At 62.9% G+C, this 41,231-nt stretch carries 41 protein-coding genes and 5 pseudogenes (1 of these 46 running past the window's edge); 22 read left to right on the plus strand and 24 right to left on the minus strand.

Features of this window, described 5'->3' with window-relative positions; all coding sequences use genetic code 11:
- A protein-coding gene (locus tag R3P95_RS23690) for an MFS transporter (protein WP_032375707.1) crosses the window boundary here: on the plus strand, nucleotides 1–452 show its 3' end. The gene continues 838 nt to the left of window position 1, outside the view; only the last 452 of its 1,290 coding nucleotides appear in the window; its start codon lies off the left edge, out of view; the stop codon is at nucleotides 450–452.
- A 145-nt stretch (nucleotides 453–597) separates the two neighbouring features.
- Here the strand turns inward: R3P95_RS23690 and R3P95_RS23695 are convergent, their stop codons facing one another.
- Complete coding sequence (locus R3P95_RS23695) at nucleotides 598–822, minus strand: DUF4396 domain-containing protein (RefSeq protein WP_317549689.1); 225 nt, start codon at nucleotides 820–822, stop codon at nucleotides 598–600.
- 418 nt (nucleotides 823–1,240) lie between these two features.
- Here R3P95_RS23695 and R3P95_RS23700 point away from each other — a divergent pair, with 418 nt between their 5' ends.
- The 6 genes from R3P95_RS23700 to R3P95_RS23725 all read left to right on the plus strand — a co-directional run bounded on the left by R3P95_RS23700 (nucleotide 1,241) and on the right by R3P95_RS23725 (nucleotide 5,487).
- Nucleotides 1,241–1,444 (plus strand): heavy-metal-associated domain-containing protein, encoded by a 204-nt coding sequence (locus R3P95_RS23700; protein ID WP_032375705.1) that lies wholly within the window; start codon nucleotides 1,241–1,243, stop codon nucleotides 1,442–1,444.
- Nucleotides 1,445–1,476: 32 nt separating this feature from the next.
- Entirely contained in the window at nucleotides 1,477–1,740 is a 264-nt protein-coding gene (locus tag R3P95_RS23705; RefSeq protein ID WP_032375704.1) for a hypothetical protein, read from the plus strand.
- A 29-nt stretch (nucleotides 1,741–1,769) separates the two neighbouring features.
- Complete coding sequence (locus R3P95_RS23710; protein ID WP_317549677.1) at nucleotides 1,770–4,034, plus strand: heavy metal translocating P-type ATPase; 2,265 nt, start codon at nucleotides 1,770–1,772, stop codon at nucleotides 4,032–4,034.
- Between the two features lie 108 nt (nucleotides 4,035–4,142).
- The gene (locus R3P95_RS23715) at nucleotides 4,143–4,310 is read left to right on the plus strand and encodes a hypothetical protein (RefSeq protein ID WP_155288777.1); all 168 of its coding nucleotides are present in this window, start codon (nucleotides 4,143–4,145) and stop codon (nucleotides 4,308–4,310) included.
- Between the two features lie 23 nt (nucleotides 4,311–4,333).
- Nucleotides 4,334–4,672 carry a metal-sensitive transcriptional regulator gene (locus R3P95_RS23720; RefSeq protein WP_032375786.1) on the plus strand — a complete coding sequence of 113 codons (339 nt, stop codon included), beginning with the start codon at nucleotides 4,334–4,336 and terminating at the stop codon, nucleotides 4,670–4,672.
- Nucleotides 4,673–4,758: 86 nt separating this feature from the next.
- On the plus strand, nucleotides 4,759–5,487 hold the full coding sequence (locus R3P95_RS23725) for a TVP38/TMEM64 family protein (RefSeq protein WP_045841173.1): 729 nt from the start codon (nucleotides 4,759–4,761) through the stop codon (nucleotides 5,485–5,487).
- A gap of 16 nt (nucleotides 5,488–5,503) precedes the next feature.
- On the opposite strand, the gene R3P95_RS23730 is transcribed toward R3P95_RS23725, so the two are convergent.
- Nucleotides 5,504–6,007: a hypothetical protein gene (locus R3P95_RS23730; RefSeq protein WP_176457804.1), complete on the minus strand. Its 504-nt coding sequence runs from the start codon at nucleotides 6,005–6,007 to the stop codon at nucleotides 5,504–5,506.
- A gap of 401 nt (nucleotides 6,008–6,408) precedes the next feature.
- Between R3P95_RS23730 and R3P95_RS23735 the strand changes: the two genes are divergently transcribed.
- The 3 genes from R3P95_RS23735 to R3P95_RS23740 all read left to right on the plus strand — a co-directional run bounded on the left by R3P95_RS23735 (nucleotide 6,409) and on the right by R3P95_RS23740 (nucleotide 8,642).
- Nucleotides 6,409–7,356 (plus strand): NlpC/P60 family protein, encoded by a 948-nt coding sequence (locus tag R3P95_RS23735; RefSeq protein WP_317549678.1) that lies wholly within the window; start codon nucleotides 6,409–6,411, stop codon nucleotides 7,354–7,356.
- 100 nt (nucleotides 7,357–7,456) lie between these two features.
- Nucleotides 7,457–7,879: a DUF6153 family protein gene (locus tag R3P95_RS26210; RefSeq protein ID WP_353806439.1), complete on the plus strand. Its 423-nt coding sequence runs from the start codon at nucleotides 7,457–7,459 to the stop codon at nucleotides 7,877–7,879.
- A 91-nt stretch (nucleotides 7,880–7,970) separates the two neighbouring features.
- Nucleotides 7,971–8,642 carry a DUF305 domain-containing protein gene (locus R3P95_RS23740; RefSeq protein ID WP_032375701.1) on the plus strand — a complete coding sequence of 224 codons (672 nt, stop codon included), beginning with the start codon at nucleotides 7,971–7,973 and terminating at the stop codon, nucleotides 8,640–8,642.
- A gap of 316 nt (nucleotides 8,643–8,958) precedes the next feature.
- On the opposite strand, the gene R3P95_RS23745 is transcribed toward R3P95_RS23740, so the two are convergent.
- Together R3P95_RS23745 and R3P95_RS23750 are read right to left on the minus strand one after the other, a co-directional pair.
- Nucleotides 8,959–9,780: a cytochrome c biogenesis CcdA family protein gene (locus R3P95_RS23745; protein WP_032375700.1), complete on the minus strand. Its 822-nt coding sequence runs from the start codon at nucleotides 9,778–9,780 to the stop codon at nucleotides 8,959–8,961.
- The gene (locus R3P95_RS23750; RefSeq protein ID WP_080736598.1) at nucleotides 9,777–10,409 is read right to left on the minus strand and encodes a TlpA disulfide reductase family protein; all 633 of its coding nucleotides are present in this window, start codon (nucleotides 10,407–10,409) and stop codon (nucleotides 9,777–9,779) included. Before R3P95_RS23750 ends, R3P95_RS23745 begins: the two co-directional genes overlap by 4 nt.
- Before the next feature lie 154 nt (nucleotides 10,410–10,563).
- On the opposite strand from R3P95_RS23750, the gene R3P95_RS23755 reads away from it, so the two are divergent.
- Complete coding sequence (locus tag R3P95_RS23755) at nucleotides 10,564–10,695, plus strand: DUF3703 domain-containing protein (protein ID WP_080733457.1); 132 nt, start codon at nucleotides 10,564–10,566, stop codon at nucleotides 10,693–10,695.
- 9 nt (nucleotides 10,696–10,704) lie between these two features.
- Here the strand turns inward: R3P95_RS23755 and ccsB are convergent, their stop codons facing one another.
- From ccsB to R3P95_RS23775, 3 genes are all read right to left on the minus strand, one after another.
- A complete protein-coding gene (gene ccsB, locus R3P95_RS23760; RefSeq protein ID WP_032375699.1) occupies nucleotides 10,705–11,676 on the minus strand; it encodes a c-type cytochrome biogenesis protein CcsB in 972 nt (323 codons plus the stop codon).
- 4 nt (nucleotides 11,677–11,680) lie between these two features.
- A complete protein-coding gene (gene resB, locus R3P95_RS23765; protein WP_052061714.1) occupies nucleotides 11,681–13,333 on the minus strand; it encodes a cytochrome c biogenesis protein ResB in 1,653 nt (550 codons plus the stop codon).
- A 342-nt stretch (nucleotides 13,334–13,675) separates the two neighbouring features.
- Nucleotides 13,676–13,843, minus strand: a complete 168-nt coding sequence (locus R3P95_RS23775) for a hypothetical protein (protein WP_155288775.1) — start codon at nucleotides 13,841–13,843, stop codon at nucleotides 13,676–13,678.
- Between the two features lie 115 nt (nucleotides 13,844–13,958).
- On the opposite strand from R3P95_RS23775, the gene R3P95_RS23780 reads away from it, so the two are divergent.
- The 6 genes and pseudogenes from R3P95_RS23780 (at nucleotide 13,959) to R3P95_RS23805 (ending at nucleotide 20,501) form a co-directional block, all read left to right on the plus strand.
- Nucleotides 13,959–14,336: a hypothetical protein gene (locus R3P95_RS23780; RefSeq protein ID WP_155288774.1), complete on the plus strand. Its 378-nt coding sequence runs from the start codon at nucleotides 13,959–13,961 to the stop codon at nucleotides 14,334–14,336.
- A 91-nt stretch (nucleotides 14,337–14,427) separates the two neighbouring features.
- Nucleotides 14,428–15,258, plus strand: a complete 831-nt coding sequence (locus tag R3P95_RS23785; protein ID WP_317549679.1) for a GNAT family N-acetyltransferase — start codon at nucleotides 14,428–14,430, stop codon at nucleotides 15,256–15,258.
- Nucleotides 15,258–17,600, plus strand: a pseudogene (locus R3P95_RS23790) (transglycosylase domain-containing protein). The gene R3P95_RS23785 and the pseudogene R3P95_RS23790 overlap by 1 nt, the downstream one beginning before the upstream one ends.
- 238 nt (nucleotides 17,601–17,838) lie before the next feature.
- Nucleotides 17,839–18,678, plus strand: coding sequence for a hypothetical protein (locus tag R3P95_RS23795; protein WP_032401331.1), 840 nt, complete (start codon nucleotides 17,839–17,841; stop codon nucleotides 18,676–18,678).
- A 383-nt stretch (nucleotides 18,679–19,061) separates the two neighbouring features.
- A complete protein-coding gene (locus tag R3P95_RS23800) occupies nucleotides 19,062–19,871 on the plus strand; it encodes a F510_1955 family glycosylhydrolase (RefSeq protein WP_032401329.1) in 810 nt (269 codons plus the stop codon).
- A 402-nt stretch (nucleotides 19,872–20,273) separates the two neighbouring features.
- Nucleotides 20,274–20,501: a heavy-metal-associated domain-containing protein gene (locus R3P95_RS23805; protein ID WP_094686187.1), complete on the plus strand. Its 228-nt coding sequence runs from the start codon at nucleotides 20,274–20,276 to the stop codon at nucleotides 20,499–20,501.
- A 129-nt stretch (nucleotides 20,502–20,630) separates the two neighbouring features.
- Here R3P95_RS23805 and R3P95_RS26215 read toward each other — a convergent pair.
- From R3P95_RS26215 to R3P95_RS23835, 7 genes and pseudogenes are all read right to left on the minus strand, one after another.
- A pseudogene (locus R3P95_RS26215) lies at nucleotides 20,631–20,845 on the minus strand (transposase); the annotation flags it as partial.
- 148 nt (nucleotides 20,846–20,993) lie between these two features.
- On the minus strand, nucleotides 20,994–22,112 hold the full coding sequence (locus R3P95_RS23810) for a hypothetical protein (protein ID WP_317549680.1): 1,119 nt from the start codon (nucleotides 22,110–22,112) through the stop codon (nucleotides 20,994–20,996).
- Nucleotides 22,109–23,275 carry a site-specific integrase gene (locus R3P95_RS23815; RefSeq protein ID WP_317549681.1) on the minus strand — a complete coding sequence of 389 codons (1,167 nt, stop codon included), beginning with the start codon at nucleotides 23,273–23,275 and terminating at the stop codon, nucleotides 22,109–22,111. Before R3P95_RS23815 ends, R3P95_RS23810 begins: the two co-directional genes overlap by 4 nt.
- Nucleotides 23,276–23,480: 205 nt before the next feature.
- Nucleotides 23,481–24,692 (minus strand): TniQ family protein, encoded by a 1,212-nt coding sequence (locus R3P95_RS23820; protein WP_317549682.1) that lies wholly within the window; start codon nucleotides 24,690–24,692, stop codon nucleotides 23,481–23,483.
- Nucleotides 24,693–24,709: 17 nt separating this feature from the next.
- Entirely contained in the window at nucleotides 24,710–25,645 is a 936-nt protein-coding gene (locus tag R3P95_RS23825; RefSeq protein WP_317549683.1) for a TniB family NTP-binding protein, read from the minus strand.
- A gap of 4 nt (nucleotides 25,646–25,649) precedes the next feature.
- Nucleotides 25,650–27,329 (minus strand): Mu transposase C-terminal domain-containing protein, encoded by a 1,680-nt coding sequence (locus R3P95_RS23830; protein WP_317549684.1) that lies wholly within the window; start codon nucleotides 27,327–27,329, stop codon nucleotides 25,650–25,652.
- 427 nt (nucleotides 27,330–27,756) lie between these two features.
- A complete protein-coding gene (locus R3P95_RS23835) occupies nucleotides 27,757–28,461 on the minus strand; it encodes a TetR/AcrR family transcriptional regulator (RefSeq protein ID WP_008720417.1) in 705 nt (234 codons plus the stop codon).
- Between the two features lie 203 nt (nucleotides 28,462–28,664).
- Between R3P95_RS23835 and R3P95_RS23840 the strand changes: the two genes are divergently transcribed.
- On the plus strand, nucleotides 28,665–30,140 hold the full coding sequence (locus R3P95_RS23840; protein WP_394855464.1) for an MFS transporter: 1,476 nt from the start codon (nucleotides 28,665–28,667) through the stop codon (nucleotides 30,138–30,140).
- A gap of 16 nt (nucleotides 30,141–30,156) precedes the next feature.
- Here R3P95_RS23840 and R3P95_RS23845 read toward each other — a convergent pair whose 3' ends face one another.
- Nucleotides 30,157–30,711, minus strand: coding sequence for a PaaI family thioesterase (locus R3P95_RS23845; RefSeq protein ID WP_008720413.1), 555 nt, complete (start codon nucleotides 30,709–30,711; stop codon nucleotides 30,157–30,159).
- Between the two features lie 715 nt (nucleotides 30,712–31,426).
- Between R3P95_RS23845 and R3P95_RS23850 the strand changes: the two are divergent.
- A pseudogene (locus tag R3P95_RS23850) lies at nucleotides 31,427–31,942 on the plus strand (transposase); the annotation flags it as partial.
- Between the two features lie 31 nt (nucleotides 31,943–31,973).
- Here the strand turns inward: R3P95_RS23850 and R3P95_RS23855 are convergent.
- Nucleotides 31,974–32,726, minus strand: a complete 753-nt coding sequence (locus R3P95_RS23855) for a TetR/AcrR family transcriptional regulator (RefSeq protein WP_008720409.1) — start codon at nucleotides 32,724–32,726, stop codon at nucleotides 31,974–31,976.
- 133 nt (nucleotides 32,727–32,859) lie between these two features.
- Between R3P95_RS23855 and R3P95_RS23860 the strand changes: the two genes are divergently transcribed.
- Nucleotides 32,860–33,252 (plus strand): AMP-binding protein, encoded by a 393-nt coding sequence (locus tag R3P95_RS23860; RefSeq protein ID WP_008720407.1) that lies wholly within the window; start codon nucleotides 32,860–32,862, stop codon nucleotides 33,250–33,252.
- Here the strand turns inward: R3P95_RS23860 and R3P95_RS23865 are convergent.
- The 5 genes from R3P95_RS23865 to R3P95_RS23885 form a co-directional block, all read right to left on the minus strand.
- Nucleotides 33,230–34,153 carry an alpha/beta fold hydrolase gene (locus tag R3P95_RS23865; protein ID WP_008720406.1) on the minus strand — a complete coding sequence of 308 codons (924 nt, stop codon included), beginning with the start codon at nucleotides 34,151–34,153 and terminating at the stop codon, nucleotides 33,230–33,232. The genes R3P95_RS23860 and R3P95_RS23865 overlap by 23 nt on opposite strands.
- Nucleotides 34,143–35,213: a ferredoxin--NADP reductase gene (locus tag R3P95_RS23870; RefSeq protein ID WP_008720404.1), complete on the minus strand. Its 1,071-nt coding sequence runs from the start codon at nucleotides 35,211–35,213 to the stop codon at nucleotides 34,143–34,145. Before R3P95_RS23870 ends, R3P95_RS23865 begins: the two co-directional genes overlap by 11 nt.
- The gene (locus R3P95_RS23875) at nucleotides 35,210–36,079 is read right to left on the minus strand and encodes an SDR family NAD(P)-dependent oxidoreductase (protein WP_008720401.1); all 870 of its coding nucleotides are present in this window, start codon (nucleotides 36,077–36,079) and stop codon (nucleotides 35,210–35,212) included. Before R3P95_RS23875 ends, R3P95_RS23870 begins: the two co-directional genes overlap by 4 nt.
- Before the next feature lie 39 nt (nucleotides 36,080–36,118).
- Nucleotides 36,119–37,633 carry a flavin-containing monooxygenase gene (locus R3P95_RS23880; RefSeq protein ID WP_008720398.1) on the minus strand — a complete coding sequence of 505 codons (1,515 nt, stop codon included), beginning with the start codon at nucleotides 37,631–37,633 and terminating at the stop codon, nucleotides 36,119–36,121.
- Nucleotides 37,634–37,791: 158 nt separating this feature from the next.
- On the minus strand, nucleotides 37,792–38,760 hold the full coding sequence (locus R3P95_RS23885; RefSeq protein WP_008720396.1) for an AurF N-oxygenase family protein: 969 nt from the start codon (nucleotides 38,758–38,760) through the stop codon (nucleotides 37,792–37,794).
- Between the two features lie 132 nt (nucleotides 38,761–38,892).
- Here R3P95_RS23885 and R3P95_RS23890 point away from each other — a divergent pair, with 132 nt between their 5' ends.
- The gene (locus R3P95_RS23890) at nucleotides 38,893–39,234 is read left to right on the plus strand and encodes a DUF4873 domain-containing protein (RefSeq protein ID WP_008720393.1); all 342 of its coding nucleotides are present in this window, start codon (nucleotides 38,893–38,895) and stop codon (nucleotides 39,232–39,234) included.
- A 120-nt stretch (nucleotides 39,235–39,354) separates the two neighbouring features.
- On the opposite strand, the pseudogene R3P95_RS23895 reads toward R3P95_RS23890, so the two are convergent.
- A pseudogene (locus R3P95_RS23895) lies at nucleotides 39,355–39,625 on the minus strand (integrase core domain-containing protein); the annotation flags it as partial.
- Between the two features lie 2 nt (nucleotides 39,626–39,627).
- On the opposite strand from R3P95_RS23895, the pseudogene R3P95_RS23900 reads away from it, so the two are divergent.
- Nucleotides 39,628–40,260 (plus strand): annotated as a pseudogene (locus tag R3P95_RS23900) (IS30 family transposase); the annotation flags it as partial.
- A gap of 221 nt (nucleotides 40,261–40,481) precedes the next feature.
- Here R3P95_RS23900 and R3P95_RS26220 read toward each other — a convergent pair.
- Both R3P95_RS26220 and R3P95_RS23905 read right to left on the minus strand, forming a co-directional pair.
- The gene (locus R3P95_RS26220; protein WP_081606113.1) at nucleotides 40,482–40,682 is read right to left on the minus strand and encodes an IS3 family transposase; all 201 of its coding nucleotides are present in this window, start codon (nucleotides 40,680–40,682) and stop codon (nucleotides 40,482–40,484) included.
- A 19-nt stretch (nucleotides 40,683–40,701) separates the two neighbouring features.
- On the minus strand, nucleotides 40,702–41,231 hold a 530-nt coding region (locus R3P95_RS23905), incomplete at its 5' end, for a DDE-type integrase/transposase/recombinase (protein ID WP_317549685.1).

The raw sequence follows: 41,231 nt of genomic DNA on the forward strand, positions 1-41,231 counted from the left end.
GTTCGGGGCGAAGCGTGGTGGTCGGTATGGCAATCATGGCGCTGGCGTTCCTCCCGCTGATCGTGCTGCCGAGCCCGGCCGCGCTGGGCGGGTGGGCCGCCGCCGGTGCCCTGGTGTTCACCGCTGCACTGTTGGCGGTCGGCACCGCCGCGGTGTTTCCGTTCGAGATGGACACGGTGGTGACCCTGTCGGGCGGGAAGCTGGTGGCCACCCATTACGGGTTCTACAACACCATCGTCGGGGTCGGCATCCTGCTCGGCAACCTGGGTACAGGAGCCGTCTTCGGGCTTCTCAGCGACGCGCATCTGGGTGCACTGATCTGGGCGATACTGACCCTGGTCGGGGCGGCATCTGTGGCCGCTCTCTATGCGCTCGATCGATCCGACCGGCTCACCCCACCCCCCACCGAGACCACGGTGACCGAAAGCGGCGAGGTACCGGCCACCGGCTAGCGGCAGTGCACGCCGAGAAGTGGCCTGCATTGCCCACACCCGAGACCTCGACGATGGTTGCCGAACAGAGGGTGTGACGCGGCACCGTTCACGACTATCCACCGACCGGTGGCCCGCATTCACACGAATGCGGGCCACCCACGCCTCAGGCGGGGGTGTTGCGGTGACATTGGAGGCGACGGACGACGGGGTAACCCGTGACCACCCCGAGGACGATACCGATTTGCATGAGCATCCAGAACGCAGCGTCGGTGGCCGGTGGCATGGTCTCGGTGTAGTACAGCAGCAGCATCCAGCCACCCATCCCGAGGTCGAACGCCAGTACGGTCAGTGCAGCGACGCCGAGCGCAGCCACGACAGAACGCCGAATGGATTGCCTGCGTACCGACTACCGGTGTGATGGCCGAACGCTCGTATACGAAGAGCATGATCGTGGCCAGTATGGCGATGACGATGATCATCACCCAAAGAACACTCTGTCCGCACGAGATTCGACGTCGGCAAGGACGGAAGCGACATCATCGAGAAGATTGTGGGCATCTCTGCGCGCGCGTAATCCGCGTTCGTAGTAGCCGGAGTCGAGGACGCCCGCCGATGCAGGCTCTGGTGCGACGTTCGATTCTGGGTGCCGCTCCCGCATCCGAGGGCGGTGTTCCGGTCAGTGCCCAGGGTCATGCCGTAGCACCGGTGCGGCACATCTCGTTGCATACCGTAGGGGGGTATGGTAAATCTGTAAGTGGGTCGCGACGACCTCGATCACATTCCGAATCGAAGAAAGAAGGGCATCGATGAACACCACCGTCACCGTCACCGGAATGACCTGCGGGCACTGCGTCTCCTCGGTCCGAGAGGAGATCAGCGGCATCCCCGGTGTGACCGCCGTGAATGTCGACCTCGCGAGCGGCCGAGTCGATATCGACTCGGACACCCCGATCGAGCAGACGGCCATCGCCCACGCAGTCGACGAGGCCGGCTACCAGCTCGCCTCCTGATCGACACCAGACCCGGACAGGAGATTCGCACGATGAACGCATCATCGAAGTTCGTCGGATTCACCATCGCCCTAGCCGCGGTCTTCGGGCTCGCCTTCGGAGCCGGGGACGCCTTCGGCCCCGAAGGTGCCGCACCACCCGACACACACGACACCTCGACTCACGACGCCGCCGCGGTGTCCACTGCGGGCGGGCCCGTCGCCAATCAGAGACCTGGAGGATTGATGGTCACCGACAGCAGATACGCCGCGGTGCCCGCCGCCTCGGAGCCGATGCCCGCCGGGCACGGACACTGACACACCACCACACCCCGAGAGGAGCGACGATGAATCCCGTCACGCACCACCCCACCGCCGACGGCCGGGTCGAACTCGACATCGGTGGTATGACCTGCGCCTCCTGCGCGAACCGGATCGAGAAAAAGCTCAACAAGCTCGACGGTGTCACCGCGACGGTGAACTACGCCACCGAAAAAGCACGCGTCGACTACGTCGGTGATGTCTCGACCGAGGATCTCGTGGGCACCGTCGAGCAGGCCGGCTACACCGCCACGGTCCCCGCGCCCGCCGCCTCCTCCACCGACCCCGACGCGGCCGGGCCAGCCGAGATCGACCCCACCGCCTCGCTGCGCCAACGCCTGCTCATATCGCTGGTGCTCAGCGTGCCGGTGATCGCGATGGCCATGGTTCCGGTACTGCAGTTCACCAACTGGCAGTGGCTTTCCCTGACCCTCGCCGCACCCGTGGTGGTGTGGGGGGCATGGCCGTTCCACAAGGCCGCCTTCACCAATCTGCGGCACGCCACCTCAACGATGGACACCCTGATCTCGATGGGCACCATCGCAGCACTGGGGTGGTCGTTGTATGCCCTGTTCTGGGGCACCGCCGGAACGGCCGGCATGACACACCCGTTCGAGCTGACCATCTCCCGCTCCGACGGGGCCGGCAACATCTACCTCGAGGCCGCAGCCGGAGTCACCACCTTCATCCTCGCCGGCCGCTACTTCGAAGCACGCTCCAAGCGACGCGCCGGTGCCGCCCTGCGTGCCCTGCTCGAGCTCGGTGCCAAGGAAGTCTCCGTCCTGCGCGAGGGTGTCGAACAGCGCATCCCCACCGATCAACTCATCGTCGGTGACGAGTTCGTCGTCCGCCCCGGGGAGAAGATCGCCACCGACGGCGTGGTCGCCGACGGCTCTTCCGCGGTCGACAATTCGATGTTGACCGGCGAATCCGTGCCCGTCGAGGTAGGACCCGATGATCTGGTCGTCGGCGCGACGGTCAACGTCGGTGGCCGAATCGTGGTCCGGGCGACCCGCATCGGCTCGGACACCCAGCTCGCACAGATGGCGAAACTCGTCGAAGACGCTCAGACCGGTAAAGCCCAAGCTCAGCGTCTGGCCGACAAGATCTCCGGAGTCTTCGTCCCGATCGTGATCGCCCTTGCCGCGGCGACACTCGGCTTCTGGATCGGCACCGGCGGTGGGATCGCGGCCGCGTTCACCGCAGCCGTCGCCGTCCTGATCATCGCCTGCCCGTGTGCCCTCGGCCTGGCCACCCCGACCGCGCTGATGGTCGGCACCGGCCGCGGCGCTCAGCTCGGCATCCTGATCAAGGGTCCCGAAGTGCTCGAATCGACCCGCCGTGTCGACACCGTGGTACTCGACAAGACCGGCACCGTCACCACCGGCAAGATGACTCTGCTCGACGTGATCACCGCCGACGGCGAGGACACCGCGCAGGTGCTGCGCCTGGCCGGTGCACTCGAAGATTCGTCCGAGCACCCCATCGCCCAGGCCATCGCCAAAGGTGCCCGCGAGAAGGTCGGAGCCCTGCCACCGGTGGAGCAGTTTATAAATATCGAAGGCCTCGGGGTGCAGGGCATAGTCGACGACCACGCAATGATCGTCGGACGGGCCCGCCTCCTCGCCGACCGGGCGCAGCAGCTGCCGGACGAACTCGAAAGTGCGATGTGTGCAGCCGAATCCGAGGGCAAGACCGCCGTCGCAGTCGGTTGGGACGGTCGGGCTCGCGGAGTACTGGTCGTCGCCGACGCGGTCAAACCCACCTCCGCCGAGGCGATCGAGCAGCTGCGGGGCCTGGGTTTGACGCCGATCATGCTCACCGGCGACAACGCAGCCGCCGCGCGTGCCATCGCCGACCAGGTCGGCATCCACGAAGTGATCGCGGAGGTGCTGCCCGCAGACAAGGTGGACGTCGTCAAAAGGCTGCAGGAGCAGGGCAAGGTAGTGGCGATGGTCGGCGACGGCGTGAACGACGCCGCCGCGTTGGCGCAGGCCGACCTCGGTCTGGCGATGGGCACCGGTACCGACGTTGCGATCGAAGCCAGCGATCTGACGTTGGTGCGCGGTGATCTGCGCGCAGCAGCGGATGCTATCCGCCTGTCCCGCCGAACGTTGGGCACCATCAAGGGCAACTTGTTCTGGGCGTTCGCCTACAACGTGGCCGCCCTCCCCTTGGCTGCGGCCGGGCTGCTCAATCCGATGCTGGCCGGTGCAGCGATGGCGTTCTCGTCGGTGTTCGTGGTCAGCAACAGCTTGCGGTTGCGCCGGTTCAAGTCCCTCACCGGATAACCGCGCGGGTAGAACAAGCACCCAAAAGGCTGGGGTGGGCGTGGCATGCAGGCGCGCCACCCCACCCCACCGCTACAACCCCGATGCAGCCTACGAAAGGAGAGGGCCATGTCCTTCGTGACAACGACCTTGGTGCAGATCACCCGGCACCCGGCGACCCGAGCGGTGGCCCGCTGCGCGGTGATGTGCGCTGCGGCGGCGGCCCAGCGACGACTCGACGGACCGACCCTCTCGCGCCATACCCCGGGCGGGCATAATCGAGGATGCTCGGCATGACACTCGGATTCCAGGAGGACACCATGGCCACTCCCGCGGCCGCGCAGGCACCCGCCGAGACCGACGGCCATGATCACGCCGCGCACGGCTACATCACCGAAAAGGACGCCTACCTCAAACGCCTCAAGCGCATCGAAGGCCAGGCCCGAGGACTGCAGCGCATGGTCGAGGAAGACAAGTACTGCATCGACATCCTCACCCAGGTCTCGGCGATGACCAAAGCCTTGCAGGCGGTGGCCATGGGCCTGCTCGAAGCTCACATCAGCCACTGCGTGGTCGACGCCGCCATCGCCGGCGGTCCCCAAGCCGACGCGAAGATCAAAGAGGCCACCGACGCGATCTCACGGCTCGTCCGCTCCTGAGCACCGGCAGTGCGAAGCCATTCCTCGCCGTCCACTCCCGCGTGCTTGTCGGAAACCTCGGCGAGGCGGCGCAGGCAGAGACCGTCATGACCGAAACCGTATCGGCGATTCTGCGCGATCGCCGAGTCCTCGCCACCGTGGCAGCGCTGGCAATACTGGCAGTGGCTGCCGCCCTCGTACCCCGCCCGTCGATCATTGTGGTGCGCGAGTGGGCGGAGTCGATGGGCCCGTCGTTCGTGGTGGTGTTCTTTCTGACCCAGGCGGTGTTGACGATTGCCCCGGTACCGCGCACGGTGTTCACCCTCAGCGCCGGACTGTTGTTCGGTCCCGCCACCGGGGTCGCCGTCACGATCGCCGCCACAACTGTCAGCGCTGTGCTGGCGTTGCTGCTGGTGCGCGCGCTCGGGCGCACCGCGGTGCAGGAGCGGCTGACGAATCCTGCGGTCAAGTCCATCGATGCCCGGTTGGCTCGGCGGGGGTGGCTGGCCGTCGGGTCCTTGCGGCTCATTGCCCCGGCACCGTTCGCCCTGGTCAACTACTGCTCCGGACTCTCCGCGGTGCGCCTGCTGCCCTACACGACGGCCACTGTCGTGGGGATTCTGCCCGGTACGATCGCCGCGGTGCTGTTCGGGGACGCTTTGACCGGGCGAACGAATCCGGCATTGATAGTGGTGACGTCGGCCTGCGTGGCCGCCGGGGTGGCAGGATTGCTGGCCGACGCCCGCCTGCCGGTGTCGCAGGCACAGCCCAACACCGCAGATGGCGCATCGAGAAGCGGTCGCCTTCGTCGTCTGTTGCTGCCGGACCGCGGATAGGACGTGGCGAGAAATCCTACAATTTTGCTGCGCCTGCACCGCCAAAGCCAGCGGAGTTGCCGAACTCCTGACCTACGCGAGAAGTAGGGCACGCGCGTTCCCCGCGGATTCGCAGTCGAAGAGCCCACACCATCACCCCCACCGACATCACTCCGATTACGGGCTGCACGGGTGCCCATAGATCCAGAGCACCGCTCACCCCGACCGCCACCACTACCAGTTTGTTGCATATCGGACATCCGACTGCCAACAACGACAACGCATTCGCACTGACCCCTACACGGGAAGAAACCGACGACGCCAGCCCAGTGCTCACGTATGTCGCAAGAATGAGGCCACTGAGAACTGCGGTGGCAATCCACACCGGATAGTTCCACCACAACACCGGGGTCATTCGAACGTAGAACGCAGTGTGGATGATCCCGGTGGGGATCGCCACGACCAGCGCGGCCACCGTCGCGCCCAGTAACGCGGCCACCCAACGCCGCGCCGGCCAGTCACGCATCGTCACAGTCGTCATCCCTCTCCCGGTCAGCGGATACCACCCCACCATCTACTATGAATGATAGTAGTTTGCAGGTGCGGTGAGTCGGCGTCAATCGACGCCGACTCGCCGCCCATACGGCACAGGCGTCGAGCGTCGACGCGAGCCTCAGCCGACCGTGAGGAACCGTCTACGACTGCCGATACCCGACAATGGTGACCGGCGAGGCCGGACACAGTCCCATGCGGCTCTCGCCGCGCTCCGTTTCCTTCGCTGGTGACGCAGGGAACCCACACCGACCCCAGAGGATTTCTTCTGTGCATTCTTTTTCAGGCCCGACGCGGCGTGTCCGCGCTACCCTGATCGCCTCGATCATCGTTGTTGCCGCGGCATTTTCGGTAAATGCTCCAGCTTCGGCGGACCCTGCTGCACCCCCGGTGAACGCATCCGAAGCCGTACGACAACTCGCTGAACTCAATGCGACCGCCTTCACTCTCACCGAGAGCATGTACGCCGCGCAGGACACCCTCGATCGTCGCCGCGGCGAACTGAGTACCGCAGTTCAATTCGCCCACGAGACCTCGGCGGCGGCTCGGGAAGCCGAAGTGGCCGCATCTGCCAACCGTCGAGCACTGTCCACAGCTGTCGACGCCGCGTACAAAGGTGTACCGCAATCCCCTCTCGGGGCCGTTCTGGTCGCGGACAGCCCACAGCAACTACTCGATCAGATGGTGTTGTTGGACCGGATCCTCGCCGATCGAGCCGCTGCACTCGCCGACTCGACACAGATCGACGACGAAGCGCGAGACCAGCTCGAACAAGCCCGGCAAGCACAGGCGTCCGCTGCGGTAGCCGAGGCGGACGCCGCACGTACACAACGCGACCTCGAGCAACGCCAGACCGACCTGGCCGATCAGATCGCCAAAATCACCGACCAATTCGCCGCCCTCACCGATGCGGATCGAGCTGCCATCGTCAGCCCCGGCACCACGAATCCTTCCGAGCTACCCGCCGCCGTCTCGGCTGCGAGTGGAACATCAGCGGAGGCGATGCGCATCGCCCTCGACCAACTCGGCAAACCCTATTCCTGGGGAGCTACCGGGCCGGGGTCCTTCGATTGCTCCGGACTGATCTACTTCGCCTACAAACAACTGGGACTGACCGTTCCACGCGTGGCCGCAGACCAAGCACGAGCGGGCACACCTGTCTCCCGCGAATCAGTGCAACCGGGTGACTTCATCTCTCTCTACTCACCGATCGGACACATCGGGATCTACATCGGCGACGGGAAATACGTCAACGCCCCCACCGGCGGCGACGTCGTCAAAGTCGCGCCCGTTCCCTGGGATGAAGTGACCGCAATCAACCGGCCCATCGCCACCTGATTCGATGTCCACGGTCCGGACGCCGCGACTGCGAGGAGACCGGATGCCCGTGTGGCAGACCGGTAAGATCGAACCGGTGAGGACTTCAGCCACGGAACCTATGAACCAGAAGTGGCTCCTAGGTGCTGTTTGCGCTTCGATAGTGCTGTTCGGAGTCCTTCTCATGCATTCTGCGCCGATGTCGTTCGCAACGGCGACGAGTATCGGCGAACACTCGATGACCTCGACGGTGAGCGCTCCACCTGCCGTCGACGAGCATTCGGGAGCATCATCTGCGACAGCATCGGAGAGTGGTTCCGCAGCACACTGCGGGAACGGCTGTGGCGATCACAGCTCGGTCATGCATCTGTGTCTGGCTATCATCGGTGCTGTCGCGGCGTTGGCCGTCTTACGGGCAATCGTTGTGGGCTTCGCCGGTTCTCTCGTCCACGCTGCGCGGCTGTCGGCAGTTCGTCGTCGAACCGGGCACCCGCCGCCCTGGACCATTTTCACTCTCTCCGAATTGTCTGTGCTTCGGATCTGACAGGTGACTCACCGTTGTGTGAGACACAGATGTCGACGGGTCAGTGTGCCTGTCGATCCGAACCACCCCACCATAATTTCAGGAGTTTGTTATGCGTTCGAATCGATCTACCCGTTTCACGATCGCGATAACGGCGGCTTCCGCTGTCGCCGCCGCAGTTCTCGCTGGCTGCAGCAGTAACGACGGCGAAATGAACATGCCCGGCATGTCGAGCAGCGATACACCGGCCTCGTCGTCCTCCGAGAATTCCGCCGAAGCATCGGCCGAATTCAACGATGCCGATGTCACGTTCGTCGAAGGGATGTACCCCCACCATGCACAAGCGGTGGAGATGGCTTCACTTGTCGACGGCCGAACCGAGAATGCTCAGGTCATCGAGCTGGCCCAGGCCATCGAAGCAGCTCAAGCACCGGAGATGGAGCAGATGAATGCCCTGCTCACCGCATGGGGACAGCCCGCAGCGTCCGCCGACATGGGCGGAATGGACATGGGCGGAATGGACATGGGCGGTATGGACATGGGGAGCGGTGGCATGACCGGCATGATGAGCCAGGAAGACATGGACATGTTGTCGGCCGCTAACGGAGCGGAGTTCGACTCCATGTGGCTCACCATGATGATCGAGCACCACAAGGGGGCAATCGAGATGGCTCAGATCGAGTTGGCCGACGGCTCCAATGCTGATGCCAAGGAGCTTGCCTCCACAATCATCGATGCGCAGCAGAGCGAAATCTCCACAATGGAAAGTTTGCTCGCCCAGTAACTCTCAATTCTGGGAACTATCAACCGTAGGGCGGGGCTCGGCTAATACCGAGCCCCGCCCTTCGGTTTCGAAGGACCTGGCCCTTTTAGCTGCCACACCGATCAACACGGCCCCGGAAACATGCCCTCCCCTGCTGATGCACCCGCCTGCGGGGTCCTTGGGACACGCAGATCCGCGGTAGGGACAGGGGGCGGCTCTCGGATCGGGTCATCGCGGCCCGGCGGGGGCGCGCCGTCGACAGAGAGTGGGTTCGATACCACCGGCACTGGCAGTTGGGGAGGCGTGGTCTTGCACGTGCGGCTGCTCGGTTTCCTTCTCAGATGGGTAATACAACCGAACTGACGAATTCATTGCGTATCCAGGCAATGAACAGACCCCACACCCCCGTCAGCAGGGCGACACCGACGGCGATCATGATCACTCCGCCTGCCACTTTGATTCTCTGCGAGTTCCGCCGTAGCCAGCCGACACCGCGCATCGCCGAACTCGAGCCGAACGCGAGGACCACGAACGGTAGACCGAGTCCCAGACAGTAGGCGACGATGAGAGTGACGCCGCGCGCTGCGGTTGCGCCTTCAGTGCCAGCGGCAACGGACAACACCCCGGCGAGCGTGGGGCCAAGGCACGGCGTCCAGCCGAGCGCGAACACGCCACCGAGCAGCGGCGCTCCAGCAAGAGACGAGATGGTTTGCGGCGCGAATCGAGTGTCGCGTTGGAATGCGGGAATGAACCCGATGAACGTCAAGCCCATGATGATCGTGATGGCACCGCCGACCTGCTGAAGCACCTGTTCGTTGATGCGCAGGGTGCCGATGACCCCGAAAATCGAGGCGGTGGCGAGGACGAAGACGATGGTGAAGCCGGCGACGAACAACCCCGCTGCACCTGCCACGCGCCAGCGGCTTGCCAGCTTCGGCGGTGCTTCACCAGTCGAGGCGGCGGCGAGCGACGGCACGTCGGCACCTGCGATGCCCGCCAGGTACGACAGGTAGCCCGGCACCAGGGGCACCACGCACGGTGACGCGAACGAGACCAGCCCGGCGAGCATACATGCGGCGATCGCCAGTACCAGAGGTCCGCTCGATGCCAGATTTTGGAACGTCGAGCCAACGCCGCCTTGGGCAAGAAGAACAGTCATTCGTCTGCTATCCGTTCGACGACAGGGAGCAGGTCTTCGGCGAGGAGGGCACGCATGAACACTGCCGCCACCCGGTGCTCTCGATCGAGTACCAGCGTCGAGGGAATCACGCTGGTCGGGTAGTTCCCGCCGAGGGCGATCAGCGTCCGCATCGAGGGGTCGTAGATCGAGGCGTAGGAGACATTGTTGTCGACAACGAAGTCCTGCGCTTTGTCCTTCTGCGGATCTCGAACATTGATACCGAGGAACTGCACACCGCGCTCGCGGGTTGCTTCGTAGACCTCTTCGAGGTCGTCGGCTTCGCCGCGGCAGGGGCCGCACCACTGACCCCAGAGATTGATCACGACCACCTCGCCGTCATAGTCCGACAGAGCGGTGTTCTTACCTTCCTCCATCAGATCGGGTCCGGCGAGTTCACCGATGGTTCCGCGCGTTTCGGGGGGATCGTAGACGATGTCGGTTTGACCACCGGGTGCAACGAAATCGAAGCTACCTCCGGAGGGCACGGCGTCGGCGCCTGCGGAACATCCGGAGACCAGGAGTACAACGGCAAGGATGGATGCCGTTGCCGTGGCGGGCAGACTGCTCTGTTCGCGTGTGCGAGCCCCCGTAGGGCGGCCGAGTCTCATGAAGTCGACGCCTTTGCTGCAGTACGGATCTGCGCCGATGTCTCGAACATCGTGGGATCGGTGACGCGGTCGATGCCCCAGTCTTGGCCGGTGACGAAGCTCGGGGCACTGTGACTTCCCTCTCCGGAATGCACTACGGACACGAGGCAGTCAGTTGATTCGGATCGTGGTCGTGGCTCCTGGATCCTGGTCCGGTCGATACCCGGTCGGCAACACCGGCCGGGTCGACGCGGGATTGACGCGACCGGTGCCGCATGACCTCGCCGAAGCACAGGGCGGCGGCTAGCAGGCGACATCAGTTCAAACCCGCGTACGAATGCAGTCCGGAGACCACCATGTTGATGATGAACAGGTTGAACAGCATGGCCACGAATCCGGCGATGTTGATCCACGCGGCCCGGGTGTCACGCCACCCGCTGGTGGCCCGGGCGTGCAGGTACGCGGCGTAGATGATCCACGCGATGAATGAGACCGTCTCTTTCGGGTCCCAGCCCCAGAACCGACCCCACGCGGCCTCGGCCCAGATCGCGCCGAGGATGACACCGATTCCGAACAGGGGAAACGCGAAGATGGTGGTCTTGTACGCCAGCACGTCGAGCGAGTGCGCCGAGGGGAGACGAGCGACGATCCGGCCCACTCTGCTGTCGGGGACGGCGTTGTTGTTGGGATATCGGATCCGGATCAGGAACAATGTGCTGGCTGCACCGGAGATCAGGAACACCCCGCTGCCGAGCGAGACGACGGAGACGTGCACGGGGAGCCAATACGACTGCAAGGCTGGTACGACGGGCGCCGCGTTGGCATAGAGCACAGTTCCGGCAATGAAGAGCAGGATCAAGGTCGGCACGAGGACGAACAACCATAGTGTGCGCAGTTGCTCCGAGCGCAGCACGATCAGTCCGGCAAGTATGCCGGCCGCGCATGTGACGGAGACGAATTCGTACATGTTTCCCCACGGCGGGCGGCCAGTGGCGATCCCGCGCAGGACGATCGACCCGATATGCAAAGTGAGTGCGAGCATTACCAGGGCGAGTCCCGTGCGGCCCAGGCGTTCGGACGGGGCTCTTCGCTCGGGGACCGGCACGTATCCCGGTGTCGATGATGTCGCTGCGATCAGTTGCGGATGCAGACTCGAGGCCCGGCTCAGAGTCGCTGTTCGTGTCGTTGCGAGTTGTGCGATGAACAGGATCGCGGCGAGAAGGTAGACCACGAAGGCGGTCTCGAAACTGATGTCGCTCCAGCGGGCGAGGTTGTCGTCGATCGGCATGGCGCTACACCGTTTCTGTATCGAGGGTCTCGGAGTGGTTCTTTGTCCGCGGCGTCCAGATTTCGGTGCGGAGGGTCTCGAATTCGGGTCCCCATCCGGCGTGATCGGTACGGGCGAGCCCGCCCATCTCCACGCTCGATCGGCCTGTTTCGGCCGGGAGTACACGGAACCAGACTCGACGTCGCTTGATCACCAGCGAGACCAACAGTCCGGTCATCATCGTGATCGCGAACACGAGCACCCACAACTGTGCGGGGTCGTATCCGACCTGCAGGTTGGCGAACTCCTTGGCGCCGTTGAATCGAATGTTGGTGCCGTCGGTGAGGGTCGTCGATTCACCGGGACGCAGGTTCACCCGATCCTGCTTGACAAGTCGGCCCTGGTTGATCATCTCCTGGTCCAGGGAGAAGATCGACTGGGGTATGCCGGTGTCGAGGCCGGTATCTCCTTTGTAGATATCCACTGCCACAGCAGGATCGACCAAGTCCGGGAAGCGGGAGGAGAGCAGGGTTCCGTTGAATTGCGCAGTGGGAGCGAAGAGGCCTTCGATGGCGATCTGGCCGCGGCGTCGCTCATCGGCGGTGGCATAGGTCCCGCCGGGTGGATCGAAACGCAACGCCCCGCTACTCAGGAACGTGGTGGCGTCGTCGGGCCGGAACTGCAGGGCCTCGGTTCGACTCTGACCGTCGGGGAAGGTCACGGTGAATTCCGGGGCGTATCCGTGGCCGGTGAGGTAGATGCGTTCATCTCCGAGCCGGAGGGGTTCGTTGACTTTGAGTTGATAGTCGCGCCAGGTGTCTGCGGCGATGTCGTCGGCGGACTGGTAGGAGATGTTCGAGGTGAACATCTCTGCCTGGCCGTTCTCAAGGTAGTCGGCGTTGAAGTCCTTGACTCTGATGCAGAACGGCTCCAGCCCGGTTCCGTCGGTGCTGTTGCCGGCCCGGAAGGAGTCGTAGATGGCGGGCGAGGTGTTGCAGAAACCGGGCCCGTTGTCGGCGATGACGATGACCGATCCTTCGTAACCGAAGAGCTTGCCGATGGCGATGGCCGCGAGCAGACCGATCAGCGAGAAATGAAAAAGTAGGTTTCCCGCTTCGCGGGTATAGCCCTTCTCGGCGGAGAGGGTGAGCGCCCCATCGGGCTCGGGCCTAACGGCAGTACGCCACCCTCTCAAGTGGGGCGCGATGTCGTCGATGACGGTTTTCGGGCTACCGGCGAGAGCGCCCGAATGATGAAGCGGTAGTCGCGAAAGGTTTCGGGGTACGCGAACTGGCTGTGCGCGAAGGGCTTTACCGTGTTCGATCATTCGGGGAGTCAGGCAGCCGATCAACGACACAAACAGTAGGACGTAGATGGCGGTGAACCAGAAGCTTCCGAATACGTCGAACAATTCCAGCGTGTCCATGACGGCCCCGAGAGCCGGGCGCGCTGCGATGTAGGAATCAACCGCCTGGGTGTTGAGATTGCGCTGTGGCAGCAGGGCGCCTGGGATTGCTGCGATAGCGAGCAAAAACAGCAGCACCAGTGCCGTTCGCATCGAGGTCAGTTGCCGCCACCTGTTGCGCACCGCAGCGATTGCTCTGCGTAACCGTCCCTGCGATGTGAGCGCCGGGGTTTGATCAGCTGTCACACCGCCACACCCTTTCGACGATTGCATCTCAATTACTATGCAACATAGTAGTTGATGGGCCGTGTGCAGTTGTGCGCGGTAGTCGCCTGGGCGAGAGGGTAAGTGCTGCAACCACAAACGTGGTACTTGGTCCATCCGGAACGCTGCCGGGCTGCGGTTCGGTTTAGGCCGCTTTCGGCCCCACGGTAGGCGCGGATCGGTTCTTCTACTCATGCCGTCCAAACGCGTTTCATCCCGCGGAGTAATACCTGTGCGGTGAGATCAGGCACACTTGCACTAGCTGTTTTGCGTGCCGAGTACGAAGCGGCGCGGTTCCCTCTGCAGTTGATCGAGGATGTCGCGATGTCCCAACTCGATGAGCGAGCGCCACTACGACTGGCCTACGAGGATGTACTGGTCACCGTGGATCGCGCCGCCGCGCACCTGCTCGATGACGGGCCCGCCGCCCTCTGGGTCACCACGGCCCTGCGCCAACGTCGAACCCAACAATGCCTGGCAGTTGAGGGTGCGGCCCGCATGGAACGCTGGAGGCGTCACCGCACACGGTATTCGTCGCTAGCGCGGGTAGACGGCGACATGGATCTGCTATTTTCGTCGTGTGTGTCCGATTCGGTTGAGCGAGTGTATTCGCCGAATTCTGCTCTGGTCCATCATGGCGGCCACGGCAGTGGCGGTGCTGATGATGTCGCAGGTCGCACACACCACCGCAGAGCCCGGCCACGCTCCGCTGGCTGCGGTCATCGAGAGCGTCCCGGAAATCGAGCACACGTCGGCGCCGGAGCAGGACGAGGGGATCGGCGGTAGCGCGTCCAGTCATCACGACAATCACGGATCCCTGATCGGGTCCGTCCACATAGCGGTGGCGATCCTTGCGCTAGGGCTGGCAATGTTGCTGCGCCGGACCGGATGGACAGTGCTACTGCACCAGCTTCGAGGTCTACAGGCATCGAGATCGTCGCCAACTGAGAGGTCGGTCTCTCCCCCTGCGCCGATGTCCGTGCTCGACGCGGCATGCCTTCTGAGGGTGTGAGAGGTCTGCGTTTGCGCAGATCGGTCCACCTTTCTTCTCGCGCGCCGCCTCCGCGGTGAGGGCGCGAGCCTGCCTCGTCGAGGACAACGCCATGCATATCTTCTTCAACGTTTCATCGTCTACGCCGCACCTTTGTTTCCCTCATCCCAACCCCGCCGCGCCTCCTCCCGGAGTCGCGATCGTCCTTCGCGAGGCCGGGCCGCACGATCTACCGCAGAGCGCGCAGTTGCACCTCGACGAGCTACCGATTGGCCTGTTCCCCGAGCTGGGAGCACGGTTCCTGCGCCGGTGGCACCGCAGCTTCGTCAACCGACGACACGCCATCGCTCTTGTCGCAACCGATAGCGAAGGCGCCGTCGTCGGATTCCTCCTCGGCACCCTCGATCACCATGCCCATATCGGTGATCTACTGCGCGAGAAGATGACCGTGCTGCCGTTGGCTGCACACGCCGGTGCGGCGATGGCAGTCCGCCCGCGCACCGCCATGCGGTTCGTTCGTACGCGTCTTCGCCCCTGGTGCAGAGCGGTGGCGCGCGCTCGGCCCATCCCACTGCCGAACGGCGAACCCGAGACTCCCCCGGCCGACAGTGTCGCCGTCGTCGTTGCGATAGCGGTGAGCCCACGGGTGCGAGGGATCGGAGTGGGTGCACAGTTGCTCGACTGGTTCGAATCCGACTCTGCGCGGGCAGGTGCACGTTGCGCCGAGCTGTCCACCGATCTCGGGGTGGCCGACAATGCAGGCGGCTTCTACGAGCGCCTCGGATGGCAGAAAAGCGGAAACCGTCTCGATCGAGATGACCGGACCATGCAGACCTACCGGCGAGAGCTAGACGGCCGCTGCGGCCGTGCTCCGCTCCCCTTGTCGGTCCCACCAACCCGGACGACCGCGAGCACTGCCCCGTCGACAGAAACGAGACGATGATGTCAAGCACCCGACGAACGGTGTTCGAACTCGTGGGATGCACTGCGCTCGCAGGCGTGCTGCTTGCAGGAGTGTTGTTCCCCATCGTCGGTGGCCTGGGATACGTCTCGAACCGCGCCGCTGACACCGACGACAACGTTTCCGGCGAACTCGCCGAGGGCGTAGTTCCTGCCATCTCGACGATGACGGACGTGGCAGGCAACCCGATCGCGTGGCTATACGAGCAACGCCGTTCCGAAGTGCCGAGCGCGAAGATCTCCAACGAGATGAAGCTTGCGATCGTCTCCGTCGAGGACCGGCGCTTCGCAGAACACCAGGGCGTGGACTGGCAGGGAACGTTGCGAGCGTTCTTGACCAACACCACCAGCGGGCAGGTCGAGCAGGGCGCATCGACACTCGATCAGCAGTACGTGAAGAACTATCAATTACTGGTCGTCGCTGACACCGACGCCGAGCGGCGTGCCGCGATCGAGACCACGCCGGCTCGCAAGATCCGCGAGATCCGAATGGCGTTGTCCTTGGACAGAGAATTGACCAAAGACGAGACATTGACCCGCTATCTGAACCTGGTTCCGTTCGGCAATGCCTCGTTCGGCATCCAAGACGCCGCGCAAACCTACTTCGGTGTCGATGCCAGCGAGTTAACGGCGACGCAATCAGCGATGCTGGCAGGGATGGTTCAGTCCAGTTCGGCACTGAACCCGTACACCAACGTCGAGGGAGTCACAAGCCGCCGAAACCTTGTCTTGGACAACATGATCGAAACCATCCCGAACCGAGCCGCAGAATTCGAGGCCGCCAAATCCGAGCCATTGGGGGTGCTGGCCGAGCCCAACACCCTCCCACGTGGATGCATCGCCGCCGGTGATCGAGGGTTCTTCTGCGACTACGCACTCCAATATCTTGAGGACGCCGGTATCAGCCGCGAGCAGATCGACGAGGGCGGTTATCTGATCAAAACGACTCTCGACCCGGCGGTGCAGAACTCGACCCAGGCCGCACTGACCGCGAACACAGATCCCGACCTCGACGGTGTCGCCACCGTGATGAATGTCGTCGCACCCGGACAGGACGAACACCGCATCCTCGCCATGGGCAGTAGTCGCACCTACGGACTCGATGCCGACGCCGACGAAACGGTTCAGCCGCAACCGTATTCACTCGTAGGCAACGGCGCCGGGTCGATCTTCAAGATATTCACCACTGCCGCCGCGATGGAACGCGGACTCGGCACCAACGCCACACTGCAGGTTCCCCGGCGCGTCGAGGTCAGGGGGTTGGGCGACGGCGGCGCGCGTAACTGCCCGGCGGGCGCTTACTGCGTGGAGAACGTCGGAAACTACCCACCGGCGCTGACGGTCACCGACGCACTGGCGCAATCACCGAACACGGCGTTCGTGAAGTTGCTCGAGTCCGTCGGTGTCACACCGACAGTCGACATGGCAGTGCGGCTAGGGCTTCGCTCCTACACCCTCCCCGGCTCGTCTGGATTCGACGAGCAGAGCATGGCCGACCTCCAGAAAGAGCAAAGCCTCGGCTCGTTCACACTCGGACCTACCTGGGTCAACCCGCTCGAGCTGTCCAACGTCGCAGCTACCCTCGCCTCGGGAGGTACTTGGTGCCCGCCGAACCCGATCGACTCCATCTCCGACCGCGAGGGTGTAGCTGTACCGGTCACACAACAAGCGTGCGAGCAGGTCGTCGAACCCGGCCTGGCCAACACACTCGCCAACGCGATGAGCAAGGACGACCAACCCGGAGGAACCTCGGCATCGGCGGCCGGGTCCGTGGGCTGGACGCTGCCGATGTCCGGGAAAACCGGCACTACCGAATCCAACCGATCCTCGGGCTTCCTCGGCTTCACCAACCGCTACGCCGCCGCCGTCTACACCTACGGTGACTCACCGACACCGGGCCAGATCTGCTCCTTCCCACTGCGGCCCTGCAGCTCCGGGAACCTCTACGGCGGTAACGAACCCGCACGAACCTGGTACGACGCGATGGACCCAATCGCCACGAACTTCGGCCCCATCGAGCTGCCACCGGTCGACGACAAATACGTCCGCGGCTCCGCCAACGGCCAAGTACCTGAGGTCAGCGGCATGAGCCAGTCGTCGGCCACATCGAGATTGGAAGCAGCAGGATTCTAGGTGACCGTCGTCACCACCACCGGTCAGGGCGCTCGCGGTACCGCTACCGGCACATCCCCATCCGGCGCGGCGATCCCGGGATCGCTGATCACGCTGTACATCAGTGACGGCTCCCCCGCCCCCGACCGCACGCCCACGCCAGCGCCGCCCAGTATCGACATTCCCGGCCTGCCGCTACCGCCGCCGCGGTGATCACCCACGACACTCACCCTTGAGACCCCCGCGCACGAAAGGAAACGCCATCACAGTCAGCCGTCGACAACTGCTCACAGCCGCAGCCGTTTTGCCGCTCACAGTCAGCTGCACCATCAACACCGCCGACAGACAATCCCCCAGCCTCGCACCGAGCAGTAACGCATCTCCCGCACGGTCCCCGGCCGTGAGCGCACCGAGCAGTCGATCATCGGCCCCGGTGAATCCGGGGCGGTGGATGCCGACAGCTGGCGAAGTGATGCCCGAGATCAAACGCGCAGCGACGAGCTTCCTCGAAGCAGGTGGCAGCTGGAGCGAGGGAGGAGGAGTACTCGACAGCTTGCGCACCGCAGGGGTATCGCTCGAAGTCGCGGCGACGGCAGCACTGCTTCAACCCGACGAGGCCCTCGCCAGCACCCTGCGAGTGGTGTATCCGCAGTACGCCGGAATCGGTCCAGAGAGTGCTGCAGTGATCGTGCTGTTCGACCAACTCCTACAACGCCCCACGCTCGCGCAGCCGGCTGAGACGACCCGGCAGATGGCACTCGATATCCGGCTCAAGCGCGACATCGCCGCTGGCGCGGCCTGGACGGTGGAAAAGATCAACCCTTTGACCTCTCTTGGGTCCCCAGTACCACTGACCGCCGCTGCGTCGTCGGTGCTGAGCAACCCTCGCATCACGCTCTCCGAGCCTGCACGACTCGACATCGGAACCGGACGCATCAACAACAATGTGCTCCAGATCATGCTCGGACTTGCCGATCGATTCACCTACGCAGTGCAGGTGATGCACACCGGTCACATCCAGACCGTCTTCCCGCACCCGCGCTTGTCCAACCACGCAGTGGGACGAGCGGTGGACATCCGAGAAATCAACGGTCGGCGCGTTGTCGACGATCCCTTCAACAACCCAACGATCTCCGAATTCGTCACTGCGGCAGCCCTACTGGGCGCAACCGAGGTCGGAGGTCCGACCGACCTCAACGGTGACCGTCCAGGATTCTTCACCGACGACGTGCACAGCGACCACGTCCACGTCGGCATCACCCCGGGCGACGCACCGGCGCATCTGCGATGACACCGAACCGGATGGGCACTTCGGCCTGACCTGCCCGAAATACTATGCTGGTTAGTAGTTGAGTGCTCGCCACGGCGAGGCGGGTGAAGGTGTCGGAATTGTTCGCACTCAGCCGATACCGATCGTCGGTGCGATGTCGCTGCCACGGCTGTTCGCCGCCGAACGATCCGCGCTCGTACATCGCCTCAGTGATTGGAGATTAAGTGAATGGAGATGAAGGTCGATGCGTCTACGTCGTCCCGCACATACCGCCCGAGCAGTCACGTCCACCTCAGCCGCCGTATCCGGTCATGTTCACCGCGCCTGACCGGGAGATCACTTGGCGTTGACGCTCAAGCGATTACATCACCGAGCCCTCATCGACAGAACGAGAACCGCACTTTATGTCCATCTCGCTTTCCCGCATCCTGCTGCCGTCTCTGATCGCAGCTCTGTCCCTCGTTGGATGTTCCGCTCCGGCAGCGACTGACGGCGCGGCCGATCCGGCAGTGGTCGACTTCACCTCCTCACTGGCTCATGTGCACGGATTGCACGTCAACGCCGATGGCACCGTCCTCGCTGGTAGCCACACAGGACTCTTCGCCATCGGTTCGTCCGGAAACCTGACCAGGGTCGGCTCTTCCGACGATGACTTCATGGGTTTGTCGGGTGTACCGGCCACCGATACCCTCTTCACCTCCGGTCATCCCGGCGAATCCAGCACGGCGGCGAACCCACTGGGACTGCGTAGCAGCAATGACGGCGGAATGTCGTGGTCGGATCGGTCACTGGAGGGACAAGTCGACTTCCACGCGCTGGCTGCCGATGGACGCATCCTCGTCGGATTCGATGGCAGTACCGGTCTACTCGTCTCCGCCGACAGCGGCTCCACCTGGACTCCCGGCGCCGCTGCGCCCGCGGCGTCGTTGGCGATTACGAGCTCCGGAGTATGGGCGGTGACACCTGATGGACTTCAGCACAGCACCGACACGGCCCGAACATTCTCTCCTGTCCTCGACGCACCGAACTTGGTATTGCTCGCCGGTGCCGGCGATGCACTGTGGGGGATCGACACCGACGGATACGCCTGGCGTAGTCGCAACGGCGCCGATTGGCAGAAGCGTTCCGCAACCGGGTCCGTCGAGGCATTGACCGCGGTCGACTACGACACCGCCTACGCAGCCAGCCCCCAGGCGTTGTACACACTGACGTAACTCGGCCCGGTCGAGACCAGCCCGACAACAGATAGCGACATTTCGACGCGACCGCAGGCGGTCACCCGCGCGGCTGATGCGGGCGCTTGCCGCTGTTGAGCGGCTTACTCCCTCTTCCTCCCCTGGGGTTCGGCCCGCCACGAGATCCCGCGATGACACCGGGGTCCGACTCCGAGATATCCAGGAATGAGGACAACCGAAATACTTGGCGTAGACATACCCATAGGGGGTATAGTTTGCCTTGTCTAGATACCCCCTTAGGGTACTACAGAGCCCATGAACAATGAACGGAACCCGATGAACAACGTGTCAGATTTGTCGTTGACCGACCTTTCACCGAGCAGTGGCTGCGGCTGCAGTTCACCGCAGTCCACGACGACCACAGAATCGAAGGAGGCTCCCATGAGTACGACCAGCACGCAATACACCGTTACCGGCCTCACCTGCGGTCACTGCGCCGACGCAGTCACCACCGAACTCGAAGCGATCGACGGTGTCCACCACGTCAGGGTCGATCTCGTCGCAGGCGGTGAGTCGACGGTATCGGTCGACTCCGAGACGACACTCACTCGAGAACAAGTCACGGCCGCGCTCGACGAAGCGGGCGACTATCACTTGATTGCCGACTGATTCACTCGGTCAGTCCGGACACCGGAAACAGAGAGGTTCTTGGAGCTGTCGGCATCCTCGGCAATTCGGGAGCTCCGAGAAGGAAGGAGCGCGGCCGCATCGTGGTCGTTGACAAGTCGGCGTGGTCCTCTACGACAGAGGGAACGCCTGCCGCCGATTATGCCAGTCGAGAGTCTTCGGGTCGGTTGTTCAGGAGGTCGGCGACCTCGTCGAGCCGCTCGACGCTGCATTGGAAAAAGTCGGTGCCCTGGGGAAAATACTGACGTAGCAATCCATTGGTGTTCTCGCTGGCGCGCCCCGCAGCCACGGGAGTGCGGGTCGCAGAAGTAGGCCTGCACTCCCGTGCCAACGGTGAACTTGCCGTGTCCGGCCACCTTACAACTTTGATCCCGCGCATCGAACGACGCACCGCTGCAGTCAGTTCCAATATCTTGCGCGTCATCGTCCTCCGACACCGTCGACGCCGTAGATCGAGGAAAAGGTGCAGCAACGTCACCAACCTGAACGATCGCCGACCTCGAGCAGCTCCGCGGTGCGTTGCAGCAGATGCTCGATCCGGTCCTCGAGATCGTCGGTGATGCCGGGCACATCGGCCAAAGCGAAATGCGCGCGACGCCGGGCGTCGAGACCGATGCGATAGTAATCCGAATTCAGTACTGCTGAAACGGGTTCCGATACTGGGACAGTCACCTTCGAGTCCATCTCGCCGCGCCCCCGCGGGTGCGGAAGTGCACACCGTAGAACGTGTCGGGGCGGCTCCCCGGAGCGGTGGGCATCGATCACCGTCCCGACCGCAGCTGGCGTCATCGGATCGGCCGGTAACGGCATGTGGCCCCACCGGTCGATCGGTACAGCGACCGGACCCACACTCCGCGGCCACCCAGACATATCGGGAAAAGCGTTCGCCTGCAGATGCTCTGCGAGCAATGTAGTCGAGGGGTATCGATCCGAAAATCGCAGTACGGTGCGCCACCGTTCCCAGATCTCGGCCGGGCGAAACTGTGTCGACTGATTTGCTGCAATCCGGATACCGTGCCGGCCACCGATGCGCACGTCGGGGCCCGCGCTGGTGACGTCCGACCGATCGAGCGCCGATATTGCTCGGTGCGAGAGCCCGGCTCCCGACAACACAAGCAGAACCGCGTCCCTACGACCGAACAACGCCTGCATCGATCCCGCCGAGGGTAGCGCCGAGGCCAGTCCCCAGTAGTGTTCGGCGCGGCGTGCCGTTCGTGCGGACCGCCCGGAATCGAGCGCCATTCGTAGTGCTGTCGTACGCCCGGGCGGAGTATGTCCAGCGTCGAGATGTCGGCGGTTGATCGCGGCGACCCTGCGGAGCTGCACAGCGTCACTCGCGGGGTTCGCAGCCAGAAAGTTCACCAGTGTGATCGGCGAGGCAGGCAGTGGATCGACCTCGGTTGCGATGCACCAGTCGTCGAACAGCGCCCACTCGTAGCGGTAACCGCTCGGCGAGGGAGCAGTAGGTCGGGGGGCTCCGGCGTCGACTCCGGCCGCCGGCATCGACAAGGTATCGGGCTCATCGCGTCGAGCGTGTTCGCCGCTTTCCGCGCTGTCGCCGTGACGCGGATCTACGCCAGGTGACCTGGTCATAGACCGAGGTCGTTGACGGCGTTACCGATCAAAGGCGCGTTCTCGCGGGCGTAGATTTCGACCATCCCCGGGGTGCTGTGTCCGGTCTGACGCATGATCGCGTGCGCGTCGGAACCATTGCGGAACGCTTGGGTGACGAATCCGGACCGTAACGAGTGCCCGCCCAACTGGGTAACGAGATCCGCTGCGTATCCGGCCTGACTGGCTCTGCGACGTATCGCGGCGTGCACTGCTGCGCCGGACAGTGCGGTCTCGGACACGTTGCCGTTCTTTCGGATCGCTCGAAACAAGGGCATCCGACGTGTTGCGACTGGAACCGGTCCGTGGCAGATGTGCTGCTCGAACGGTCCGGAACGCGCCAGTGTACGGATCACAGCGACCCGGCCTCCACTGTCGAACGCGGCGACCACCTGGAGCCAACGGATCCACGCGCAGACCGGGCATGAATCGCGATTAGCTGTGTACGGCAACGCTTTTACCGCTCCGGTGCCGTGCTGGTCGGTCTTGGAGTGTCGCAGGTGCACGTGCGCACCGTCGAGCCGGTCGCGGCGCACATCCCGGCATTCGAGCCCCACGAGCTCGCTGCGTCGAAACGCCCCGGCGTACCCCATCAGCAGCAATGCCGTGTCGCGGCGTTCGAGTACTTCGCTGGCCCACCCTGCTACACCGGAACGAGCGAGAGAGACGATTGTGGTGATATCGGCCGTCAGGAGCGGGGCGCGAGGATTACGTGGCCGGTCCCCTGCCGCGGCATAGTCCCGCCGGATACCAGCGAGGGTGGCGCGCACCATCTCGTGACCGCAGGGATTGTCGTGGCCGACCTGGCGATGCCGGTCGGCGATTGCCGCAATCCACTTACCGAACGTCGTAGCCGCGTACGCGCGCGTCCCGTCGACGGTGAGTGTGTCGGCCGCGGCGACGAGGTATGCGGCCACAGTCGCGGGGTGCGCCGGTAACGAGACATGTCCGGCGGCCGCGCACCAGGTCTCGAATCGTCGCCACGCCGAAGAGTAAGCCCGACGTGTTCCGGCAGAGCGGGACGCGGCCATCGACCGTTCGATCCGGGCAGCCACTTCGGGCAGGAGATCCGGAAACACTGCCGCGTCGCCTGCCAAGACGGACGGGAACGTGGTCGAGCCGTCTATGAGCTGCCGTTCTGTCATGGACAGGACTGTAGCTGCTACCTCCGACACCCTTCTCGAACCCACAAGACGCTCACCTGGCCTTTTGTCGATGATGATGCGGGAAGGAAAATTCTCGGCGGTCACCGCACAAATACCGTTGGTGACTATGACCCCGGCGCGAAAACGGGCTTCTCGGCTGTCGCCGCGCGTGCATCGCGGACGACCCCGCTCCATCGGGCGATAGCTATGTCGGCGGATGTTGCAGCGGGATTCCGTGGTCGAGGAACAGTTGCACCGTCTCATCCAGCTCCGCTGCGGTGCGGCACCCCCAGCGCAGGAAGTTGTACAACGAACTGGCGGATGCGGGATCGACGCGCGCTGCCGCGATGGCGGCCTCAGCCGCAGCGTGCGCGTCAGCCCATAAATCGCGCTCGGGTGCGGGATAAGACGAGCGCGTCGGAGCTGTCCCAGGATCGACCGGCTCATACGGTCGTGGGCTCAGCAGAGATGCGTGCGCACCGCCGGCATCGATCTCACCGTTCTCGACCATCGCAATGCCGATCGCTGCGGCCTCGAGGACTTTCGTCTGCTCGTCCCAGTGCAGTTCTTCGAATGGAACCCACGCTGTCCGCAACGGGCGAGAACGACCGGCGGCCCTCCAGATCGCAACGAGCCTCGTGGCCCACCGTCCGGTGCGAACCAGTGGCGAGGACACTTCGTCGACGACGGTGCGCAGAAGCCGAAACCAGACTGCGGCATGTACCCGGCCTGGGCCGAGTTCCACCCATCCCGTCGTCAGAGCCTCGGTGCTGCGCCGATCGAGGTCCGTGACCGCTGAGGGAACCGAAACGGGCGAGACCCGTTCGTCCGAACCGAACCGGACCTGGTCCCAGAAGATTGCATGACCAGGGAAAGCAGAGCAGGGTTCGAGTCGACAACGGTGGTCGAGGCAGCTGCTCAGCACCGGATATCGGTGCAGCAGAGTCATGTTGATATCAGCAGTGGATTCGAGGCTGTCGAGACATACCGGGCATGCCCGACTGCGCGGAGTGCTCGCCCACGGCAACCATGCTTCGCTCGTGGGTGTGCGGCGTCGTCGATCCTCCCTCGCGAGGTCGGCCGGTAGCAGGATCGAGAGTTGGTGGACGTAGATGTCGAAGTCGCAGTCGGCGGGGTCGGTGCTGTCAAGCAGCCACGGTGTCCACCCCGCCAACGTCATCACCCGCAGCCTCTCTACCGGGACTGCGCCGCGACCGGCCAGCTCGGCGAGTATCCGCTCCGGTGTGTAGCGGTCGAGATCCTCGACAGCACAATCGATATCGAGGTCTGCAAGCAGGTCAGAAGGCTTGATGTGCGGATACAGCTCGCATATCCGGGCCAACCAGGACGAGAGGGCCTCACCTGGCAGTGGCGGCGGGTGCAGCGGCCACGGGCGAACGTACGCATCATCGGGCATCGCCGCGAGCCGCGCGTTCACGCGAGGTGGCGCTCGAACTGGCGGCGTCGCTCCGTGGGACCGACGTACGGAGTGCGCATGAGCACCGATGAGGTGATCGCTTCCTCTCCGCTGTCGACGGCGGTCACTGCTGCGGCAGTGAGCAGCGTTGTCAGTTCACCGATGGTGCCCTCGGAGCGAGTGAGGAGGTAGTCGGTCATCTCCGGTGATGTCAGGTGCGAGGGTTTACGGAGGGGGAAGCTCGTGGTGAAGCTGGCCAGCAGTGATCTGGTGTCGGCAGTGTTGGTCCAGACCGGCAAAGTCATGGGGTGGAATCGGTTCTCCAGCTGGGGATCGGTCCGGATGGCGAGGTAGGCATCGCGGGTTCCGACAGCGACAAGAGGAATGCGTAGTTCATTGCCCAGGAACCGCAGCACGTTCAAGAATTCGCGGCGGACGTTGTCGCGGCCGGCGAGAACGTTGTGGAGCTCGTCAATGATCAACATCTTCACGCCGGTGGCGCGGAGCAGCATCAATGCTTGCTGTTCGAGTTCGTGGACCCGATTGCGGGGCCTGGTCGGGGTTCCCAACGCTAGCAGTGCGCGGTAGAACCGGCCGGGTGACGGGTCCGGGGGCATCTGCATGCACAACACCGGTATCTGCTCGCGGTCGGACAAGCTGATCGGCGGATGAGTGCGCCGGAACTTTTCGATGATCATCGACTTGCCGTTGTTCGTCGGACCGAGCAACAGTAGGTTCGGCATACGCTGTCGGTCCGGCCACGACAGCAACGACTCCAGATGGTCGATGACCGCACGGGCCTGCGGATACCCGATCCACCTCTCCGACCGGATCAACCGGATCCGCTCCGCGTCGTCGAGTGCGGTGAGCGGTCGAACCGACTCCCGCAGGTGCCCCAAATCCTCGCTCGACGACTCGGTGGGTTCGTCGCTGCTTCCTGTCGATGCGGTCATCGCCTCACCATTCCTCGATGTCGCTGAAGACAGGCGTTGCGGTGCCGCCGTCCGCTCGAGGCTCCGCCGGCGGGTGGAGCGCCGGGATCGGTGCAGACGCGTCGCCGGTGAGATGCGTGCGGCGGGCACGGTTGCGCCGGGCTTTGCGGGTGGCTTTCTGCGAGCGGTCGGTGACCTCGCGCATCTGCTCGATCATCGAAAACAGTGCGCTCTCATCGACGTTCGACCGACCTTGTTCGCGGAGACGGGTGATAGCAGCTCTGTGCTCCCACAGTGTCACCGCGGGATGTGACATCGTCCGGTACGGCACCTCGACATAGCCGGCACCGTCTGGTTCGAGGACCCAGATTCTGCTCAAATCGCGTGGGTCACGTCGTATCACGAACCGCCCCAAGTCCTCTCGACGCGCAACCCACGGTTTGAGCGCGTTCGAGAAGTAATGCACGTGATCTAGAACGAAGCCCGTGCGCGTCAGACGTCGCCGGATGACGGGAAGAAAGTCCACAAGGAACGCAGTTTCGCCGAGCACCACACGAGGGGCGTGACCAACTGCGGCGACCTCGCCGGCCCACACGGCGGCCGGAGTGTTCCCAATCCCTGTGTGAACGCTCGCGTGATACGAGGCTATGGCCAGGACCAGCCAGCGCTCCAACTCACGCAATGTCAACGCCGCGTGCTTGTCCGAGTCGTAACTTCCTCGGTCCGCTGGGTTCGAGAAGGTGGTCCCAGGCAGCTCGTGCACCGCCGTCATCGCCGTTCCGATGATTCGTTCGACGATCCCGCCGTAGTGCGGTCGGCCCGGAGGGCGGTATTCGAGTGTGATGGCGTGCTGGGCGCATCCGCGGCGCAGCGCTTCGCTTTTGAACTCGGAGGCGTTGTCGAGATACAGCTGTTTCGGCTTCCCTGCCATCGGCCACTGCACCTGCTCCGCGAGCTCGCATGCCTCCAGCCATGTCTGCTTCTCGCAGCACACGCGGCCCAGGCACAACCCGACCGATATCGACGACGGCGGCTCCAGAGTGACGACGAACCCGAGTACGGAACGGCTGAAGGCATCGATAGCGATCGTCAGGTAGGGGCGGCCGATCGGTTGCCGCTCGTACTCGTCAACGACCATCAGATCGACGACGGTGTGGTCGATCTGGACCTGATCGAGAATCCCCGCAACCGCCGGTGGAACGTCGCCGGCGGACTGACGCGGCCGGGCGGCATCGGGTCCCCCGCGTGACCTGGCCACCGATGCCGGATGGAGCGCGGCGATTCGTGCGGTGACGGTGTTTCTGGCCGGCACTGGCAGACCCGCGCGGTGGCACGCCAGTGCTATACGTCGGTGCAGCGCAGCGACACTGAGCTTCTGGCGGTGAAGAAAATATCGGGTGAGATGATCGCCGATCACTTCCTCGACCTCAGCCGTCACTCGGCTGCGGCCACGCCCTCCCGACGAGACCTTCGTCAGAAGATCGGTGACTGTCCCCGTCCCGTTCCTGAGCCTGCCGACCAACGTGTAGACCTGCCGCCTGGACAATCCCAACCGTTGCGTGGCATCGTCGACCGCTTCCGAACGCACCGGATGCATCTCCAGCAAGGGAGCCAGGACAGCGAAACGGGCCTCAGCCTGAGACCACCGCTCCCCCGACGCTGTCAGCACACCGGTCTCCACGACGTCGAGCTTGTCGGGGTCCATCACAAGCCTCCCTGTCACCGAGAGCCGAGCGTGCGACCGTGCACCGCACTTCTGACATCAGAATGTCAGAAGACACGTGCACTCACCCTCGAAACGCCTGCAAAGAGTGCAGCCGTCTTCTGAAGTTGACACGAATTGTCAGTTTCAGAAGGCGGCTGCACGATGTCAGAAGTCCCCTGCACTAGCACTCCGCGTTCCTACGCCTACGTTTGGTTGTTGCCGAAGAGGGCTGCAGTAATCCCCGACTGGTTGACGCACTATTAGCGTGGGGTTACTGATTTGTCTTGAGTTGTCGACTCCACTCTTTCGCGGGTGGTGATCGATACGTCGTGAAGACAGGCTGGAAATGCGGATTCACTTCCGGGCCAAGGGTACTGAGATCGAAGGATGCGGCACACGTTGTGGCAGCGCGGTCTTCGACGAAGCCTTACTGGTCGGCGTTGGGCTGCGAGTTGAGGATCGCGGCTGGCCACGTATGGCTGTTGTCGCGCGAAGTTCTTGATCCGACACTTGTGGCATGGGCGGCGAGAAAGTCGTCGACGATTCGGATGCAGTCGTCTGCGTGGATGTGACGCAGACCTGTAAGGCGAGCGAACACTATCGGTCCGAGGAGCTGAATGAGGGCGAAGGTGGTATCGAGTTCGCCGAGCACAGCGCGGGCGTCAGGGGCCGTGAGAATCTGATCCAGGGACTTGCGGTATTGCTCTATGACACGAGCCCGAAGTGAGACCACCGCGCCAGGATCGAGATCGCGCCGGCTGGCGTCGCCGCTGTTGACGGGTCCCATTGCCAGCCACGCCAGCGTGGTCATCTGCACCGGAGCTTGGTCGATGAGGTCGGCTTGGGTGGTGAGCAACGAAATCAGACGTTCGCGTAGCGGACCGGTATCGATAGCAGTGTCGACTGGGGGTAGTAGTCGCTCGAAGGTTGCAGCGAGCAGGTCGGTGGTACTTCCGAAGTGGCGGTACAGCGTGGCACGTGCAACCTTCGATATGCGGGTGACCGCCTCCACGGTGACCGCCTCGACACCGCCGGTGGCCAGCAGCTGGCCCGCCGCTTCGAGTAACCGGTTACGTGAGCGCGCCAGCCGGGGGTCGGCCGGGCCCTCGGTTGCAACGGGAGGGTCGACCATGAACGGGCTCCGCTCCATTTGACTGACAAGACATGTCCTAGCTTGACCATTCTGTCACACCCGCAGAGTTATGATACTAATAGTCTCGTACCGAGACGATCAGTCTCGAACTGAGAGGCTGGCCGTTGAACGAACGTAGATCCGACTCTGCCAGCGTCGCTCGATGGAGCGGTGCCCAGTGGTGGATGTTGATTGTGTCGTGCATGGCGGTCGCGTTGGTGGTGGCCGCAATGGCGGCATTGTATTCAGCGTTGCCACAGATCGCGGTCGCGACAGGGGCAACGCAAGCTCAACTGACCTGGATAGTCGACGGTTATACGCTGGTACTGGCGTGCTTCGTTCTGCCTGCCGGAGCGATCGGTGACCGGTACGGTCGCCGCGGGGTGCTCGTGGCGGGGTTGGCGTTGTTCGCTTTCGCGTCGGCATTACCCTTGTTTCTCGCTGACCCGACGTGGCTGATCGCAGCTCGCGCGTTGGCTGGGGCGGGTGCGGCGCTGGTCATGCCCTCGACGCTGTCGATACTGACCGCGGGATTTCCACCGGCGCATCGCGGTCGCGCTGTAGGTGTGTGGGCCGGGGTTGCTGGATCCGGGGCGGTCCTGGGCATCCTCGGGGCTGGAGTGCTGCTCGAACAGTGGTCGTGGACCTCGGTGTTCGTCGGGTTGACCGTCGCCGGAGCGGTTCTGGCCGGGTTGGCATGCAGTATCGCGGAGTCCCGCCAACAGGAACATCCACCGGTCGATTGGGTGGGCGCTGTGACCGTAGTGGTCGCAGTCGGGGCGATCGTCTTCGCTGTGATCGAGGTTCCGGCCCGTGGCTGGACGGATTCGCTCGTCGCCATCAGCACTGCGGTGGGCTTGTTCGCGGTCGTGGTGTTCGTCGTCGTAGAACTACGTTCCTCGGCACCCCTACTCGATGTCCGGTTGTTCGCCCGCCGTGGCTTCGGTGCCGGCGCACTGTCTGTCTGTATCCAGTTTCTGGTGACCTTCGGGGTGTTCTTGCTGTTGGTGCAGTATCTGCAGTTGATTCTCGGTTATGGACCACTCACCGCCGCATTGGCGTTGACCCCTATGGTCGTGCCGCTCATCGCGATCTCGGTGATTGCACCCTGGCTGTCGAACATTGTTGGGCTGCGGGTGATGACCACTGTAGGTCTGCTCACCATCGCGGCGGGACTGGTGATGGTGAGCAGACTGACCGTCGCGGCGACTTACCCTGACCTGCTGTGGCCCTTGCTCATCATGAGCGCGGGTTTAGGGTTGTGTACCGCTCCTGCGACTTTCGCCATCGTCTCGGACACTCCTGAGGCCAAGCACGGGGTGGCTGCCGCGGTCAACGACGCAGCTCGCGAAATCGGTGCCGCGATTGGGATTGCGGTAGCCGGTAGCGTGCTCGCGGCCGGTTACGTTCAGCACATCCAGCCGGCTCTGCCCCAGCTACCCGAGCCTGCCCGTGGTCCGGTGGCCGATTCTCTGGCCGCCGCGTTGCAGGTCGCCGACCGCGCAGGACCAGCTGGCCAGCCGCTGGCCGAGTTCGCCAAAGCCGCATTCGTACACGGAAGTGGTCAGGCGACACTGGCGTTGGCGGCCCTGACCGCCGCAGGGGCACTCGTCCTCGCCGTCGTTGCACCAGGTAGACGCAGCCGTACGACAGCCACCGCGGGTGATGGACGTCGGTGAAGGTCGGCCAGGATGTCTATTCTTCGGTGTGATTCGTGTCTGTGGCCCGGAGTTGGGCTCGGGCTTGGGACTGCATGAAGTGTTCGACCTCGACAACCACGAACAGGGCAGTAGCGGTGGCTACCGAGCGGCCCTGCGCATCGTCCATCGTGGCCGTGAGATCCAGTTTGCGCCCATCACGAGACCGAACCGCAGCACGCAACACGTATGGAGTGCCGAGCAGAACCGGCGCTAGATAGTCGAGCTCGAGACGCCGCGTCACGGCGAGCTCACCCACTGTGTAGAGCAGGAAGCCGAACAGATCGTCGAGAACGGTCGCCACCGCGCCGCCGTGTGCTATCCCGGGTGCCCCGACATGACGCTGATCGAACACATGGTGAGCCACCACGCCGTTCTCGTCACGCTGGACCGACAGGGCGTGGCCGTGCGGGTTCTCCGGCCCACAACCAAGACAGTCGGGGTGGTGGGGCGGTAGATCAGGCGACTCGGAAGTCGTGCTCCAGAACGAGCGCGCCCAGTTCTCGATAGCGGGGCCGGCCGACCCGCTGACCTCGTCCGGAATTCTCTTCATGGTCGGACCTCTCTGTCGTGAAAAAAACTGTGCCGAGTCTGTCGCGTCTTCGCGCGCTCGGCCTGCACCGCTGTCAGTTTCAAAAGACAAACTGCACTATGTCAGAAGTCAACTGCACTAAAGGATCGACCAAGCCGACATAGCTTAAAGAGAGAAGTGATTTGCCGCGAGGATTTCGGACCTGGAGATGACTATTCTGAGGCCGCGTTTGCGGACTGCCCGTAACTGTAGTGGACATCGTTCGGGGTTCGGTATCCGAGCGACGAATGTCGTCTGCCATGAGCATGGGACCAGAGTGACCTGACCCCTGCCAGGGTGAGGTTGCCCTTGGCTGGGGCGTAAACACGAAATGCCCTGTGATGGTGTGAGAATAGTTCTTGTCTAGGGAACATTCCAGCCACCACGAAGGGCATCTCGCGAATGCAACTATCTCACACCCGACCTGCCTCGGCCGAATGCTTCGACGACCCCAATCTCTGCCGCTCCGCGGCCGCAGGCGAGGCCTGCGCGCCTCGCATCAAGATGACCGTGCTCTGAGGTCGATTTGTTGCGCCCAACGCTTGAAGGAGGGCGTCCAGCGCGATGTCCTCGTTATCGAATTCCAAGATTGCATGGAGGTCGTCGCGGAGTGCGCAGCGGGCGCAGAAACGGGCTCGGTAGCGTTCGCTTTTCGTGGTTGCAGGCGTTCGCAGCGCAGGTCGAGCGCGATGCCGGCGCACTCTTGGCGCTGATCGCGGAGTTGAACCGTCAGATCGGCGACCTCGAAGCCGAACTGACCCGCCATTTTGAAACACACCCGGACGCTGACACGCAACGCCGCCATCTACCTCTCCCTGCCAGGAATCGGTGTCATCCTCGCCGCCCGGGGCTCGGTGAATTCAGCGACGACGTCGACCGCTACACCAACGCCAAGTCTCGCAAGAATTACGCCGGTACGTCACCCCTGACAGTTGCGTCGGGCAAGAAGCGGGCCGTACTGGCTCGACATATCCGCAACCGGCGGCTCTACGATGCCATCGACCGGTGGGCGTTCTGCGCCCTCAGCCAGAGTCCGGCCGCTCGCGCGTTCTACGACCAACACCGTGCTACCGAAGACCTCCACCACCAAGCGCTCCGCGCACTCGCCAACAGACTTGTCGGGCTCCTGCACGGGTGCCTACGCCACCGCACCGAATACGACGAACACACCGCTTGGGCACACCGCACCGCGCAACAACCCGACGCAGCTTGACAAGTTACAATTCTGGGATATCTAGGATGATTCAGTCCATTTTGTGGCGGGACGCGAAACCGGGATGGCTGAATGGCAGACTGCGTGAGAAGGCCACGCCTACGGTTGCGGCCGCGCCGTCGATGATTCCCCATGTCGTCTCTGATAGGTGTGCGGCGAAGAACGTATCATCCACCCCTTGCTCACGACCGTTGTCGATCCACCACTGAGTCGCAGATAGACCAGAACCCAGAATGGACGCCACGGCCAAGGGAATGACCGAAGTATCTGCGTGAACACGCTGAAGACTTTCAGTGAACCGATCGGCGACGACCTCCATCACCGACCTCAGTTCGTCAGCAACTCCGCCATTTCCCGATCCGGAGTACTGAAACAAGTGATTCGCCATAAGGAATCTGACGACCGTGGGATACTGCCCGACGAGCGTGACGTAGCTCTGGACGGACGAGCGAAGCATGTCGTCAACCGAAAGATAATCTTGGTCGGCGAGAATAGTGACTTTCGCCGAATCCCACATCAACGCACCGAGTTTCGCCGCCACCGCCGCGTTCAAGCCCGCTTTGTCGCCAAAGTAGCGATACAGCTTTGGTTTAGATACACGGGCCTCCGCAGCGATGTCGTCCATGCTGACGCCTGCACCATACCGTTCGATGATCCGTATGGTCGCGTCGACCAGCTGCGCGCGTACCTCGACTCTATGCTCATCCCAGCGGGTGCTACGGGCATCGGCCACTCGACGCTGCACCTGAGATGGAGTAAATGAAACGCGGCGGACGAATGACATTATGGGGTTAACAATACCCGGAAGGGTCCTCTCAAGCGAGTCGGGCTGGAGAGCCGTTCGCTGAAACCTCTCGGTTCGCTCGCAGCGGTTCGGCACCCTCCCTCAAGCAGCCGATCGTCCGCCGGATCGCACCGTGTCGATCACATACACCGGCGGCACGACCGGAAAGCCGAAGGGAGCCATCGGAGGCTTCGGCAATGTTCACGATGACGCAGATTCAACTCTTCGGAGTGAGAATGGCCGGGTACCCCAAATTCTCGTTGTGCACCCCGCTGTCGCATGCTGGGGCCGCGTTCTTCGTGCCGACCCTGACGAAAGGCGGCCCGATGATGGTGCTGCCGAAATTTTTACCGCCGAGGTGCTGCGCACCATCGACGCAAAAAAGATCACCGTGGCGATGCCATCGATGCTGTACGCCTCGATGGACCCCTCCCAACTCGGACACGCGCGGCCTGTCGACGATCGTGGCCGTCTCACGAGCTCATGTGTGTCCGGTCGACGGTTCAAAAGCCATCGCCTACCGTGACTGCGTCCAATCGGGCCGCTGCTTCGTTGAAATAGTTTGGTGCCTCCATGTTGATCATGTGACCGATCTGTGGCAACGCCACGAACTCATGCAACCGGCGGCGCTGCTGCAGTCGGTCGGCGAGATCAATGGAATGAACCGCGGGTGTCAACTTGTCGGCCGAGCCCACGATCACGGTCGTCGGAACCGTAAGTGAGTCGATTCCTTTGCTTACATCGATGGTGGCCAGGACCCTGCCCCACATTCCCCGAACCTCAGGGGGGCACCGCAGTACTATGTCGGAACACTCAGCCACAACGTCTGCTGGCGCGTGTCGACCCATCGTCCCGTATTTCACCAACCGTCGGTTGAAGCGAGTGTCAAGCATCTCCGGTCCCGCGGTGGCGAGCCCGGCTGCGAATGCCCGCTCCAGTGAGGCGCGGAATCGACGTGGCGACCCAATTAGCGTCGATCTACTCACCAACTGCGAGGGGCCGGTACTCGCCAAGACGGCACCACGGGATAAGACGGGCACCGACTCCGGGTGCTCGGCAGCCCAACCCATGATGGACATCCCGCCCATACTGTGACCGGTCACCAATGCCTTACGATTAGACGTGACGACAGCGCGCAAGACAGCCTCGAGATCGTCGCCAAGCACCGACGAAGAGAAGGGCGCGCGACCCCGGTCGCTCCAGCCATGCCCTCGTTGGTCATACACCACCACACGGTGTGTGGTGGCGAAGTGCTCGATCTGAGGTCTCCAGAACCGACCTTGGCAAGCCCACCCGTGGCTGAACACCAGCAGCGGCGCATCATCACCGAGCCCGTACTCCTCGACAAACAGCCTCGTGCCGTCACTGGAGAGAACCTCCCGCGACCGCCGCGACAATAGGCCAGCTTTCGAGGAGTCAGAGGTCATCGAAACTCACCGTCACAGCGTCGGTGAGCGGAAGTGCCTGGCACGCGAGTCGCTCGCCGTCCTCAATGTCGTCGTCTACGAGGATGTTGTTCTGCACCATCTCGACATCGCCATCGATGAGCTTGCACACACACGCGCTGCATGCGCCCTCTCGGCACGAGTACGGGGCGTTGTGCCCTCGCGAGAGCAGCACATCGAGCAGAGGCGTGTTACGTGGCCACTCCGTGGTGATGCACTCTCCGTTCAGATAAACCGTGGCCGTAGCTACACCCTCGTCGTCACTGAGTCGACGCAGTGTTGCGGTGTCGAACGGGTCACCCGTCAGCGACTGGAATACCTCTCGATGTACATCCGAATGATCCACTCCGCATGCGGCGGCAGACCTTTCCACAAGATCCATGAAAGGGGAAGGCCCGCAGGTGAAAATCGCCGATCCCTTGTGTTCACGAATAATCTTTTCTACAGCCTCTGATGTGGGAATCCCGTTCTCCGACTCAAGCCAGTCAACCAAAGTGAACCGCTCGGCGAATTCAGATCTAATCTGCTCAAGCTGGCGCTCGTACATGATCGAATCGGAGTCACGGTTTGCGTAGAACAGGACAACTTCGCCACTGCCCGACACCAGGGCCGACTTCACCAGCGACAGAACCGGCGTGATGCCGCTTCCGCCAGCGAAGAAGAGCAAGTCGACGTCGAGGCTCTTAGCGGTAAACTTTCCCGATGGCGTGAGGACGGTCACCTCCATGCCGATGGAAACGTTGTCACACAACCAGTTCGACGCATACCCCCCAGCGGTGCGCTTCACCCCGATCTCGAGGCGGAAGTCATCGACATGAGGCGAACTGCTCAGCGAGTAGCATCGTGCGACGTGGCCCGTCTGGTCGGACGGGATCTTCAACGTAATGAACTGCCCGGGTAGATGCTTGAAATCGTCGACGATCTCGTCAGGCACTTCGAAGGCGATGCTCACGGAGTCCTTGGTCTCCTGCACGACCTCCGACACGGTCAGCGTTCGCGATCGCGCGGTGGTGCCCGGCCGATTCTCCTGTTCGAGGGTCATTTGATGATCCCCCGCTTACGAGCCAAGGCGTAGCCCGCGCGTGTGACAGGCGCAGAGATGTCCTGGTAGCGCGGACCGACAACGCGTGCGACAAAGTCGAAGCCACGTGCGTCTGCGCCGATCAGCACTCGGGGCTTCTTCTTGTCCATTCCCTTGAGGATGGCGCACGCAGCTTTCTCCGGAGTGGTCCTGGCGATGTTGTTGAACATCGAGGCAATGGTGGCGGTATCTGCCCCCATATCGGATACACCACGAGCGTTGTTGACGATATTAGTCTTGACGCCGCCGGGGTGAACGCATGTCACCGTGACCGGATGCCGACTGATTTTCATCTCTTGCCGAAGCGCTTCGGTGAAGCCACGCACACCGAACTTCGCGGCGTTGTAAGCGCTTTGACTGGGGATCCCGACCAGACCGAAGACGCTGGAGGTGTTTACCAGATGACCATCACCAGAGGCGATCAGATAAGGCAGGAACGCCTTGGTCCCGTTGACGACACCACCGAAGTTGATGCCCATCAGCCAGTCGAAATCCTCCCAGGACATGTCGACAACGTCGGCGCCGAGGGCGACGCCGGCATTGTTGAACACCATGTTGACGCGCCCGAAAGACGACTGCACGCTCTCTGCGTAAACCTGGAACGCAGCACGATCTGCCACGTCCAACACGGCGGTCTCGACGGTCGCCCGATGCGCGGTGCGGCACATGGCCGCCGTCTCCTCGAGATGCACTTCGTCGACGTCGGACAAGGCAAGGCTGGCCCCGCGTTCGGCCAGTTGGAGGGCAAGGGACCGCCCGATCCCTGAGGCGGCTCCCGTGACGACTGCGACCTGGGTCGCGTAATTGCCTGCTGTCGAACTACTCACTGTCGGATACTCACTTCTCGATGACCTACGGTTGGATTGTCAGGCGATCTCGTACTCGGCGGGCTCGAAGTCTTTCGTCGCTCGCCAGTACTGCCACGTGAACCCGGGCCACACCGTACGGTTGACACCTTGCGAGTCCAGATACCAGCTCGTACATCCGCCGTTGGTCCATACGCCCTTGGCGAGCTTGTGTTGGATGCTCTTGTTGAAGTGTTCTTGAACCTCAGCCCGCACATCAACGCGCTCCGCACCTCGACTGTCGACGGCGTCGATGGCCTTCATGATGTACTTGATCTGCTGCTCGATCATGAATACGACAGAGTTGTGCCCAAGACCCGTGTTAGGTCCGAGCAGGAAGAACAGGTTCGGGAAGCCCTCGGTGGTGATGCCGAGGTGGGTATTGATGCCCGTCCGGTGCCAGTGCGACGGCAAGTCCTCGCCCCGAGCGCCCTTGAGCGCGAGTTGATCGAACCCGTCCGTGACATGGAACCCTGTGGCGTAAATGATCACATCCACAGGGTGTGACACGCCGTCAGGGGTGACGATCGAATCGGCAGTGATCTTTTCGATCCGATCGCTGATCACTGTCGTGTTGGGGGCGGCGAGCGCAGGGTAGTAGTCGTTCGATCCCAGGATGCGCTTGCATCCGATGCGGTAGGACGGCATCAGCTTCCGGCGTAGCTCGGGGTCGGTGATAGAACGCTCGATGTTCCATTTCGCCACCTTTTCGATTGGTCGCATAAGGTTGGAGTGGCCGTTGAGCCCGAAGGCCAGGCTCTCTGCGCCCCAGTAGACCGACCACCGAGCGAGGCGGCGAGTAATGGGGATCTTGCTGAGCAGCGTCCGAAGTACCGGCGGCACCGCGAAGTTCTTGCGTGGAAGTACCCAAGCCGGGGTTCGCTGGAAGACCGTGAGTGTGCCGGCGTCCTTCTGCACGAACGGCACGAACTGAATCGCGCTGGCACCGGTGCCAATGACGGCCACCCGCTTGCCCTGGAGATCCACTGTGTGGTCCCACTGTGCCGAATGGAACGCCTGGCCGGCGAACTCGTCGATTCCGGGGATGTTCGGAAAATTCGGGATGTGCAGAGCGCCGACACCGGACACGACGTACTGCGCGACGTACTCCCGGCCCGACTCGGTATGCAGGTGCCACCGAGATTCGGACTCGCTCCAGTATCCGGAGACCAACTTCTGCCCGAAGTGGATCTTCTGAGTGACACCACGCTTGTTGGAGATATCTTTCAGGTACTGCTCGATTTCGGGCTGCGAGGACCACACCTTCGACCAGCTACCGCGACTCTCGAACGAGTAGGAGTACATCAGTGACGGTACGTCGCACGCGCATCCCGGATAGGTGTTGTCGCGCCACGTCCCACCGACGGAGTCGGCCTTTTCTAGAACGATGAAATCGCTGTACCCGCGTCGGCGGAGCTGGACGGCCATACCGAGGCCAGAGAAGCCGCTGCCGATGATGAGAACTTTGGTAGTTATGGGCTCGGTTATTCCCGGGTCTGTCGCCGGGGCGGCGGACTTGGCGTTGGAGGACGGCATTGTGAAAATCTCCTGATCGAATGCAGAAAACGGACCCGCACGGCGCGCCGTGACGCGTGGCAGGTGTGGGAATGTCATCCGCCCAAGCCCACGAACGGAGGAATCCGGTCGTGGGGTCGAGGAATGGACTGTGGGACGCGCGGACCGGGCCGGGCGTGTTAGCGCAGATCGTCGGGCAGGCTGCGCGTTGCGCGCCACATCGCCATCGTGAACTTCCCCTCCATCATTCCGGCCTCGTGGAAGAACCGGATCATTGGCTCGGACATGAACTGCAAGTTGACGCGATAGTTCGGGCTCGTCTGCTGCGCCCACAGGCCGCGCAGACGGCTGATTCCGACATCGGGATATACCTTCGGATTGATGAGCAACGGGTATGCAAAGTTCGCAATGGCCGCTAACGTGCCTCTATGCCAAGCGCGCGAGATGCGTCCGCGACGCTGCATCCCTTCCACCATTTCCAGCCGCGCGAACGTGATGTGACGGGCCTCTTCGAGAACGTGGATCTTCATGAGCTGGCGCAGCTGCGGCTGCATTTTCGGGTCATTCATCGCCTCGCGCTGAGCGCGGTCGAGGATCTCCTCGATGAGCAGAGTCGCGCCGGACACGGACGGGCCGAGAGGCACAAAGTGCAAGATCTTCGCGATGCTCAAGAACCCCTTCGGCAACTTGTACGGTGCCAGGCCCGTCTTGTTGATCAGTCGGGCGAACATCGTCGAGTGACGTGCCTCGTCGCCGATCTCGTTAAGGGCGTAGAGGGACCTTTGATCTGTCAGGGCGCCTTTGGCGGATGTTCGGAGCAGCGCCGAGCTGAGCAGATTCTCCGCGTAGATACCGAAGCTGAGGATGCTGACGATTTCGTGGCGCCCGAGTTCCGCCTTTTGCTCATCGCTCATTTTCTCCCACAGCTTGGTGCCGTAGAGCGAGACCCGATGCTCTGGCAGGAAGTACTTTCCTTCCTCCCAGGGTGAGTCCCAATCGATGTCGATCTCCGCGTCATAGAATTTTTCGGCCGCCGCCCGCAGCAGTCGGCCGGCAGATCTCTGCATGTCGACGGGCTTGCGGGCGCTGACACGCGCAGCGCCTTCCGTTGAGACGTCGGGCTTGGTCTCCACATTTTGAACGGTCATGTGACACCTCCGTTGCGTTCCGGGCCGAGCTGAGTCTCGACTTCATACCCGTACTCCAGGTACCAGATACTGATAGTGTCTGCGCCAGTGCGTTCTTTTGTCAATGTTTGATGTGAAGAAAGTGAGCCTTGCGTGTCTGACGACCACGATCTCGACTACTCCGGCGAGGGCACATTGGTGTGCCGTGGCAAGGAGATTGCTGTCGGGGTGAAGATCAAAGGCTATTTCCAGCCCCTCAACGGCTTATACACCTGGTACGGCAGGATCGACAAGAATGATGCGCTCCACGCCGCCCTCTCGGGAAGGCGCACGGTTGCCGTCTTTGCGACACCTGAGGGACGCGCCGAGTGCGTCGTGGGCGACCCTGATTTCTGGGACCGCTATCGCATCTCGGGCACGAGCAGACCGCCGTACCACATCCCCACCACGCTCGAGGAAGTTGACTCGATAGCAGAGAGTGAACATCAGGGTTGACCGACCCGCTTTGCGCCCTGGGGCGTTCCTCAGCATCCAGTCCGATAGCGCCCAGGCGGTGCAGCAACGCCACCAGACGGCGCGCCGTGTCAGTGAACCGTCCCGGGTTTCTTGCCGCTCCTACGCTTGCAACATCTCCGGGCGGAGAGCCGATTCTTGACTGTGGTAGACCTTCTCGAATTCGTCTGGTGTGAGGTAATCGAGGGTGCTGTGGGAGGCGGCGTTGGTTGAACCAGTCGACCCATCCCATCGTGGCGAACTCGACATCGTCGATGGTCTTGAGCGGGCCGTTCAGGAACGGGCTTCTCTTCGATACTGCCTCGGTCTTGAACAACCCAATTGTGCTCTCGGCCAACGCATTGTCGTACGCATCCCCGACGCTGCCGATAGATGCCGCCCCCTCGAGCGAAGAAGCTCCGCACCGGATTCATCACCGATGACGTCACCATCGGCTCGCGGCCAGACGAAGTCGCGGATCGCAAAACGCCAGGGCATTGGGAAGGAGGTCTGATCATCGGGCTGGGCAGGTCCGCAGTGGGCACGCTTGTCGAACGCACCAGCAGATTCACCACGTTGCTGCATCTGCCACGTAAGGATGGGTACGGGGATGCGCCCCCGGTGAAGAACGGGCCGGCGTTGTCCGGTTACCGTTCGGAGTCGGTCCGCGATGCACTCCAGGCTGCGATGACACCGCTGCCAAAGCACCTGCGCAGATCGGTGACCTGGGACCGCGGCAAGGAGCTTGCACGTCATGCGGAGTTGACCGCAGAAACCGGGATCCGTGTGTACTTCTGCGACCCGTACAGCCCCTGGCAGCGGGGAACGAACGAAAACACTAATGGATTGCTGCGACAATACTTTCCGAAGGGAACCGATCTCGCTCGATACCGTCGAAGTGACGTTCAGGCCGCGGCGGATGCACTCAACAACCGCCCGCGCAAAACACTTGGGTGGCGAACCCCAGCGGAAGTGCTTGCGGAGCAGATACACTCGGCTTCACGGCACTGTGTTGCGACGACAGGTTGAATCCGCCCTGACTGCCGGCATCGCTGTGATGGATGAGCCCTGAGCCGACGCGGTGTCCACCGTGATCTCGTCGCCGCAACGCCATCTTCAGCGCCGTGGTGACCATCGCTGTGTCTTTGACCGTCGGCACGGCGAGGAGGCCTGCAAAATCCCGACATTCCCGATTCTGTCGGTGTTCGACCACTCGCAAACTGATGTGTGCCCGTAATCTCGCCCGTGGGTTACTGGAGTTGGGATGGTGTTGTCGAGGCCCAGAGGGCTTCGTAGTGGTCGGGGCTGATGTTACCGATATAGCTGTGGACGCGGTCGGTGTTGTAGAAGGTGTCGATCCAGTTGGCCATCGCAACGACCAACTCGAACGTCGTTGCCCATCGCCTGGAGTTGAGAAGTTCAACCTGCATTCGTCCCCAGAACGCTTCGATGACCGCGTTATCAAAGCAGTCACCGACCGAACCCGAATGAGGGTGTCAGTCCCGACCGGCGTAGATTCTCACCCCAGCTCCAGGAGGTGAACTGCGCTCCGTGATCAGCATGCAGAATCGTCGCACCACAGAGGGATCGCTCCCGAGCGGCCATGTTCACCGCGTTGTTCACCAGTGCGGTATCTGCAACCGTGGAGAACGCCCGTCCGACGATCTTCCGGGAGAAGCAGTCGATCACCGCACAGCAATACGCTTTCCCGTCGCGCGCTGGATGCTCCGTAATGTCTGTACACCACAGTTCGTTCGGCGCGTCAGCGGTGAATTTGCGTTCGACGAGGTCAGCTGGGGTGGACAAGCCCACCAGGTTCGGTTTGCGGCGCTTCGGTGTCGGTAGCCCGACCAGGCCTCGCTCGCGCATCAACGCCCGAACGAGCTTGCGGTTGACGACCATGTCGTACTCGTTGAGCAGCGCAGCTCGGACCCGGAGAATGCCGTAGACACCGGCGGATCGGTGATAGATCTCAGCGATCGTGTCCCCGACGACCAGCC

Source organism: Rhodococcus cercidiphylli, assembly GCF_033042225.1.
GTDB lineage: Bacteria > Actinomycetota > Actinomycetes > Mycobacteriales > Mycobacteriaceae > Rhodococcoides.

Bases quoted from the DNA above. Each gene is read 5' to 3' on its own strand.
- R3P95_RS23700 (WP_032375705.1), top strand. From the start codon at position 1,241: ATGAACACCACCGTCACCGTCACCGGAATGACCTGCGGGCACTGCGTC.
- R3P95_RS23705 (WP_032375704.1), top strand. From the start codon at position 1,477: ATGAACGCATCATCGAAGTTCGTCGGATTCACCATCGCCCTAGCCGCG.
- R3P95_RS23710 (WP_317549677.1), top strand. From the start codon at position 1,770: ATGAATCCCGTCACGCACCACCCCACCGCCGACGGCCGGGTCGAACTC.
- R3P95_RS23715 (WP_155288777.1), top strand. From the start codon at position 4,143: ATGTCCTTCGTGACAACGACCTTGGTGCAGATCACCCGGCACCCGGCG.
- R3P95_RS23720 (WP_032375786.1), top strand. From the start codon at position 4,334: ATGGCCACTCCCGCGGCCGCGCAGGCACCCGCCGAGACCGACGGCCAT.
- R3P95_RS23725 (WP_045841173.1), top strand. From the start codon at position 4,759: ATGACCGAAACCGTATCGGCGATTCTGCGCGATCGCCGAGTCCTCGCC.
- R3P95_RS23730 (WP_176457804.1), bottom strand. From the start codon at position 6,007: ATGACGACTGTGACGATGCGTGACTGGCCGGCGCGGCGTTGGGTGGCC.
- R3P95_RS26210 (WP_353806439.1), top strand. From the start codon at position 7,457: ATGAACCAGAAGTGGCTCCTAGGTGCTGTTTGCGCTTCGATAGTGCTG.
- R3P95_RS23740 (WP_032375701.1), top strand. From the start codon at position 7,971: ATGCGTTCGAATCGATCTACCCGTTTCACGATCGCGATAACGGCGGCT.
- R3P95_RS23745 (WP_032375700.1), bottom strand. From the start codon at position 9,780: ATGACTGTTCTTCTTGCCCAAGGCGGCGTTGGCTCGACGTTCCAAAAT.
- R3P95_RS23750 (WP_080736598.1), bottom strand. From the start codon at position 10,409: ATGAGACTCGGCCGCCCTACGGGGGCTCGCACACGCGAACAGAGCAGT.
- ccsB (WP_032375699.1), bottom strand. From the start codon at position 11,676: ATGCCGATCGACGACAACCTCGCCCGCTGGAGCGACATCAGTTTCGAG.
- resB (WP_052061714.1), bottom strand. From the start codon at position 13,333: ATGCAATCGTCGAAAGGGTGTGGCGGTGTGACAGCTGATCAAACCCCG.
- R3P95_RS23780 (WP_155288774.1), top strand. From the start codon at position 13,959: ATGGCGGCCACGGCAGTGGCGGTGCTGATGATGTCGCAGGTCGCACAC.
- R3P95_RS23785 (WP_317549679.1), top strand. From the start codon at position 14,428: ATGCATATCTTCTTCAACGTTTCATCGTCTACGCCGCACCTTTGTTTC.
- R3P95_RS23795 (WP_032401331.1), top strand. From the start codon at position 17,839: ATGCCGACAGCTGGCGAAGTGATGCCCGAGATCAAACGCGCAGCGACG.
- R3P95_RS23800 (WP_032401329.1), top strand. From the start codon at position 19,062: ATGTCCATCTCGCTTTCCCGCATCCTGCTGCCGTCTCTGATCGCAGCT.
- R3P95_RS23805 (WP_094686187.1), top strand. From the start codon at position 20,274: ATGAGTACGACCAGCACGCAATACACCGTTACCGGCCTCACCTGCGGT.
- R3P95_RS23810 (WP_317549680.1), bottom strand. From the start codon at position 22,112: ATGACCAGGTCACCTGGCGTAGATCCGCGTCACGGCGACAGCGCGGAA.
- R3P95_RS23815 (WP_317549681.1), bottom strand. From the start codon at position 23,275: ATGACAGAACGGCAGCTCATAGACGGCTCGACCACGTTCCCGTCCGTC.
- R3P95_RS23820 (WP_317549682.1), bottom strand. From the start codon at position 24,692: ATGCCCGATGATGCGTACGTTCGCCCGTGGCCGCTGCACCCGCCGCCA.
- R3P95_RS23825 (WP_317549683.1), bottom strand. From the start codon at position 25,645: ATGACCGCATCGACAGGAAGCAGCGACGAACCCACCGAGTCGTCGAGC.
- R3P95_RS23830 (WP_317549684.1), bottom strand. From the start codon at position 27,329: ATGGACCCCGACAAGCTCGACGTCGTGGAGACCGGTGTGCTGACAGCG.
- R3P95_RS23835 (WP_008720417.1), bottom strand. From the start codon at position 28,461: ATGGTCGACCCTCCCGTTGCAACCGAGGGCCCGGCCGACCCCCGGCTG.
- R3P95_RS23840 (WP_394855464.1), top strand. From the start codon at position 28,665: ATGGCGGTCGCGTTGGTGGTGGCCGCAATGGCGGCATTGTATTCAGCG.
- R3P95_RS23845 (WP_008720413.1), bottom strand. From the start codon at position 30,711: ATGAAGAGAATTCCGGACGAGGTCAGCGGGTCGGCCGGCCCCGCTATC.
- R3P95_RS23855 (WP_008720409.1), bottom strand. From the start codon at position 32,726: ATGTCATTCGTCCGCCGCGTTTCATTTACTCCATCTCAGGTGCAGCGT.
- R3P95_RS23865 (WP_008720406.1), bottom strand. From the start codon at position 34,153: ATGACCTCTGACTCCTCGAAAGCTGGCCTATTGTCGCGGCGGTCGCGG.
- R3P95_RS23870 (WP_008720404.1), bottom strand. From the start codon at position 35,213: ATGACCCTCGAACAGGAGAATCGGCCGGGCACCACCGCGCGATCGCGA.
- R3P95_RS23880 (WP_008720398.1), bottom strand. From the start codon at position 37,633: ATGCCGTCCTCCAACGCCAAGTCCGCCGCCCCGGCGACAGACCCGGGA.
- R3P95_RS23885 (WP_008720396.1), bottom strand. From the start codon at position 38,760: ATGACCGTTCAAAATGTGGAGACCAAGCCCGACGTCTCAACGGAAGGC.